General features: G+C 73.7%; 31 protein-coding genes and 2 pseudogenes. 20 read left to right on the plus strand and 13 right to left on the minus strand.

Features of this window, described 5'->3' with window-relative positions; genetic code table 11:
• The 12 genes from FREUN1FDRAFT_RS19880 to FREUN1FDRAFT_RS19935 form a co-directional block, all read left to right on the plus strand.
• The coding region (locus FREUN1FDRAFT_RS19880; RefSeq protein ID WP_006541946.1) for a type I polyketide synthase at positions 1-2,485 on the plus strand (2,485 nt) is incomplete at its 5' end.
• A 146-nt stretch (positions 2,486-2,631) separates the two neighbouring features.
• Complete coding sequence (locus FREUN1FDRAFT_RS19885) at positions 2,632-4,452, plus strand: bifunctional 3-(3-hydroxy-phenyl)propionate/3-hydroxycinnamic acid hydroxylase (protein WP_006541948.1); 1,821 nt, start codon at positions 2,632-2,634, stop codon at positions 4,450-4,452.
• Between the two features lie 160 nt (positions 4,453-4,612).
• Positions 4,613-5,755, plus strand: coding sequence for an RNA-guided endonuclease TnpB family protein (locus FREUN1FDRAFT_RS19890; protein WP_035952502.1), 1,143 nt, complete (start codon positions 4,613-4,615; stop codon positions 5,753-5,755).
• A gap of 19 nt (positions 5,756-5,774) precedes the next feature.
• The gene (locus FREUN1FDRAFT_RS19895; protein WP_006541950.1) at positions 5,775-9,200 is read left to right on the plus strand and encodes a type I polyketide synthase; all 3,426 of its coding nucleotides are present in this window, start codon (positions 5,775-5,777) and stop codon (positions 9,198-9,200) included.
• Positions 9,201-9,303: 103 nt separating this feature from the next.
• Positions 9,304-10,089: an arylamine N-acetyltransferase gene (locus tag FREUN1FDRAFT_RS19900; RefSeq protein ID WP_006541951.1), complete on the plus strand. Its 786-nt coding sequence runs from the start codon at positions 9,304-9,306 to the stop codon at positions 10,087-10,089.
• 44 nt (positions 10,090-10,133) lie between these two features.
• Positions 10,134-11,507 (plus strand): crotonyl-CoA carboxylase/reductase, encoded by a 1,374-nt coding sequence (gene ccrA / locus FREUN1FDRAFT_RS19905; protein WP_006541952.1) that lies wholly within the window; start codon positions 10,134-10,136, stop codon positions 11,505-11,507.
• Between the two features lie 62 nt (positions 11,508-11,569).
• A complete protein-coding gene (locus FREUN1FDRAFT_RS19910; RefSeq protein ID WP_006541953.1) occupies positions 11,570-12,796 on the plus strand; it encodes a hypothetical protein in 1,227 nt (408 codons plus the stop codon).
• Positions 12,797-12,857: 61 nt separating this feature from the next.
• Positions 12,858-13,349, plus strand: coding sequence for a PPOX class F420-dependent oxidoreductase (locus FREUN1FDRAFT_RS19915; RefSeq protein ID WP_006541954.1), 492 nt, complete (start codon positions 12,858-12,860; stop codon positions 13,347-13,349).
• A 70-nt stretch (positions 13,350-13,419) separates the two neighbouring features.
• A complete protein-coding gene (locus FREUN1FDRAFT_RS19920; protein ID WP_035952505.1) occupies positions 13,420-14,391 on the plus strand; it encodes an ABC transporter permease in 972 nt (323 codons plus the stop codon).
• Between the two features lie 46 nt (positions 14,392-14,437).
• Positions 14,438-15,520, plus strand: a complete 1,083-nt coding sequence (locus FREUN1FDRAFT_RS19925; RefSeq protein ID WP_006541956.1) for an LLM class flavin-dependent oxidoreductase — start codon at positions 14,438-14,440, stop codon at positions 15,518-15,520.
• Entirely contained in the window at positions 15,517-17,697 is a 2,181-nt protein-coding gene (locus FREUN1FDRAFT_RS19930) for a hydantoinase/oxoprolinase family protein (RefSeq protein WP_006541957.1), read from the plus strand. The genes FREUN1FDRAFT_RS19925 and FREUN1FDRAFT_RS19930 overlap by 4 nt, the downstream gene beginning before the upstream one ends.
• A 5-nt stretch (positions 17,698-17,702) precedes the next feature.
• The gene (locus FREUN1FDRAFT_RS19935) at positions 17,703-19,565 is read left to right on the plus strand and encodes a hydantoinase B/oxoprolinase family protein (protein ID WP_006541958.1); all 1,863 of its coding nucleotides are present in this window, start codon (positions 17,703-17,705) and stop codon (positions 19,563-19,565) included.
• Here FREUN1FDRAFT_RS19935 and FREUN1FDRAFT_RS19940 read toward each other — a convergent pair.
• From FREUN1FDRAFT_RS19940 to FREUN1FDRAFT_RS19955, 4 genes and pseudogenes are all read right to left on the minus strand, one after another.
• Complete coding sequence (locus FREUN1FDRAFT_RS19940) at positions 19,519-20,841, minus strand: cytochrome P450 (RefSeq protein WP_006541959.1); 1,323 nt, start codon at positions 20,839-20,841, stop codon at positions 19,519-19,521. The two genes, FREUN1FDRAFT_RS19935 and FREUN1FDRAFT_RS19940, sit on opposite strands and share 47 nt — an antisense overlap.
• A 219-nt stretch (positions 20,842-21,060) precedes the next feature.
• On the minus strand, positions 21,061-22,722 hold the full coding sequence (locus tag FREUN1FDRAFT_RS19945) for an ABC transporter substrate-binding protein (protein ID WP_006541960.1): 1,662 nt from the start codon (positions 22,720-22,722) through the stop codon (positions 21,061-21,063).
• Between the two features lie 78 nt (positions 22,723-22,800).
• Positions 22,801-24,641 (minus strand): annotated as a pseudogene (locus FREUN1FDRAFT_RS44015) (dipeptide ABC transporter ATP-binding protein).
• Positions 24,638-25,585, minus strand: a complete 948-nt coding sequence (locus FREUN1FDRAFT_RS19955) for an ABC transporter permease (protein ID WP_006541963.1) — start codon at positions 25,583-25,585, stop codon at positions 24,638-24,640. The pseudogene FREUN1FDRAFT_RS44015 and the gene FREUN1FDRAFT_RS19955 overlap by 4 nt, the downstream one beginning before the upstream one ends.
• A gap of 457 nt (positions 25,586-26,042) precedes the next feature.
• On the opposite strand from FREUN1FDRAFT_RS19955, the gene FREUN1FDRAFT_RS19960 reads away from it, so the two are divergent.
• The 6 genes from FREUN1FDRAFT_RS19960 (at position 26,043) to FREUN1FDRAFT_RS19985 (ending at position 36,752) form a co-directional block, all read left to right on the plus strand.
• Entirely contained in the window at positions 26,043-27,605 is a 1,563-nt protein-coding gene (locus FREUN1FDRAFT_RS19960) for a multicopper oxidase family protein (RefSeq protein ID WP_006541964.1), read from the plus strand.
• 85 nt (positions 27,606-27,690) lie between these two features.
• Positions 27,691-28,146 carry an NUDIX hydrolase gene (locus FREUN1FDRAFT_RS19965; protein ID WP_006541965.1) on the plus strand — a complete coding sequence of 152 codons (456 nt, stop codon included), beginning with the start codon at positions 27,691-27,693 and terminating at the stop codon, positions 28,144-28,146.
• 432 nt (positions 28,147-28,578) lie between these two features.
• Complete coding sequence (locus FREUN1FDRAFT_RS19970; protein ID WP_063745328.1) at positions 28,579-31,686, plus strand: BTAD domain-containing putative transcriptional regulator; 3,108 nt, start codon at positions 28,579-28,581, stop codon at positions 31,684-31,686.
• A 398-nt stretch (positions 31,687-32,084) separates the two neighbouring features.
• Positions 32,085-34,859, plus strand: coding sequence for a family 78 glycoside hydrolase catalytic domain (locus FREUN1FDRAFT_RS19975; RefSeq protein WP_006541968.1), 2,775 nt, complete (start codon positions 32,085-32,087; stop codon positions 34,857-34,859).
• Entirely contained in the window at positions 34,856-35,827 is a 972-nt protein-coding gene (locus tag FREUN1FDRAFT_RS19980) for an SDR family NAD(P)-dependent oxidoreductase (protein WP_006541969.1), read from the plus strand. Before FREUN1FDRAFT_RS19975 ends, FREUN1FDRAFT_RS19980 begins: the two co-directional genes overlap by 4 nt.
• A gap of 61 nt (positions 35,828-35,888) precedes the next feature.
• Complete coding sequence (locus FREUN1FDRAFT_RS19985; RefSeq protein ID WP_006541970.1) at positions 35,889-36,752, plus strand: cyclopropane-fatty-acyl-phospholipid synthase family protein; 864 nt, start codon at positions 35,889-35,891, stop codon at positions 36,750-36,752.
• A 171-nt stretch (positions 36,753-36,923) separates the two neighbouring features.
• Here the strand turns inward: FREUN1FDRAFT_RS19985 and FREUN1FDRAFT_RS19990 are convergent, their stop codons facing one another.
• The 5 genes and pseudogenes from FREUN1FDRAFT_RS19990 to FREUN1FDRAFT_RS20005 form a co-directional block, all read right to left on the minus strand.
• Complete coding sequence (locus tag FREUN1FDRAFT_RS19990; protein ID WP_006541971.1) at positions 36,924-37,661, minus strand: transketolase C-terminal domain-containing protein; 738 nt, start codon at positions 37,659-37,661, stop codon at positions 36,924-36,926.
• Positions 37,662-37,705: 44 nt separating this feature from the next.
• Positions 37,706-37,981, minus strand: a pseudogene (locus FREUN1FDRAFT_RS48100) (alpha-ketoacid dehydrogenase subunit beta); the annotation flags it as partial.
• On the minus strand, positions 37,978-39,009 hold the full coding sequence (locus FREUN1FDRAFT_RS19995) for a thiamine pyrophosphate-dependent dehydrogenase E1 component subunit alpha (RefSeq protein ID WP_006541973.1): 1,032 nt from the start codon (positions 39,007-39,009) through the stop codon (positions 37,978-37,980). The gene FREUN1FDRAFT_RS19995 and the pseudogene FREUN1FDRAFT_RS48100, both read right to left, overlap by 4 nt.
• A 60-nt stretch (positions 39,010-39,069) precedes the next feature.
• The gene (locus tag FREUN1FDRAFT_RS20000) at positions 39,070-40,260 is read right to left on the minus strand and encodes a macrolide family glycosyltransferase (RefSeq protein WP_035952509.1); all 1,191 of its coding nucleotides are present in this window, start codon (positions 40,258-40,260) and stop codon (positions 39,070-39,072) included.
• A gap of 330 nt (positions 40,261-40,590) precedes the next feature.
• Positions 40,591-41,223, minus strand: a complete 633-nt coding sequence (locus FREUN1FDRAFT_RS20005) for an LUD domain-containing protein (RefSeq protein WP_006541975.1) — start codon at positions 41,221-41,223, stop codon at positions 40,591-40,593.
• Between the two features lie 118 nt (positions 41,224-41,341).
• On the opposite strand from FREUN1FDRAFT_RS20005, the gene FREUN1FDRAFT_RS20010 reads away from it, so the two are divergent.
• Positions 41,342-41,743, plus strand: a complete 402-nt coding sequence (locus tag FREUN1FDRAFT_RS20010) for a helix-turn-helix domain-containing protein (protein WP_006541976.1) — start codon at positions 41,342-41,344, stop codon at positions 41,741-41,743.
• A gap of 225 nt (positions 41,744-41,968) precedes the next feature.
• On the opposite strand, the gene FREUN1FDRAFT_RS44025 is transcribed toward FREUN1FDRAFT_RS20010, so the two are convergent.
• The 4 genes from FREUN1FDRAFT_RS44025 to FREUN1FDRAFT_RS20025 form a co-directional block, all read right to left on the minus strand.
• On the minus strand, positions 41,969-42,127 hold the full coding sequence (locus FREUN1FDRAFT_RS44025; RefSeq protein WP_006541977.1) for a hypothetical protein: 159 nt from the start codon (positions 42,125-42,127) through the stop codon (positions 41,969-41,971).
• A 100-nt stretch (positions 42,128-42,227) separates the two neighbouring features.
• The gene (locus FREUN1FDRAFT_RS20015) at positions 42,228-44,912 is read right to left on the minus strand and encodes a xanthine dehydrogenase family protein molybdopterin-binding subunit (protein WP_006541978.1); all 2,685 of its coding nucleotides are present in this window, start codon (positions 44,910-44,912) and stop codon (positions 42,228-42,230) included.
• The gene (locus FREUN1FDRAFT_RS20020) at positions 44,909-45,391 is read right to left on the minus strand and encodes a (2Fe-2S)-binding protein (RefSeq protein ID WP_006541979.1); all 483 of its coding nucleotides are present in this window, start codon (positions 45,389-45,391) and stop codon (positions 44,909-44,911) included. The genes FREUN1FDRAFT_RS20015 and FREUN1FDRAFT_RS20020 overlap by 4 nt, the downstream gene beginning before the upstream one ends.
• A complete protein-coding gene (locus FREUN1FDRAFT_RS20025) occupies positions 45,388-46,389 on the minus strand; it encodes a xanthine dehydrogenase family protein subunit M (protein WP_006541980.1) in 1,002 nt (333 codons plus the stop codon). The genes FREUN1FDRAFT_RS20020 and FREUN1FDRAFT_RS20025 overlap by 4 nt, the downstream gene beginning before the upstream one ends.
• 441 nt (positions 46,390-46,830) lie before the next feature.
• On the opposite strand from FREUN1FDRAFT_RS20025, the gene FREUN1FDRAFT_RS20030 reads away from it, so the two are divergent.
• Positions 46,831-47,757: ATP-binding protein (locus tag FREUN1FDRAFT_RS20030; RefSeq protein ID WP_255348220.1), on the plus strand; the 927-nt coding region annotated here is incomplete at its 3' end.

Genomic DNA, 47,757 nt, shown 5'->3' on the forward strand with positions numbered 1-47,757 from the left:
CGCGCCCGGCGGCTGGCCGGCGGGGCAGGCCTGGCCACCTGCCGACGCGCGTCCCGTCCCGGCCGAGGAGCTCGACGGACAGCTGATCGCCGCCGGTTACGGGGACGGGGCGGCGAGCCAGGGCATCGACGCCGTCTGGGTCCGGGGCCGGGAGGTGTACGCCGAGGTCACGCTCCCGCCGGCGCTGCGCACCGAGGCCGGCCGATACCGGCTGCATCCGGCCCTGCTCGACGCGGCGCTGCGGGCCGCGACCGCAGTCGGGCCACCGGCGGCCGGCCCATCCGCCGCCGCACCGGGTCAGGTGATGGTGCCCTCGGCCTGGACGGGTGTCACGGTGCGATCCCCGGGTGCGGCGCGGCTGCGGGTCCGGGCCGTGCCCACCGGCGGCGACGAGGACGGGCTCACCCTCACCCTTCATGCCGCCGCCCCGCCGCCGGTGGACGACGATGGCGTGGGCGACATAGTGGCGACGGTCGAAGCCGTGGTGTCACGGCCGATCGCCGAGGACAGGGTGGCGGCCCTCGCGGGAGGCGGCCCGCGCTCGCTGTTCCGGCTCGCGTGGATCCCGCTGTCCGCGCCGACGGCCCCGCAGCCGTCCCCCTCCCCGGGCGAGGCCGCCGGGTCATCACCCGCGGCAGCCCTGTCCGCGGTCTCGGGCGGGGTGCTGGACCTGACCGCCGCGCCGCTCTCCGCCGAGCCCGGCGCGGCCCGCGCGCTGACCGCCCACGCGCTCGAGTGGCTGCGGGAACGCCTCCAGCAGGACACCGCGCCGACGCCCGGAGCGCCGTTGGTGGTGCTGACCCGGCACGCCGTCGACGCTGCCCACCCCGACGAGGCCGTCGCCGACCCGGGCGCGGCCGCGGTCTGGGGACTGGTGCGCGCGGCCCAGACGGAGCATCCCGGCCGGATCATCCTGGTCGACACCGACGAGGTCGGTCCCGACTCCGCCGGCTGGGGCACCGCCGGTCCCGACTCCGGGAGCCTCGCGACGGCGGTGGCCGCGGCGGTCGCCGCACGCGAGCCGCAGGTCGCCGTTCGGTCGGGACGGCTGCTCGTACCCCGTGTCGTCCCGATCAGCGGGTCGGCCGCGGCAGTCCCGGCGGCGGCGAGCGGCCCGGAGGTGGCCGAGCCGCCTCGCCCCACCCTCGCCGACGGGACGGTCCTCATCACCGGGGGGACCGGCACCCTGGGGGCGCTGGTCGCCCGGCACCTCGTCCGGACGCACGCGGTGCGCGACCTGCTGCTGCTCAGCCGGCGCGGCCTCGCCGCGCCCGGGGCGCCGGCTCTGGTCGCCGAGCTGGCCGAAGTGGGAGCCCGAGCGCGGGTGGCGGCCGTCGACGCGGCCGACCACGACGCGATCGCCGCACTGCTCGCCGAGATCCCGCCGGCGCGTCCGCTGACCGCCGTCGTGCACACCGCCGGAACCATCGACGACGGCGTGCTGGCCGCCCAGACCGCGGACCGGCTGGCGACGGTGTTCCGGCCGAAGGCGGACGCGGCCTGGAACCTGCACCGGCTGACCGCGGGGATCGACCTCGCCGCCTTCGTGCTCTTCTCCTCCGGGGCGGGTGTGTTCGGGGGCGCCGGGCAGGCGAACTACGCGGCGGCCAACGGCTACCTCGACGGCCTGGCGCGGCTGCGCCGCGGCCTCGGCCTGCCGGCGGTGTCGGTCGCCTGGGGGCTGTGGGCTCGGGCCAGCGGCCTGACCGGCGAGCTCGACGCCGCCGACCACGCCCGGTTGGCACGTGAGGGTGTGCGGGCGCTGCCGGACGAGGAGGCCCTGGCCCTCTTCGACGCCGCCGTGCGCGCCGCCGGTGCGCCGGCCGTTTCGGCCGTTTCGGCTGTGCCGGCCGTGCGGGATCGCCCGGCTGCGCCGGCCGGCGCGGGTGGTACCGGCGACGCGGGGCCCGGGACCGCGCTGCTCGTGGCCACCGGCTTCGCCGAGGCGGCGTTGCGCCTCCAGGCCGCCGAAGGCCGGCTGCCCGCGTTGTTGCGCGAGCTGGTCGATGCGTCGCCGGCCCGTCGCGTCGCCCGGCCGACGCTGCGTGCGCGGTTGGCCGGCCTCGCACCCGGCGAGCGCGACCGGCTCCTGCTGGAGCTGGTGCGTGGCCACGCGGCGACGGTGCTGGGCCATCGGGAGCCCGCCGGCGTCGCGGCGAACCGGGCGTTCCGCGAGCTGGGGGTGGACTCGCTGGCCGCCGTCGAGCTGCGTAACCGGCTGGCCGCGGAGGCCGGCGTCGCGCTGCCGGCGACCGTGGTGTTCGACCATCCGAGCCCGCTGGCGCTCGCCGAGTGGCTCGCCGCCGAGCTCGCGCCTCCGGGCCCGGGCGAGGCGGACAGCGAGGCGGCAGCCGGGGCCGGGCGCCCAGCCCCGCCGGTCACGGTCGGTGCCGACGCCGGTGCCTACGCCGCGGCCGCGGTGGACCTGATCGCCGCGATGGACGCCGACGCCCTGATCGCCCGCGCGCTCGGCCGGGCGCGCTGAGCCGCCCGGTCCCCGCCCGACTCGGAGGGAGCCCCCATGACGACATCCCGTGACCTGCCCGCCGACACACTCGGCACTGCCCGGACCGCCTGGACCGCCCGCGCCGCCCGGACCGCTCGGACCGCTCGGACCGCGGCGGGTCCCCGATGAGCGCGCAGGCCGGGCGGGCGGAGCCGGCCCACGAGGACGGCGAGGCGGACGTGCTGATCGTCGGCTACGGCCCGGTCGGGCAGGTCACCGCGATCCTGCTGGCCGCCCGCGGTTGGCGGGTCACCGTCCTCGAACGCTGGCCGGCGCCGTACCCGCGGCCGCGGGCGGTCTCCTTCGACGGGGAGTCGGCGCGCATCCTCGCGCTGGCCGGGATCGGACCGGCGCTGGGCGTGTTCGGTGAACCGGCGCGGGACTACACCTGGCGTAACGCGGCTGGTGAGGTGCTGCTGCACGTCGACGTCGCCGAGCACGGCTATTTCGGCTGGCCCGACGCGACGTCGATGTACCAGCCGGCGCTGGAGGAGGCGCTGGCCCGACGCGGCGCCGACCTGCCCGGCCTGCGGGTGCTGCGCGGCCAGCGGGTGGTCGGCCTGACGGACCGGGGCGGGCATGTGGAGCTGGAGACCGTCGACGACGCGGGCACGGGGGCCGTCGATCCGCCTGCCGGCGCTCGGCGGCGCTTTCGGGCTCGCTGGGTCGTCGGGTGCGACGGGGCGAACAGCGTGGTGCGGACGGCGGTGGGCGCGCCGATGACCGATTTCGGCTACTTCAACGACTGGCTGACCTGCGACGTCGTCCCGCACGAACCGGCCGTGTACGAACCGAACAATCTCCAGATCTGTGATCCGGCCCGCCCCCGCACCGCGGTGTCGGCGGGCCCGGGCTATCGCCGCTGGGAGTTCATGCGCCTGCCGGCGGAATCCGTCGAGGATTTCGGCCGGCCGGAGACGGCCTGGCGGCTGCTGAGCCTGTTCGGCCTGCGTCCGGACAACGCCACCCTGCTCCGCCACGCCATCTACACCTTCCAGGCCCGATACGCCGATCGGTGGCGCATCGGGCGGGTGCTGCTCGCCGGGGACGCGGCGCACCTGATGCCGCCGTTCGCGGGGCAGGGCCTGTGCTCGGGATTTCGCGACGCGGCGAACCTGGCCTGGAAGCTCGATCTGGTGCTCGGCGGGAACGCGTCGGCGGACCTGCTGGACACCTATTCCACCGAGCGCGTCCGCCACGTCCGCTACGCCGTCGACGCCTCGATGAACCTGGGGCAGGTGATCTGCCAGACCGATCCGTCGGCCGCGCGGGACCGCGACCAGATCATGATCGCCATGCGGCGGCGGGGTCTGCGCCGCGACGATGCCCGGTCCGCCGTGCAGCCGTTGACCGAGGGCTTCCTGCGCGGCGCGGGCACGCCGCCGCCGAACCCTGCAGGGGTCGCGGTGGGCGGCCTCCTGCCCCAGGGCCGGGTCCGCCTCGGAACGACGACCGGGCTGTTCGACGACCTCGTCGGACCCGGCTTCGTCCTGCTCACGACCGACCCGCTCGACAACCTGCTGGGAGCCGACGCGCGGGCGGCCTTCGCGGGCCTGGGCGGGCGCGTGGTGCGGATCGTTCCCGGCACCGACCCGAACGGTGAGACCGCGCCCGACGGCCTCACCGACGGCGGGCTTACCGACGGCGGGCTTACCGACGGCGGGCTCACCGACGGCGGGCTCACCGACGCGGGAGCCACCCCGGCCGGTGCGGCCACCGCTGTCGGCGGTGTCACCGTCGCCGACGTCGACGACGTCTATCTCCCCGCCCTGGCCGCCGCCGGCGCCACCACGCTGCTGGTCCGGCCCGACTTCTATCTCTTCGGCGCGGTCCGGCCGGCCGACGGCGATGACTCCGCCGAGCGGCTGGTGGAGGACCTGCTGGCGGGCCTGCGCGACCCGGGCGTGGTGCGCGGTGACGCCGCGGCGAGCGCCGGGCGGCGGTGACCCCGGAAAAAGAATCACCTCATCGACTGGCGCGGGAAGCCCGGACTAACGGAGATGCGGATGACCGAGAAAGGTAGCGCGCAGGCCTCGTCCTTCGGGTCGGGGTTAGCGCGTCAACTCGGCCGTCAAGGCGGCGGTCGGGTGTTGTATTCTGCCGCTTATGGGGAGTCGGGTGGTGAAGCTGGCATACAGGTACCGCTTCTACCCGAATCCGGAACAGGTAGAGAACCTCGCGAGAACTTTCGGCTGTGTGCGCTATGTGTACAACCGCGCGTTGGCCGAACGGCACCGCGCCTGGACCGAGGAGCGGCGCCGGGTCGGTCATGCCGAGACCGACCGAATGCTCACAGCGTGGAAACGCGAGCCGGATACGCGGTGGCTCGCCGAGCCGTCGAAAGGGCCGCTGCAGGCGGCACTGCGGTATCTCCAGGTCGCGTATGTGAACTTCTGGGAGAAGCGGGCGGGCTACCCGACGTTCAAGAGGAAAGGAAAGACCACCGATTCCGCGACCTACTTCCGGAACTGTTTCACCTTTCGGAATGGTCGGATCACGCTGGCGAAGCAGGATCGGCCGTTGGACATCGTGTGGTCTCGTCCGTTGCCGGCTGGTGCGGTGCCGTCGCGGGTCACGGTGTCCCGGAACAGCCGTGGCCAGTACCACGTCTCGATCCTGGTCGAGGAGACGATCCCCGCCCTGCCGCCGTCGGCGGGACGGGTGGGGGCGGACGCGGGGATCACCAGTCTGGTCACGCTGTCGACCGGGGAGAAGGTCGCCAACCCGAGGCACGAGCGGCGGGATCGGGAACGGCTCGCCCGCGCCCAGCGGGCGCTGTCCCGCAAGGCGCGGGGTTCGGCGAACCGGGCGAAGGCCCGGGCTCGGGTCGCCCGGGTCCATGGTCGGATCGCGGACCGGCGCCGGGATCATCTGCACAAGCTGTCCACGAGGATCATCCGCGAGAACCAAACGGTGGTCATCGAGGATCTGGCGGTGCGGAACATGGTCCGGAACCGTTCCCTGGCCCGGGCGATCTCCGACGCGTCGTGGTCGGAGTTGCGGCGGATGTTGGAGTACAAGGCCGGCTGGTACGGCCGGCGGGTGATCGCGGTCGACCGGTTCTACCCGTCATCGAGGACGTGTTCGGTGTGCGGGGCGGTCGTGGACAGTCTGCCGTTGAACGTTCGGGAGTGGGCCTGCCGCTGCGGTGTGGTGCACGACCGGGACGTGAACGCGGCGCGGAACATTCTGGCCGTGGGGCTCACGGTGTCAGCCTGTGGAGACGGAGTCAGACCACTCCGCTCCTAGAGCAGGGAGGCGTCTGTCGATGAAGCAGGAAAACCCGCCCGTGAGGGTGGGAATCACCGGCCTTCAGGCCGGTGAGAATGTCAAGAACTCTGAGGACCGCCTTGTCGAGGCGCTGCGCGCGTCGCTCATCGAGAACGAGCGGCTCCAGCAGGAGAACGAGCGGCTCGCAGCGGCGTCCGCGGAGCCGATCGCGATCGTCGCGGCGGCGTGCCGGCTTCCGGGCGGCGTCGCCTCGCCGGAGGACCTGTGGCGGTTGGTGAGCGAGGGCGGAGACGGCATCTCCGCGTTTCCCGACGACCGAGGGTGGGATCTGGACACCCTGTTCGACCCCGATCCGGACAGCCCCGGCACCGCCTACGTCCGGGAAGGCGGCTTCGTGCCGGCGGCACCCGCGTTCGACGCGGAGTTCTTCGGCATCTCGCCGCGTGAGGCGCTGGCGTCGGACCCGCAGCAGCGGCTGATGCTGGAGCTGTCCTGGGAGGTCGTCGAACGGGCCGGGATCGAGCCGACCTCACTGCGGGGCCGGCGGGTCGGGGTCTTCGCCGGCGCCATGCACAGCGGGTACGCGGCTGATCCGTGGACGGTCCCGGCGGAGCTGGAGGGGTTCGTCGGCATCGGCAACACCGGGAGTGTGCTGTCCGGCCGGGTGTCCTACACCCTCGGTCTGGAAGGGCCCTCGCTGACGGTGGACACCGCCTGCTCGTCCTCGCTGGTGGCGACGCACCTGGCGGTCCGGTCGCTGCGGGCCGGTGAGTGCGAGCTGGCGCTGGCCGGCGGCGTCACGGTGATCACGATGCCGTCGGTGTTCGTGGAGGTGTCCAAGCAGCGCGGACTGGCCCCGGACAGCAGGTGCAAGGCGTACGCCGACGCCGCCGACGGCACCGGCTTCAGCGAGGGCGCCGCGGTCCTGCTGCTGGAGCGGCTCTCGGATGCCCGCCGCGCCGGCCACCGTGTGCTCGCGCTCATCCGGGAGACCGCCGTCAACCAGGACGGAGCCTCCAACGGCCTGTCCGCGCCCAGCGGTCCCGCCCAGCAGCGGGTGATCCGGGCGGCCCTCGCGGGTGCCGGGCTCTCGCCCGCGGACGTCGACGCCGTCGAGGGCCACGGGACCGGCACCAGGCTCGGCGACCCGATCGAGGCCCAGGCGCTGCTGGCCACCTACGGCCGGGACCGGCCGGCGGACCGGCCGCTGTGGCTCGGCTCGCTGAAGTCCAACATCGGCCACACCCAGGCCGCGGCGGGTGCCGCGGGGATCATCAAGATGGTCGAGGCGCTGAACCGGGGCGTGCTGCCGCGGACCCTGCACGTCGACCAGCCGTCGACCCAGGTGGACTGGGAGTCGGGGGCCGTGCGGCTGCTGACCACGCCGCAGCCGTGGCCCCAGGTCGGCCGTCCGCGCCGCGCCGGCGTGTCGTCCTTCGGGGTCAGCGGCACCAACGCGCACGTGCTCCTCGAACAGGCGCCGGCGCCCGAGCGGGCGGAGGACGTCCCGCCGCCGGCCGGGCCCCGGCTGTCCGGCGAGCACCGGCTGTCCGGCGAGGCGCGGCCGCCGGTCGAGGCTCTGCCCTGGGTGGTCAGTGGCAGGTCCGAGGCCGCGCTGCGGGCACAGGCGGCGCGGCTGGCGGCGTTCGTCCGGGAGCGGCCGCGGGCGCGCCTGGCCGACATCGGGCTGTCGCTGGCGGCGACCCGGACCAGGCTGGCCAGCCGGGCCGTGGTGGTGGCCGGCTCCCGGGAGGAGGCGCTCAACGGCCTCGACGCGCTGGCCGCCGGCGTGCCGGCACCGAACGTGGTGGCGGGCAGCGCCGACGTCGAGGGCCGCGTCGTGTTCCTGTTCCCCGGTCAGGGCGGGCAGTGGCCGGGGATGGGCGCGCGACTGCTCGACACCGCCCCCGTGTTCGCCGCGTCCGTGGCCGAGGTGGACCGCGCCCTGTCGGCGCATGTGCCCTGGTCCCTGCCGGCGGTGCTGCGCGAGGAGCCGGGGGCGCCGTCGCTGGACCGGCTGGAGGTGGTGCAGTCCGCGCTGTTCGCCGTCGCGGTGTCGACGGCGCGGCTGTGGGAGTCGTTCGGGGTGCGGCCGGACGCGGTGGCGGGCCACTCGCAGGGGGAGATAGCGGCGGCCTACATCGCCGGCGCGCTCAGCCTGGACGATGCCGTCCGCATCATCGTGCGCCGCAGCCGGATCATCGCCGACCACGTCGGCGGCGGGTCGGCGGCCGTGGCGCTGCCCGCGGAGCGGGTCGCCGAGCGGCTGCGGGACTTCGGCGGCCGGGTCGAGATCGCCGCGGTGAACAGCCCCGCCTCGGTCGTGGTCGCGGGGGACACCGGCGCCCTCGACAAGCTCCTCGACGGGTACGCCGCCGAGGGCGTGCGGGTCCGGCGCATCCGCAACGGGCGGGCCACCCACACCGCGTACGCCGAGGGAACGCGGGAGCGGCTCGCCGAGGCGCTGGCCGGCCTGGACCCACAGCCGCCGCGCGTGCCGTTCTACTCCACCTCCGACCGGGCCTGGGTGACGACGGGCGCCCTCGACAGCGCCTACTGGTACCGCAACATGCGCCAGCCGGTGCAGCTCGAGGCCGCGGTCCGCGAGCTGCTCGCCTCCGGCCACCGGGTGTTCGTCGAGAACGGTGCGCATCCGGTTCTGGCGCCCGCCGTTCAGGAGACGATCGACGACCTCGGGGGCCTGGCGGCTGTCGTCAGCGGTTCGCTGCGCCGCGACGACGGCACGGTGGCGCGGGTGCTCAGCTCGGTGGCGGCAGCGCAGGTGCGCGGGGTCCCGGTGGACTTCGGTCCGGCGTTCGAGGCGGCGGCCGCGGAGCGGATCGAGCTGCCCACGTACGCCTTCCAGCACCAGCGGTACTGGTTGACCCCCCCGTCCAGCCGGGGCCAGACCAGCCGGGAGCGGGGTGCCGCCGCCCTGCCTGTGGACGAGCCGGCCGCCACGCCGCCCGAGCGGCCCCTGCTGGCGGCGCTGGCCGCCGCGCCGCCGCCGCGGTGGCGGCAGGTGCTGATGGACGCGGTCCGCGGCCAGGCCTCCGCGGTGCTCGGGCACACCGACCCCGAGGCGGTGCCGTCCGACGGGATCTTCTTCGACATCGGCTTCACCTCGCTGACCGCCGTCGAGCTCCGCAACCGGCTCGCCGCGGCGATCGGGCAGGAGCTGCCGGCCATGCTGCTGTTCGACCACGCGACACCGGCCGAGCTCGCCGAGCACCTGGAGACCCTGCTGGCCGCCGACCTCGCCGCGCACGGGACGACCGCCGCAGCCGTGCAGGCCGGGCCCGCCGCGCAGGCCGGGCCCGCCGACGAGGAGACGCTGGAACGGGCCGAGGCCGTCCTGTCGGCCGCGCTGCGCGACGAGATCCGGCGGGACCGGGTCGCGGCGCGACTGCGGGCCCTGCTGCGCGAGCTGGACGGGCCGCACGCCGAGCTGCCCGTCTCCTGACCGACGCCGGCCCGCCCCGGCTTCCGCTCCGGCCACGCCCGCACGTCCGTGCGGCGGTCGGGCGGGCCGGCGGACCGGTGGCCCGAAAGGTGGACGACCGCACATGTTCGACGTGGACACATACCTGGCGGCCCTGGGGTACTCCGGGCCGCGTGAAGCCACCCTGGACACCCTGCGAGACCTGCACAAGCGACATCTGATCGCGATCCCGTACGACAGCGTCCTGAACCTGGGCCGGGGGGTCGACCTGTGGCGCGACGTCGACATCGACGCCGACGCCACCTTCGACGCCATCGTGGTCGGTGGCCGCGGCGGTGTGTGCTTCGAACTGAACGGCCTGTTCCGCCTGCTGCTCACCGAGCTGGGCTTCGACGTCGGGGTGTTCTCGGCGGGTGTCCGCCAGCTCGACGGCACCTACGGCCCGGACCGGGAGCACCTCTTCAACCACGTGCGCCTGGACGGCGAGCTGCTCATGGCGGACGTGGGATTCGTCGGCCCGTCGTTCCTCGAACCGATCCGGATCAGCGACGAGGCCCAGCACCAGTACGGCAACCAGTTCCGGGTGATCCAGCTCGACGGCTACCACCTCCTGCAGCGCCGCGGCCAGCGGGGCGACTGGGCCTCCACCTACCGGTTCCGCGCACAGGCCCGGAGCATCGCCGAGTGGCGTGCCCCGACACCGGACATGACGGCGTTCGCGACCCGGGCGGCGAAGGCGAGCACGGTGATCCGCGGCCGCGCGTTCGACAACGGCCAGCGAATAATGATCGGCAAGCGGTACTGCACGGTGGACGGCGGCCACGACCACATCCGCGGCATCGCCGATCCGGCCGAGCACCGCCGGCTGCTCGCCGAGATCCTGCGCACGGAAGACACGGCGGTCCGATGATCCCGCGATCAACCGATGGTTCCCGACCTGACGAGGAAGCAGCCATGGACCCGCTCAGCGAAGCCGTGCTCACCGGAGCCTCACCCGAGGAGCTGGAACGCGCCCCGGTACCGACCGAGTATCTCGCCGCGCACCTGCGCGCCGAGGACGTCGACGTCTTCCGCGGTGTCGCCGACAAGGACGTGCGCCGGACCCTGCGCCTGGGCCGCGTCCCGCTTCCCGAGCTGGCGCCGGACGAGGTGCTCGTCGCCGTCATGGCGAGCTCGATCAACTACAACACGGTGTGGTCGGCGACCTTCGAGCCGGTGCCGACGTTCGACGCGCTGCGGCGTTACGCCCGGCTCGGCGGGTGGAACGCCCGGCACGACCTGCCGTACCAGGTGGTCGGGTCGGACGCTGCCGGCGTGGTGGTCCGCGCCGGCAGCGGCGTGCGGCGCTGGCGGGTCGGCGACCACGTCGTGGTCAGCCCCATCCAGGTCGACGACCAGGAGCCGGCGACGCACGCGGACGGCATGCTCGCCGAGAGCCAGCGGGCCTGGGGCTACGAGACGAACTTCGGCGGGCTCGCGCACTACGCGGTGGTGCGCGCGAGCCAGCTGCTGCCCAAGCCCGCCCACCTGACCTGGGAGGAGGCCGCGTCGATCCCGCTGTGTGGGGGCACCGCCTACCGCATGCTCGTCAGCGACCGGGGCGCCCGGATCAAGCAGGGCGACATCGTCCTGATCTGGGGCGCCGCGGGCGGGCTCGGCTCCTACGCGGTGCAGTTCGTCCGCAACGGCGGCGGCATCCCGATCGGGATCGTGAGCTCCGACGACAAGGCGCAGCTGCTGCGGCGGCTCGGCTGCGAGCTGGTGATCAACCGCGAGGAGATCGGGCTGGGTGGGCATCCGGCCGACAACGACGAGACGATCAAGCTCGGGAAGCGGCTGGGCCGGGTCATCCGGGCAGCCCTCGGCGAGGACCCGCACATCGTCTTCGACTACATCGGGCGGGCCACCTTCGGGATCTCCGTCTTCAGCGTGCGACGCGGGGGGACGGTCATCACCTGTGGCTCGGCCACCGGCTATCAGCATGTCTTCGACAACCGCTATCTCTGGATGAACCTGAAGCGCATCATCGGCAGCCATGCGGCCAACCTGGCGGAGCAGGCCGAGACCATGCGGCTGGTCTCACTCGGCCAGACGATCCCCGCGCTGTCGACCGTCTACCCGCTGGCGGAGGTCGGCGAGGCCGCCCGGCTCGTGCAGCGCAACCAGCAGGTGGGCAAGGTGGGTGTGCTGGGCCTCGCGCCCCGCGAGGGGCTCGGGGTGACCGACGAGGCGGCGCGGGCCCGGATCGGCGTCGAGCGGCTGACCCTGTTCCGCCAGGCGGACCCGGTCAGGTCCGGCGCCGGGGCGCTCGTCGACGCGGCCTCCTGACGCATGCGGTCAGGGGCTGCCTAGGGGAGTCGCGGCCGGGCCGTCGCTGCCACGATCGGCCCATGGTCTCCTCTCCCATCCCGGCCGGCGGGCAGGCATCCCCGGTGCGGCGCGATCGGCACACGAGACGGGCGGCGCTCGGCACCGGGCTGGTCACGCTGGTGGGCGGGGCAGTGGCCAGTGCGCCCACGGCGAGCGCGGTGACGGCGGCGCAGCCCCGCCCCCAGGTCACGGTCACCGACCTCGGCGCGCCGGACCTCCTGCAGACGAGCATCATCCCGCGGATCGTCAACAACCGCGGAACGGTCGCCGCCTACGGGGCCATCGGCGGAACGCAGCCGCTCCAGGCCTTCACCTGGACCGCCGGCACGATCACCCGGCTGGAGGCGCCGACGGCCGACCCGGGCGTGTTCAGCTTCCCGGTCGGGCTGAACACCGCCGGCGCGGTCGCCGGGTACACCACGGTCGGCGGCACCCTGCACTCGCTGTTCTGGCCGGCCGGGAGCACGACCCCGACGGACATCTCCGCGCCGGGCGGCAACAGCCATCCGCTGGCCCTCAACGACGCCGGGCAGGTGCTGCTCGTCGAGGAGGGCCGGCCGGCCCTCTGGGACAACGGCGTCCGCACCGTGATCGCGCCGTTCCCGGAGACCACCGCGGTGGGCCTGAACGCCGCGGGCCAGGTGTTCGGCACCGGCCGCCAGGGTGACCAGCCGGACCGGGCCTTCGTCTGGAGCCCGTCCGGCACCGTCGACGTCGGGCCGTTCGGCTCGACCACGACCGTCACCGGCCTCAACGACCGGGGCCAGCTCGTCGGGTACGGCGCGGTCGCGTCGGCGGGGCAGCGCACGCACGGCTTCGTGTGGACGCCCGCCGCCGGTGGCCGTCCGGCGAAGCTGACCGACATCGGCACCCTCGCCGGGCTGGAGACCGAGGCGCACGCCGTCAACAACGCGGGCGTCGTCGTCGGTCGCAGCGCCACCCCGACGGGCTGGCACGCGGTCTCCTGGGCGAACGGCCGGCTCACCGATCTGGGCGTGCTCGTGCGCGGGAAGCCCAGCCAGGCGCTGGCGCTCAACGAGACCGGTGACGTCGTCGGGTGGGGCACCGCCGCGGACAACCGCCAGCATGCCGCTCTGTGGCGGGGCGGCCGGGCGATCGACCTCGGCCTGCCGGCGGGCTTCGTCCTGACCTACGCGATCGACGTCAACGACGACGGCCTGGTGCTCGGCTACGGCATCCACGAGAACGGGTCCGTGCACGGCTTCGTCTGGTCGGTGACGCGCTGAGATCCGGACGACGGTGGCGGCGGGCACGCCCGGGCCGGGGACGGACAGGGGATGAACTGGGGTGAGCGTGGCGCTGGGCAGCCGCTATTTTCCGACTATGGCGGTCACTTTCGACGAGAAAGCCCAGGCCCTGCTGGACGCGGCCAACCTGCCGGTTGTCGCCACCGTGAACGCGGATGGAAGTCCGCACTCGTCCATCGTGCTCATGAAAAGAGCGGAACACGTCCTCTACTTCCCGGTCCACCGGAACCGCCGTACGGAACGCAACATCTCGCGTGACCCCCGGGTGAACATCTCCCTCTACGACCTCGGGGATCCGTACACGTCCATCGAGATCCGCGGGCTGGCGGAGGTCCTCCCCGAGGGCGGGAACGACCTGGCACACGAGCTGATCCGCCGCTACATGAACGAACGGCACGACCTGGACGATCCCACCCGGGTCGCCGTCCGGGTAATACCGCAGAAGGTCATTCATTTTCCCGACCCCGCGAGGACCGTCCCGAAAAGATTCAGGCTCGACGAGTTCGGCCGCGACGCCGGCGCGCCGTTCTGAGCAGCACGCGAGAAGCAAGACGCGAGAACGGTGCGGTGCGGTGCCGTCGTGACGGAGAATGGTTGAGGACGTGGCACGTTACAGTCTTGGACGGCTCCTGCAGGGCGTCTTCGTGATCTGGGCCGCCTACACCCTGTCGTTCGTGGTGCTCTACGCGCTGCCCGGCGACCCGGTCGCCATCATGATCGGGCCGAACAACGCGTACACGCCCGAGGACTTCGCGGCGCTCCGGCACGATCTCGGCCTGGACCGCTCCCTGCCGGTGCAGTACCTGACCAGCCTCGGCGACCTGGTGCGGGGTGACCTCGGCCGGTCGGTGCAGTCCGGCCAGCCGGTCACCTCGCTGATCGCCGACGCGCTGCCGCCGACCGCCCTGATGGCCGGGCTCGGGCTGGCGCTCGGTGTGCTGCTCGGGGTCGGGCTGGCCCTCGCGACGAGCCTCACCCGGCTGTCCTGGCTGCGCCAGGTGCTGCTGTCGCTGCCCCCGCTGGGGGTGGCGGTGCCCGGGTTCCTCATCGGGCTGGTTCTGTTGCAGTGGTTCTCGTTCTCCTGGCACCTGTTCCCGGCGATCGGCAACGAGGGCTGGCGCAGCCTGGTCCTGCCCGCGCTGACGATCTCGCTGCAGCCCGCCGCGGTCATCGCCCAGATCCTCACCCGCAGCCTCGACCACGAGCTGCGGCAGAACTACATCGGCACCGCCCGGGCCAAGGGCGCGAGCCCGCTCCGGGTCAACGTCCGGCACGCGCTGCGCAACGCCGCGCTGCCCGCCCTGACCATCGCCGGCCTGCTCGTCGGCGGCCTGCTGGCGGGGGCTGTCGTCGCAGAGGTGATCTTCTCGCGCAGCGGGCTCGGCCAGATCGCGCAGAACGCGGTGAGCCTGCGGGACCTCCCGGTGGTGCAGGGCGTCGTTCTGCTCGGCTCGGTCGTGTTCGTCCTCATCAACCTGCTGGTCGACCTGCTCTACCCGATCCTTGACCCCCGGATCGCGCGCACCCGGCAGGCGCCTCGGGGTACGTCCGCGCCGGTGACCCTGACCACCTGACCCGTCAGCGGCGAAAGAACGGAAAAGTGGAAGAGGAGTTCGTCACGTGAAGTTCATCGGCCTGGTCGCCCTCGCGCGGGGACCGGAGCTGTCCACCGGCCGGGTGCCCACCGAGTCGGAGGTGTTCCGCCGTGCCATCGACACGGCGGTCTTCTTCGAGGAACTCGGCTTCGACGGATTCGGGATCGGCGAGCGGCATCATCCGCCGTTCCTGGCGACCGCGCCGACGGTCGTGCTCGGCTACATCGCGGCCGTCACGTCGAGGATCCGCCTGTTCACCGGCGTGACGCTGCTGTCCGTCCTCGACCCCGTGCGGGTCGCCGAGGACTTCGCCACCATCGACCACCTGTCCGGCGGCCGGATCGAGCTGATCATCGGCAAGGGGGCCGGCCCGGACCAGACGGAACTGTTCGGGCTCACCCGGGAGCAGGCACGCGACGCCCTCACCGAGAAGTTCCGGCTGCTGCACCGGCTGTGGACCGAACGCGGGGTCACCTGGTCCGGGACCCTGCGCCCGGACCTGCACGACGTCACCACGCTGCCGCGGCCGCTGCAGAGCGGGCCCCCGCACGGCCGGCCGCGGATCTGGCACGGCAGCAGCACGAGCACCGAGTCGGTCGACCTCGCCGCCGAATACGGCGACCCGGTGATGTTCTCCAACGCGTCGGCCCCGACCGAGGAGTACGCCTGGCTCGCCGAGCGGTACGCGAAGAAATGGGACGAGTTCGGCCGCGAACCCGCGGCGCGCCACACCGGCGCCGGCACCCCGGCGCTCTACACCGCCCGCACGTCCCAGCAGGCGCTCGCCGACTACCGGCCGGTCTACGAGGCGCGGCTGCGCGCGCAGGGCGGCATCCCGGCGCTGCCCCGCTTCCCCACCCTGGAGGACTTCGCCGAGCGGGGCCCGGCGCTCGTCGGCAGCCCGGCCCAGATCATCGACAAGGTGCACCGGGACGCCGAGCACCTCGGTCACACCTCGCTGATCTTCAGCACCGAGCCGGAGGGCCTTGCGGAGGCCCGCTGGCGGGAGAGCCACGAGATCTTCGCGAGCGAGGTCGTGCCGGAGCTGCGCCGGTCGATCCCGGACCCGCCCTGGCCGTCGACGCCGTCGACGCCCGCGACACCGTGAGCGCAGCCGGCTACCGGATCGCCGTCGACGTGGGCGGCACCTTCACCGACCTGGTGCTGCGCCGGCCGGACGGCGGCGAGGTGATCCACAAGACCAGCTCCACCCCGGCCGACCCGACCGACGGCTTCGTCGCCGGCCTGCGCGGGCTCGCCACCGCGGAGGGCCTGGACCCGGGCACCCTGCTCGGCCGCACGGACCTGATCGTGCACGGCACCACCATCACGACGAACGCCCTGATCACCGGCCGGCACGCGCGGACGGGCCTGCTGACGACCGACGGCCTGCGCGACGTCATCCTGGCCCGGCAGGGCAGCCGGGAGGACCAGTTCGACTCGCGGGCCAGGCCGCTGCCCCACCTGGTGCCGCGCCACCTGATCCGTACCGTGCGCGGGCGCGTCGACCGCACCGGGACGGTGGTGACCCCCCTGGCCGAGGTGGACGTGCGTGCCGCGGCCCGGTGGTTCGCCGAGAGCGGGGTGGACGCGGTCGCCGTCAGCTTCGTGTTCTCCTTCCTCAACGACGCGCACGAGCGGCGGGCCGGCGAGATCCTGGCCGAGGAGCTGCCCGGGGTGTTCGTCACGCTCGCCGCGGGGCTGGTGCCCGAGGTACGGCTGTTCGAGCGCACCACGACCGCCGTGCTCAACGCCTGCGTCGGCCCGGTGCTGCGGGACTACCTCGACCGGCTGGCCCGGCGGCTGGCCGGCCTGGGCTACCGGCGCCCGGTGCTGCTCGTGCAGTCGGCCGGCGGCGTGATCAGCCTGGACGGGGCCGCCCAGCGCCCGGTGGAGACCTTGCTCTCTGGCCCGGCGGCGGCACCGGCCGCCACGGCGCGGATCGTCCGTGCCCTGGGCGTCACCGACGCGATGACGGTCGACATGGGCGGCACCAGCTTCGAGGTCAGTGTCTCCCACGACGGCCGCACGGAGACGACGAGCCGGGGGCAGGTCGCGGGACATCCCGTGTGCCTGCCCATGCTCGACATCAGCACGATCGGGGCCGGTGGTGGGTCGGTGGCGTGGGTGACGCCCGGCGGCATGCTGCGGGTCGGCCCGCGCAGCGCCGGAGCGGTGCCCGGCCCCGCCTGCTACGGCCGGGGCGGCGACGAACCGACGGTCACCGATGCCGACCTGCTGCTCGGCTACGTCGACGGACGGGGATTCGGCGACGGGCTGGCCCTGTCCCGCGCCGCGGCCGAGCGTGCCGTCGGCGCGCTCGCCGGGCGGCTCGGAATCGGGCTGACCGAGGCCGCCGCCGGCGTCTTCCAGACCGTCAACGCCGCCATGGCGGACAGCCTGCGGCTGGCGACCGTCCGCCGCGGGCTCGACCCGCGCCGCTTCGCGCTGGTCGCGGCTGGCGGCGCAGGCCCCGTCCACGCCGCCGCCCTCGCCCGGGAGCTGGGAATCGCGCTGGTCGTGGTGCCGCCGGGAGCCTCGGTGCTGTGTGCCCGGGGGATGCTGCACGCCGATCTCGTCCGTTACGGTGTGCACTCGCTGGCCGGGCGGGGGGAGCGGCCGGAGGCCGGGGTGTTCGACGCGGCCTTCCGCCGGCTGGCCCGCGAGGCCGTCGAGGACCTGGGCGTCGCGCGGACGGAGGACGCGGAGCAGGCCGGCGGCGAGCCGGACCGGGGGCCCGCGGTGAGCCCGGTGTCGTTCACGCGGTTCGCCGATCTGCGTTACGTCAACCAGGTGTACGAGATCTCGGTGCCGTTCGCGGCGGACCTCGAGGCGGATCTCGAGGCCGGGGGCGCGGGTTCGCCCGAGCCGGCCCGCACCGACGCCGCCGCGGTCGACGCGGTGCTCGCCCGGTTCCATGAGCTGCACGAACAGCGCTACGGCTACGCGCAGCCGGGCGTGCCGGTCGAGGCCGTCAACCTGCGCCTGCTCACCCGGGCGCCCACACTGGGGGGCCTGGCACCCGTGCATCCCACATCCCCTTGCCCGGCGCCCCCGACTCGGGCACCCGTGGCACCCGCCGTGCCGGCCGGCCGCCGGGAGGCCTGGTTCGACGGCCGGTACCAGAAGGTCGACGTGTACCAGGCCGAGACGCTGGCGGCGTACGGCCGGCTGGCCGGCCCCGTCCTGGTGGAACAGGCGAACACCACGGTCGTGGTGCCCCCGGACTTCGCGGTCGAGCGGGTCGGCGACGGCACACTGCTGCTCCATCCCGTGCAGGCGTGAGCCGCGTGAGCCGCGTGAGCCGCGCGGACGCGCCGGGGCCGGCCGACCTCATGCCGGCCGACCCCGTACTGGCCAGCGTCGTCGACAACCGGCTGCACGCCATCGCCGAGCAGATGGCCGACGCGATGCTGCGCTCGTGCCGGTCGATGGTCTTCCAGAGCCGGGACTTCGTCACCGGGGTGTTCACCGCCGCCGGCGACTGGGTGGCGACCAAGGACTTCATCCCGATTCTGGCCGGCTCGCTGCCCAGCGCCTACGCGGGCATCGTCGACCGGTTCGCCGGCGACGTGCACCCCGGTGACGTGTTCCTGCTCAACGACCCCTACCACGGCAACAACCATCCGCCCGACCTCACTGTGATGAAGCCGGTGTTCCACCAGGGCACGCTGCGCTTCTGGAGCGTGACCAAGGGGCACCACGCGGACATCGGCGGCAGCGTGCCCGGCTACAACCCCGACGCCGTCGACTGCTGGCAGGACGCCCTGCGCATCCCGCCGGTGCGGCTGCTGCGCGAGGGCGTCGCCCAGCGGGACGTGTGGGAGCTGATCCTGAGCAACCTGCGGCTGCGCGACGTCGTCGAGGCGGACCTGTGGTGCCAGATCGGCGCGACGAACGTGGGCGAGCGCGAACTGGTCGCCATGCTGGACGTGTTCGGCGTCGAACCGGTGCTGGCCGCCGTCGACTACCAACTCGAGGCGTCGCGGCGGCATATCCGCGCGGAGATCGGCCGCATTCCGGACGGGGTGTACCGCTCGGTCCGCCACCTCGACGACGGCGGGACGCACCACCGGGCGCCGATCGCCGTCCGCCTGGAGCTCATCGTGCGGGGCGAGCACGCGGTCCTCGACTTCACCGGGTCCGACCCGCAGGTCCTCGGCTACGCGAACTCGACCTACGCCAACACCGCCGCCGCGGCCCTGGTCGCCCTCTACGCCGTCACCGACCCGACGCAGCGGCGCACCAGCGCGGCGCTCGCCGCGGTCGAGATCCGCACCAGGCCGGGCACGATCGTGCACGCGGTGGAGCCGGCCGCGACCACGCTGTGCACGATCACCACCGGCGAGGTGATCATCGAGACGATCTGGGACGCCATCGGCCAGGCCGACCCGGCGCGCACGAACGCCGGCTGGTGCCGCAGCTACGGCTTCGCCGCGATGGGTGTCAACGAGCGGACCGGGCGGCCCTTCGGCGTCGCCGGGGCGCTCAAGGGCGGCTCCGGGGCCACCGACGGGTTCGACGGCTGGGACGTGATCGGGCCGCCGCCGGCGATGGGCGGCGGCCGTGAGATCGACGTCGAGCTGCACGAACTGGCCGCCCCGACGACCATCCTCAGCCAGGAGTACGAGACCGACTCGGCCGGGGCGGGGCAGTGGCGCGGCGGGCTCGGCGGGGTGTCGCGCTGGCGGATGGACCAGGACGACCTGGCCGTGCTGTGCGTCGGCTCCGGCACGTCGGCGCAGACCGTCCCGTTCGGGCTGGCCGGCGGGCGGCCCGGACCGCGCAACCGCAGCCGGGTCCTGCACGTGGACGGCCGGGTCAGCGAGCCGCTCCCGAACTCGCTGTTCCGGCTCGACCGGGGTGACATCGTCGAGATCCACACCGCCGGCGGGGCCGGCCACGGGGATCCGCGCCGGCGCGTGGCCGAGGCGGTGGCCGCCGACGTCCGCGACGGGCTGGTCTCCCCGGCGGCGGCCCGCGAGGTCTACGGGGTGGCGATCGACCCGAGCACGGGGGACGTCGACCGGGCGGCCACCGCGCTGCTGCGCGCCGATGCCGGCGGCGGGCCCGGCGGGCCTGGTGGCCTTGGCGGGCCTGGTGGGCCTACCGCACCCGCCGCTCCGGACCCAGCCGCACCGGCAGGCCCCTGATCCCGGGCTGCAGTGCGGACGCGACCCGCTCGACCGGCCCGACGATCTGGACGTCGGGGAAGCGGCGCAGCAGCTCCCCGAACAGCACCTGGATCTGCAGGCGGGCCAGCGCGGCCCCCAGGCACAGGTGTGGGCCGCCCGCCCCGAAACCGACGTGCGGGTTGGGGGTGCGACCGACGTCGAAGCGGTCCGGGTCGGCGAAGGCCGCCTCGTCGCGGTTGGCCGAGCTGTAGTACACGACCACCCAGTCGCCGGCCCGCACCTGCTGGCCGCCGAGCTCGACGTCGCGGGCGGCGGTGCGGCGGGAGTGGGTGGTCGGGGTCGTCCACCGGATGATCTCGTCGGTGGCGGTGCGGCCCAGCCCCGGGTCGGCGAGCAGCCGGTCGCGTTGCTCGGGATGCTCCAGCAGGGCGACCAGCCCGCCGCTGATCGCGTTGCGGACGGTCTGATACCCGGCGAACCACAGCAGGAGGAAGAACGCGCGCCGCTGCGCCGGGGTGAGCCGGTGCCCGCCGACCTCGGCCCGGAGCAGCGCCGAGACGAGATCGGCCCGCGGCCGCCTGGTCCGTTCCGCCTCCAGGCTGTCGATGTACGCGGTCATGTCCGACCAGGCCCGTAGGCCGACGGGGCCCAGCCCGACGACCGTCTCGACCAGGTCCGCGGCGGCGGGCGCCGTGGGGTCGCCCACCGTGCCGGGCTCGCCGGCCGGCCTGGGGCCGCGCCGCGCGTCGCCCGTGATCGCGGTGCTCCAGTCCCGCAGGAGGTGGCGCTCCTCGGGCGGGATGCCGATCATTGCGCCGATCATGCGCATGGGCAGGTCGGAGGCGACGTCGGTGGCGAAGTCGCAGGCGCCGTCGCCGTCGCCGGTCGCGCGGTCGAGGATGTCCGTCACGTGCGCGCGGCACTCCGCCTCCAGCGCCTGGACGGGGCGCGGCCGGAATCCGTCGCTGACCAGCGCGCGCATGAGGCGGTGCTCGGGGTCGTCGAGCTGGCCCATGTTGCTGAGGGTGTCGGCGAAGCCGCCCAGCTCCGAGCTCCACTGGATGAGTTCGACGCCCTCGCCGGCACGGAAGACGGCCGGTGTCCGGGAGACGCGGACGACGTCGGCGTACCGGGTGACGGCCCAGAACCGCCGGCTGCCGGTGATCGCCGTCGGCCGGTGCCAGAACACCGGTGCGTGCTCGCGCAGCGCCGCCAGCGTCGGATGGGGGTCCCCGAGCCAGAAGTCGACGAGGGTCAGGTCCACGCCGTCGGTGCCCGGCACTGTCACCGTCATCGCCTGGGAGCCCTCCTGAGGCGGAGCCAGGGCGCCGGAGGAGACATCTGGTGCCCAACCCCACGATAAGGGGGGCGGGGAGCATCGTGGGGCCGGTGTGGCGACGCGGCCGTGCCGCCCGCGTCGCGGGACGCGGGCGGCACGGCCGGAGGTGGCGGACCCGTGGGGCGGGTCCGCCGCGGTCGGGTCAGGCGGCCGGGGGTCAGGCGACCGTGGGGATCAGGACACCCAGACGTCGGCGAACGCGGGCAGCCGGGCGTCGGCGTCGAGCGAGAAGCCGTGCACCTTGTCGCTGGTGCCGACCACGGCGCTCTCCTCGACGAGCGGGACGACGATGCCCTGCTCCGCGACCCGGCGCTGGATCGCGGCCACGCTCTCGGACCGCGCGGCGGGGTCGGTCTGGGCCTGGAGCTGTGCCTGCAGCCGGTCGAGCTCCTTGTCCTGGACGTTGTAGAAGTTCGGCGCGGCGGTGGAGAAGCCGCGGATGTTGGCCTCCGGGTCGAGGCCGCCGGCCACGCCGGCCAGGAACAGGTCGTACCCCGTGCGGTTCTGCAGCGCCTGGGTCGCGACGGCGGGTGTGTCGAGCTTGAGCTGCAGGTCGATGCCGACCTTGGCGAGCTGCGACTTCACCAGCTCGACCAGTCCCTGGTCCCAGGGGTGGCCCCGGTCGAGCCAGCCGAACACCACGGTCAGCGACTTCCCGTCCTTCTGCCGGAAGCCGTCCCCGGTGCGGGTCCAGCCGGCCTCGTCCAGCAGCCGCCCGGCCGCCTCGGCGTTGTACGCGAGCGCCTTGGACGTGTCGACGCGGCCCGGGGCGGTGGAGGTGAGCACGCCGGTGGGGAGCGTGAAGCTGGGGTCGAGGACGCTGTCCCGTATCTCCTCGGTGTCGACCGCCCGGGCGATCGCCTGCCGCACCTTCAGGTCCGACAGCGGCGCCCGGTCCACCCCGACGACCACCAGGGCCTCGGTGAGGCGGGGCTGTGACCGGACGGTGACCTCGAAGCCGGACGACTTCAGGCCCTCGATGTCACCCGGGTTGAGATCCGTGCCGATCTGCACCTGGCCGGTGCGCAGGGCACCGCTGCGGACGCTGGCCTCCGGGGTCACCTTGAACACGATCTTGTCGAGATACGCGTCACCGGTGCGCTTGCGGTACTGCGGCCCCCAGGCGTAGCCGGTGCGCTTCGTCAGCACGACCTGGCTGTTCTTCTGGTATGACTCCACGACGAACGGCCCCGTGCCGACCAGCTTGTTGAAGCGGTCCTTGACGGGCAGGTCCAGGGTGGCGGGCGCGACGATGGCGTAGCCGGTGCTCGCCAGCGACGTCGTCCAGCCCGGGAAGGGCTTCCCGAAGCGCTGCACGACGGTGCGGTCGTCGACGACCTCGGTCCCCTTGTAGTCCGCCAGCTGGAGGGTGGACACCGAGCCCGATCCGGTGAGTTCCGACGCGTTCGCGAGGATGTCGTCGAAGTTGCGCTTGACCACGGCGGCGGTCAGTGGTGTCCCGTCGGAGAAGGTCACCCCGCTGCGCAGGTGGAAGGTGTACTCGGTCGTGGTGTCGTTGACCTCGTACGACTCCGCCAGCCACGGCACCGGCTTGCGGGTCTCCGGGTCCAGCGCCACCAGCGAGTCGACGACCGGCCGGGAGACCTCGCGCACGTTCGCGCTCACCGCCCGCGGATAGAGCGAGATCGGGTCCGCGTTGAGCGTGACCGTGAGAGTGCCGCCGCTGCGCGGCTCACCCTCGGTGCCCGCCGGCTGCCCGCTGGAGGAGTCGTCGCCGCACGCCGCGAGGACCAGTGCGAGCAGTGGAGCGAGCACCAGGACGCGGCCGGGCCGCCGTCCTCGCTGTGGTCGATGCCGTTCGTTGCGGCCGAACATGTGAGGTTCCCCCTTGGTGAAAGGACTGACGACAGGGCGAAGGGCGCGGGGACGGCACGGTGAGAAAGCGATCCGCGGTCAGGCGCCGGGGGCGTGCCCGCCCCGCCCGGGGATCGCGGCCAGGAGCTCCTGGGTGTAGGGCTCGCGGGGGTCGGCGAAGATGCGCTCGGTCGGCCCTGTCTCGATCAGGCGGCCCCGGCGCATCACCCCGACCTCGTCGGCGAGCCGGCGCACCACGGCGAGATCGTGGGAGATGAACAGGTAGCTCACCCCGAGCTCGGCCTGCAGCCGTTCGAGCAGGTCGAGGATCTGGGCCTGGACCGAGACGTCGAGCGCGGAGACGGGTTCGTCGCAGACGACCAGGTCGGGGGACAGAGCGAGGGCCCGGGCGATGGCCACCCGCTGGCGCTGGCCGCCGGAGAGCTCGGCGGGCCGGCGCCGCAGCGCCCCGGCGGGCAGCGCCACCAGGTCGACGAGCTCGGCGGCGCGGGTCCGGCGCTGCGCGCGGGTGCCCAGTCCGAACGAGGAGAGCGGATCGGTGATGATCTTCTCGACGGTGAGCCTGGGGTTCAGCGACGCGAACGGGTTCTGGTAGACGATCTGCATGCGGCGCCGCAGCGCGCGCAACGCCGCACCGTCGACCTCGGTGATGTCCTCGCCGGCGAACCGGATCCTTCCGGTGGTCGGCGCGGTGAGCCGCAGCACCATGTGCGCGACCGTGGACTTGCCCGAGCCGGACTCGCCGACCAGCGCGAACGTCCGGCCGGCCGGGATCGCGAAGCTCACCCCGTCGACGGCGCGCAGCACCCGGGGGCCGCCCGCCGAGCGCGGCAGCCGGTACTCCTTGACGAGTCCCTCGACCCACACCTGCGGCGTGCCGGCCGTGTTCTCGCCCCCGGCCCGCGGAGCGTCCCCGCCCGCGGCGTTCTCGGCACCGGCGCCGCGACCGGCGGCGAGCCCGACAGCGGCCCCGGCCCCGACAGCGGCCCCGGCCCCGACTGTCGTGTCGGTGCCGGCACCGAGATCCTTGCCCGCGCCGGGGCCGGTGCGGGCGCGGTGGCGACGGGGGGCGCGGCCGGGGGCGGTGTCGACGAGACCGGGGGCGGTGTCGATGAGCGCCCGGGTGTGCGGGTGGCGGGGGTCGGCCAGCAGCTCGGCGGGGGGCCTTCCTCGACGACCGCCCCGTCCTGCATCACCAGCAGCCGGTCCGCGCGTTCCACCGCCACGCCGAGATCGTGGGTGATCAGCAACACGCTGGTGCCGATGGTCGTGCGCAGCAGCCCGATGTGGTCGAGGATCTGGCGCTGCACGGTGACGTCGAGGGCGCTGGTCGGCTCGTCGGCCACGAGCAGCCGCGGCCGGGCGGCGATGGCGATCGCGATGAGTGCCCGTTGGCACATCCCGCCGGAGAGCTGGGAGGGATACTGCCGGGCCCGCAGCTCCGGGTCGGGCATGCCGGCCTCGGTGAGCAGCCGCACCGCCTCCCGCGGCGCCGAGCGCCGGTCGGCCAGCCCGTGCACGAGCAGGGCCTCCGCCACCTGCGTCCCGATGGGCACCACCGGGTTGAGCGAGGTGACCGGATCCTGGGGGATCAACGCGATGTCACGGCCGCGCAGCGCGCGGAACGAGCGCTCACCGACGCCGGTGAGGTCCCGGCCGTCGAAGACGATCCGCCCACCGACCTGCTCGGCCGAGCGGGGCAGCAGGCGCAGCACCGCGTGCGCGGTGGTCGACTTGCCCGAGCCGGACTCGCCGACGATCGCCACCGTCTCACCCGGCGCCACCCGCAGGCTGACCGAGCGCACCGCGTGCACCACCGCGCCGCGGACCCGGTAGTCGACCCGCAGGTCGTCGATCTCCAGCAGGGGCGTGGTGCCGGCCGGCGCCACCACGACCTCCGGGGCGGGCAGGCTGCTCATCGGCCACCCCCGAGGTCGTCGCTGAACTCGCGGGACAGCCGGTTGGCCGCCAGCACGGTCGCCGCCACGACCACGCCCGGCAGGATCGACATCCACCAGCCGCGCTGGAGGTGGTCCCGGCCGGTGGAGACGAGCGAACCCCATTCGGGGGTCGGTGGCTGGATGCCGAAGCCCAGGAAGCTCAGCGTGGCGACGCCGAGGACCGCGCCGCCGAACAGCAGGGTGGTCAGCGCCCAGACCGGACCCATCGCGTTGGGCAGCACATGCCGCAGCAGCACCCGGGACCGTCGGGCGCCTCCGGCGTGCGCGGCCTGGACGTAGAGACTCTCCCGGACCCGGAACACCTCCGCGCGGGTCACCCGGGATGTCTCAGCGACCGCCGCGACACCGATGGCGACGGCGACCTGGACCGTTCCGCCCTTGCCGAGCACGGCGATCAGCGTCAGCGCGAGCAGCAGGCCCGGGATCGACAGCAACACGTCGACCAGACGCATCACCACGACGTCGACCCAGCCGCGCAGGAAGCCGGCGAGCAGGCCGAGCGCGGCGCCGGTGCCGAGACCGATGGCGGTCGCGAGCAGCGCCGTGGGCAGTGTGCGGCTGGTGCCGTGGACCACCCGGGCGAACTGGTCGCGGCCGAGCTGGTCGGTGCCGAACGGATGGCTCCAGGACGGGCTGAGCAGGCGGTGGGCCGTGTCGGTGGCCAGCGGGTCGCGGCTGGTGAACGCCGCTGGCAGGACGGCCGCGACGACCAGCAGCAGCAGCCAGAGGATCGCCAGCACCAGGCCGGGGCGGCGCCGGGCGAAGGTGCCCAGCCGGTGCAGCGGGCCGGCCTGGCCGGGCGCGGCGGCGCCGAGGGCGGCGGCCGTGGCGGCGGTGGGGGGGTGGGCGTCCACCGCCGGTGGCGCCTCCAGCAGGGGCGGTTCCCCGCGGACCGTGGACATGAACGACTGCACTCCTGTCAGAACCTGGGAACGGGTGTCCGTCCGCCTCGGCCGGTGGAAGGGATGACATCCGCGGGCCCGGACTCGTCTGCGCGTTGCCATCGCAGGTGCGATGCCAGCGCGCCGGCCGGGCGTCTGCGGCGGGGAATGCAGCCTGTCGGTGCTGTCCGCGTGATGTCCACGGCGTGGACGGAACTGTGCACCAGCACGATCGGGGTGAGTACCCCTACGCAACCCCACTTCGTGCTTCGCCCCGCACCCCGGGCGGCGCGGCGCTGACCTGGGCGCATGCCGCGGTGCATGCCAGGACGGGGTGCGTGGCCACGTCTTGTGGGACAAGGGCGCGATTTCCGTCAACTGGGACTGTGTAGGGGTAGGCGTGCTCGGGTGACAGGGCGCACGGTGCTGCGGTCCGGCGATGGTCCGGAGCTCACGACCACCCTGGAGGCAACCGCTGATGGCTCGCCCGCTGTCGCGACGCACCATGCTGGGCGCCGGCGCCTGGGTCGCCGCCACCGTCACCGGGGGCGTCGCCCTCACGGCGCGAGGAGGCGACGGCCCCGCGGCCGCGGGGCAGGCGGGCCAGTTCGGGCCCGCCGGCCAGCTCGGAACGGGCCACCGGGGACCTGCCGGTCACCTCGGGCACGGGGGCCTCAACGTGGTGACGGTCGCCAACAGGGCGCCGGCGACCTCGCCGTTCAGCGTCCCGCTCCCGGTCCCGCCGGTGCTCGCGCCGTCGTCCACGACGTCGGACACCGACACCTACGACATCACCAGCAGGGCCGGCCAGGAGGAGCTCCTCCCGGGCCACCCGGCGGAGGTGCTCGGCTACAACGGCACCTACATCGGGCCGACCATCAGGGCCAGGGTGGGCCGGCGGGTCGTGGTCCGGCACCGCAACGAGCTGACGAAGGACACCGCGGTGCACCTGCACGGCGCGCACACGCTCGCGGCGTCCGACGGGTTCCCGACCGATGTCATCGCCCCGGGCGCGGCGCGCGCATACGAGTACCCGAACGAGCAGCCGGCGACGACGCTCTGGTACCACGACCACGCGCACCACAACGAGTCCGAGCACATCTATCGCGGGCTGCACGGCTTCTACCTGCTGGAGGACCCGGCCGAGGCGTCGCTGGGACTGCCGTCGGGAGACTTCGACATCCCGGTCATGCTGTCGGACGCGACCTTCGACGCCGACGGGCAGCTCGTCTACGCGCTCCTCGACGAGGCGGGCCGGACGACCCTGCTCACCAACGGCCGGCCGGCGCCGTACTTCGAGGTCCAGGCCCGCAAGTACAGGTTCCGGCTGCTGAACGCCGCGAACATGCGCATCTTCGACCTGGTGCTCGGCAGGAACGAGGAGTTCACGCAGATCGCCGGCGACGGCGGGCTCCTGCCCGTCCCGGCGCGGGTCCGCGCGCTGCGGCTCAGCCCGGCGGAGCGGGTCGACATCGTGATCGACTTCTCGCGCTACCAGCCCGGCACCCAGCTCCAGCTCACCAACACCCGCAATCTTCTCGACCCGGCCGCGCCGGTCTCCCAGCCCGTTCTCCGGTTCGACGTGGTGGCCGCGACCGGGACCGACACCAGCAGGGTGCCCACGACCCTCACGTCGCTGCCCGCCCTGGCGCCGGCCACCCGGGTGCGCGACGTCGTGCTCGCGTTCGACACGGTCGCGTACTCCTTCGTGCTCAACGGGAAGGTGTTCGACCCGAACCGTGTCGATTTTCGGATCAGGCGGGGGACGACCGAGATCTGGCGGATCACGAACCCGGTTGTCCCGGTCGCCGTGTACCACAACCTGCATCTGCACCTGGTGCAGTTCCGGGTGCTCGACCGCAACGGTGCCCCGCCCGGCCCAGGCGAGTCGGGCTGGAAGGACACGGTCCTGCTCGCGCCCGGCGAGACCGTGAGAGTACAGGCCACCTTCAGTGAGTACCTGGGTAAGTTCGTCTATCACTGCCATGCCGTGGACCATGCCAGTATCGGCATGATGGCCGTATTCGAAACGTATGCCTGACGCGCGTCGGCGGATTCCGCGCCATGGCGGAGAACGTGCTGGTGGGGAACACTTGAGCAGATAGCGGAATGCTAGGATCGGGCGCATGTCAGCGCCCGCGTCTTTTCCGCTCAGCCGGCGTGAATTCGAGGAAACCTATCGCCGTGTGCCGCGCCTGTGCGTCGAGGTCGTGATCCGGCAGCCGGATGGTGTACTGCTGGTCCAGCGGGAGATCGACCCGTGCCGCGGGCAGTGGCATCTGCCGGGCGGCACCGTGTTCTTCGGTGAGTCGCTGCCGGCCGCGGTGGTGCGGGTGGCGCGCCGTGAGCTGGGGGTCTCCGTCACGGCCGGGGACATGCTCGGGTATCTGGAGTATCCGAGCGTGGTGGCTGACGGGTACTGGGGGTGGCCGGTCGGCATCGCCTTCGCGGCCACCATCGTCGGCGGTCGCGTGGTCGGCAGCGACGAGGGCCGGCAGACCGGCTGGTTCACCGACATCCCCGCGAACACCGTGCGCGAACAGGCGGACTTTCTCCGCCCACTCGTCCCGTCGGCGCCCTGACTCCGCCTGGAAGCACGGTGCCGGCCGTACCGTCCGGCGTTTCGTCCTACTGAGAGAGGAGTCACAGGAGTCCGGGTGGCTGGATACTTCCTCCAGGTGACGCCTAGGCTCCAGGCTGTGCTCCATGGCGTGGTACTGACCCGTCGCTTCTACGTCGATTTCGTCCGGGTGAACGGCGCCGCCTGTCAGGTCCCCTGACCGCGTCAGCGCCCGGATCATCCTTCCCCGGCGTCCTTCCGGCCTGGCCGGCCGACGCGCAGGGCACAGGAGTGGACCCTGACCGCGGTTCTGGCCGTGTCCGTTCCGTACGCCGCCACCGTGTCCCCGGGAACCGCCCTGGCGGCTGTCCGCGGGCCGGGCGGTCCAGACCGTAGAAGGTAGAGATCGGTGCAACTCCATGTCTTGGGTCCTTTGGAGGTAGTCCGGGACGGCGTGCCGGTCGCCGTGCACGGACTGCACCAGCGCGCCACGCTCGGTTACCTGCTGCTGTATCCGCGGACCGCCGTGGCGACGAGCCGGCTGCGCGCGGCGCTGTGGGGCGATGAAGCGCCGGTCACCGCGCGCAAGATGGTGCAGAACGCGGTCGCCGGCCTGCGCCGTACCCTGCGCGGCAGTGGTGCCGACGTGCTGACCAGGTCGCCGGGGTACCTGCTGGAGGTCGACCCGGGCCAGGTCGACGCTTTTCTCTTCCAGGACATCTGGGCCCGGGGGCAGGCGGCGCTCGCCAGCGGCTCCTGGGAGACCGCGGCCGCGACGCTGTCCTCGGCGCTCGATCTGTGGCGCGGTCCGGTGCTGGCCGACCTGGCCGAGGAGGGCATCTCCTGGGCGGAGATGACCGGGCTGGAGAGTGCCCGTGCGGTGGCGTTCGAGGATCGTGTCGAGGCCGAGCTCGCCCTCGGGCGCCACCGTGTCCTGGTGGCGGAGCTGGAGGCCGCGGTCGCCGGCAATCCGCTGCGTGAGCGGCTGAGCGGCCTGCTGATGCTGGCGCTCTACCGGTGTGGCCGCCAGACAGACGCCCTGGACGTGTTCCGCCAGACCCGCGCGCTGCTGGCCGAGCAGTTCGGCCTCGACCCGGGCGAGGAACTGCGCCGGCTGGAACGAGCGATCCTCGCGCACGAGCCCTGGCTGAGCGCGCCGGACGCCGCCGGTCGCCTCGCCGGCCACCGGCACGGCTCACGGGCGACGGGGAGCCGGGAGCCGGTGCGTCCAGTGCTGGTGCGCCCAGTGCCAGGCCCGACCGCTGATGATGAGGGGAACGCGACCACGGAGAGCGGGACCACGGGGAACGCGACCACGGCCGATGGCGGGGCGGGCGGCGGCGCCGGTCACGGCGCCGGTCACGGAGCCGGTCACGGAGCCGGTCACGACGTCAGTGCCGAGGCAGGTCATGGCGCCCGTCACGGTGCAGGTCCCGGGGCACGTCTCGGTGCCGGCCAGACCTCGGTGCACACCAGCCTGCGGGTCGGCGCGGATCTGCTCGCGCGGGCGAGCCAGAGCGCCGCGGCGCCGGCCGACGGCGCCGCGGCGTGGAAGTGGGTCAGCGTGCTGGCGCTGCGGGTCGAGACCGGGGCGGCCGCCGACGGCGTCGCCGACCCGGAGGACGTCGCCGCCCTGCTGGGTGAGGTCACCGAGATCGTGCGGGCCGAGACGCAGCGGTTCGGTGGCACGGCACAGGTGATGCTGGAGCCGGTGTGGGTGGCGGTGTTCGGGGTGCCCCGTACCCACGAGGACGACGCGGAGCGGGCGGTGCGCGCGGGCCTCGCCATCCGGCGCGGCGTCGCCCGGCTGGCCGCCGCCCGCGGTGCCGGCGCGCTGCCCGGGGGGCTGCGGATGGCCGTCGCGACCGGCCTGGTGCTGACCTCCGCCGACGTCGGTGAGGGGACAGTCGCGCCCGGCACGGTCAGGATCTTCGGCGAGGTCGCCGGCAACTGCATCGGGCTGCTGGCGTCGGTGCCCGCCGGTGAGCTGTGGGTCTGCGACACGACGCGGGGCGCCTCCGACGGCGCGTTCACCTACGCCGCCAAGGATGCCGGCGGCAGGGGCACCGGGAACGTGGTGGGCGTGCGGCCCGACCTGCCCGGCGAGGACGAGGAGGACGAGGGGGAGGCGCCCGCGGCCCCGCCGTTCGTCGAGCGGGAGTACGAGAAGGATCTTCTGCATCGGCTGCTCGCCGAGGTCGTCCGCCGCCGCCGGCCCCGGCTGGTCACGATCCTCGGCGATCCCGGGATCGGCAAGAGCCGGCTGCTGCGGGAGTTCAGCCGTGAGGCTCGGGCAAACGCCGACACCGCGGGGGTGCGGGTGCTCGACGGCCGGGTGCGCCGGTTCGGTCGAGGCACGTTCGAGCCGCTCGCCGACGTGGTGCGCGCCGCCGCGGACCTCGCGCCCGACGCCGGCGGCCTCTCCGCCGTCGGCCGGCTCGCCGCCGCGCTCGAAGGGCTCGACGGTGACACCCTCGGTGCGCGCCGCCTGGCCGCCGAGCTCCGTCCGCTGCTCGACGGGAAGACGGCCGGTGAGGACCGGCTCGCCTCGGCGGACGCGCGGGACCGCGCGGAGGCACGGGAGGCCCTGTTCGCCGCCTGGTGCCGGATGCTCGAGCGCATCGCGGCCGCCGGGCCGACCATCCTCGTCGTCGAGGACCTGCACCGGGCCGACGACGCGCTGCTGGACCTGCTCGAAGACCTCGACGAACGACTGGCCCCCGTCCCGCTGCTGGTCGTCGCCACCGCCCGGCCCGAACTGCTCGAACGGCGGCGGCGCTGGGCCGGTGGCAAGCGCGACGCCACCGTGATGCACGTCGAGCAGCTTTCCGCGGATGCCATCCAGTGGCTGCTGGTGACGCTCGCGGTGCGCTATGGGCTGCGGCCCGACCTGTCGGTGCCCACGACGATGTCGGTCGGCCATGCCGGCGGGCAGTGCGGGGTCGTCGCACGGGTCGGAGGCAACCCGCTGTTCGCGGCCGAGTACGCGCGCATGCTGCGGGACAGCCGCCTCGCTCCGGAGAGCGTGCCCGTGCTCACCGTCGACAGCGCCGGGCTGGTCCCCCCGCCCAGCGGGCAGGTGCGGATTCCCCAGATCGTGCACAACGTGATCTCCGGCTGGTTGGACACCCTCGCCCCGGCGGCCCAGAGCGTGCTGCTGTGCGCGGCGGTGTTCGGCGGCGCCGTCGGGGCGGAACCGGTGGCCGCGGTGTGCGGCCTGGACCATCTGGACGCCGTGCGCGCGCTGGGCTACCTGGAGCGGCGGGGCTTCCTGCACCGGCCCGACGAGCCGCCGGCCCGGCTCCCGGCCGCGCTGGAGTCCGGCTACCAGTTCCGGCACGCGTTCGTGCGCGACGTCGCCTACTCGCGGCTGCCGCGCCGGGTCCGGGCCGACTACCACCACCGGATCGCCGAGTGGCTCGAGCGGACCGGCGCCCAGGACGGCCCGCTCCAGGATCTGTGCGCGCACCACCAGACGCGCGCGGCGCGCCTCGCCGGAGCTCCCGCCGACCGGAGCCGGACCGGCCACGTGTCATACCCGCTCGGGCTTCCGGTGGGCTGACACCGAACGCCGGGCAGCGGCGGGATCGGCTGACGGCATGGCGCCGGCGCCGGCGTGGGCGGAGAGCATTCATCCGTCCTACGCCGTGGCCTGAATCCGGTCGCGGCCGAGGATTCTTCCGAGCGCCCTCGGTCCGGGCTGACGGAACTGCCGTCAGCCGGGACCGGCCTCGATCTGTCGCACCCCCTTATGAACCCTTGTTCTTTCCCTTGTGATCCCTTTTCCTTTTCCGCGGGGCTTGGACGCGGGTGCTCCTGTGGCAGCATCCTCCCAGGAGGCCCCTGGCTCGTTCGGTGGATATCTCGTCACCGGTCGGCCCGTCCGGATCGTGGCCGGGAATACCTGGTGGCCGGAATGCCCGATGGCCGGGAATACGACGGGGAAATTCGGGAGGTGGGGTGTCCGCCCCAAATAATCTGCGTGTCGAGCACCTGGTCGACCCGCTTGGTCTGACGGTCCGGGTTCCGCGGCTGAGCTGGTGGCTGCCCGAGGGGACGCGCCGGCAGTCGGCCTACCGGATCCGTGCCGTGGTGGACGGTGTCGGCTGGGACACCGGACGGGTCGAGTCGGATCGCAGCCTGTTCGTTCCCTACGGCGGGCCGGCGTTGCGGTCGGGCCAGCGCGTCAGCTGGGCGGTGAAGGTCTGGACGGACACCGGGGAGAGTGCGTGGTCGCCGACCGCCCGGTGGGAGATGGGACTGCTCGAGCCCGAGGACTGGGTGGCGTCCTGGATCCGCCCCGACGAGGGCGCGGCGGTGCCGCCGGCGGGATGGCGGCCCGGCTACCTGCTGCGGGGCGAGGGCCTCGTCACCCGGCCGGTGCGTGCTGCCCGGCTGTACGTGACCGCACAGGGTGTGTACGAGGTGTTCCTGAACGGCACGCGGGTGGGCGACGCCGAGCTCGCCCCCGGACCGTCCGCCTACCGCTCGCGGCTGCAGGTCCAGGCGTACGACGTCACCGAGCTGGTCACCGTCGGCACGAACGCGCTGGGCGCGATCGTCAGCGACGGGTGGTACCGCGGCCGGACCTGCTACCACCGCCTCCCGGACGGGTTCGGGGAGCGGACCGGGCTGCTCGCCCAGCTCCAGGTCGAGCATGACGACGCGACCAGAACCGTCATCGGCACCGGCCCCGGCTGGCGCGGCACCGTCGGCGCGATCCGGGCGGCGGACCTCTCCGACGGGCAGGAGACCGACTTCCGCCACGACCGGCCGGGCTGGGACCGGCCGGGAGCCGCCGTCACCGGCTGGTCCCCGGTGCGCCTCGCGGGGGAGCGGGGCGACGAGGTTCCCACGACGCGGCTCGTCTCGTCGCCCGCGCCCCCGATCCGCCGCCTGGCCTCCCTGCGCCCGGTCGCGATCACCCGTCCGCGCCCGGGCAGCCAGGTGGTCGACTTCGGGCAGAACATCCACGGCTGGGTGCGGCTGACGCGGCTGGGCCCGGCGGGCACCGCGCTGGCGCTGGCCCACGCGGAGGCGCTCGATCCCGTCACCGGGGACGTCGACCCGTCGACCGGCGAGGCCACGATCCGCTGGTATGAGCCCCCTCGCGGCGTCCAGGGCGACCGGGTGGTCTCCGCGGGCCGGCCCGGGGACGTGTTCGAACCGCGGCACACCCGGCACGGCTTCCGTTACCTGCGGATCGAGGGACATCCGGAGGAGATCACCGCGGACGACGTGTCCGCCGTCGTCGTGGGCTCCGACCTGCCCCGGACGGGCTGGTTCCAGTGCAGTGACGAGCGGATCAACCAGCTCTACGAGGTCGCCTTCTGGACGTTGCGCAACCAGCAGTGGGGCACCCCGACAGCCGAGATCACCCGGGAGTGCTCCGGCGGGACCGACTGGGGGGTCAACGTCCCCACCGGCGTGCTGTTCCACGACGTCTCCGGGTTCAGCGTCTCGTGGCTGCGCGACCTCGCGGCGGACCAGTGGCCGGACGGGAAGATCAGGAACTACGCCCCCGACCCGCTCGGCCCGGGGAGCCTGACGGCGCACGCCGCGGTGCCGCAGGGCCAGGCCGCGTGGGCGGACGCCGCCGTCCTGGTCCCCTGGGAGATCTGGCGGGTCTACGGCGACGAGGAGCTGCTCGCGGAGCAGTACCCGTCGATGGCCGCCTGGGTCGACTACGTGGCGACGGTGGCCCGGGAACAGCGCCACCACTCGCGCCGGGCGGCCCGGCCGGATCCCGCGCCGCATGAGCGGTTCCTCTGGGACACCGGTTACCACTTCGGCGAGTTCCTGGAGCCCGCCCCGCCGCGCGAGACCCCCCGCCCGACGCAGCAGGAGCTGGCCTGGGGACGGGAGATCCACACCCTTGACGAGATCGACGCCTTCCTCGTGCCCGTCTTCGGGCGGGTCGAGGACGCCGACCACGGGATCTTCGCGACCGCGTACTTCCACCAGTCCACCGCGCTGCTCGCACGGGTCGCGGCGCACCTGGGTCACGCCGCCGACGCCGAGCGGTACCAGGCGCTGGCCGCGAGTATCCGGGCCGCCTGGCAGGCCGAGTTCGTCCACGCCGACGGCACGCTGGCCGTGGACACCCAGGCGACCCACCTGCGGGCGCTGGCGTTCGGCCTGGTTCCCGACGAGCTGCGCGAGCAGACCGCCCGCCGGCTGGTCGAGCTGATCCGCGAGGCCGGCACCCACCCCGGCACCGGGCTGCCCTCGACCCGGCTGCTGCTGCCCGTCCTGGCCGACACGGGGCATGTGGACGTCGCCTACGAGCTGCTCTTCCAGGACACCGAGCCGTCCTGGCTGACCACGCTCGACCGCGGCGGCACGACGTTCGCGGAGATCTGGAACGGCATCAGCGCCGACGGCCACGCCCGGCTGGCCCAGAACTTCCCGGCCCGCGCCAGCGTCGTCGAGTTCCTGCACGGCCACGTCGCCGGCATCGCACCCTCCGGTGACCCCGATGCGCCCGGCTACCGTCGGTTCCGGGTCGCCCCGCGGCCGGGCGGCGGCCTGACCTGGGCCGAGGCACGCCTCGACTCGCCCTACGGACGGGTCGAGGCCTCCTGGCGGATCGAGGACGGCCGGTTCTCCCTCACCGTCGTGGTCCCGCCCGGTACCACCGCCGAGATCACCCTGCCCGACGGCTCCCACGCCGAGGTCGAGCCGGGCGCCTCGGTCCACACCTGTGCCCTCGACCGCGAGGCGGTGACCGCATGACCACGGCTCCACACGCGCGGCCCGCCGGGGCGGTGCTGATCACCGGCAGTGGCTCGGGGATCGGGGCCGCCACCGCGGTGGCCGCGGCCCAGGCCGGCTACCGGGTGGTGGCCACCGTGTATTCCCTCGACCGTGCCGAGGACCTGCGGGCCCGGATCGCGGCCGGCGGGCCCGGCCTCTCCGTCGACATCCGTGAGCTCGACGTCACCCGGGAGGAGCAGATCGCAGCCGTCGTGGCGGACGTCGTGACGGACTACGGCGCTCTGCACGGCGTCATCAGCAACGCCGGGGTCACCCTGATGGCCACCTTCGAGAGCGAGTCGCTGGCGAGCTACCGGCGCGTGTTCGAGGTGAACTTCTTCGGTCCCGTCGCGGTGCTGAAGCAGGCGATGCCGCACCTGCGGGCCAGCGGTGGCCGGATCATCGCGGTCGGCAGCATCAACGGGGTGCTGGGTCTGCCCTTCCAGGAGTCGTACGGCGCCTCGAAGTTCGCGCTCGAGGGACTTCTGGAGAGCCTGGCGCCGGTCGCGCGGCGGCTCGGGGTCGCGGTCTCCGTGGTCAGCCCGGGGCATGTCTCCGGTACCGCCATCTTCCGGGACCACGACCCGAACCGGTTCCTCGCCGAGGCGCCCGAGCCCTACGGCGCGGTGATCGACGAGTACTTCGGCAACTGGTCCAGCGGCGACGTCACCGACGTGCCCGCCACCCAGCCGGTGACGGAGGTGGCCGAGATCATCGTCGGGGTGCTGGCCAGCGCGGACCCGGGCTTCCGGTACACCACCTCCCCGGCCGGCCACCAGCTGCTCGCGCACAAGCTGCTCGATCCCACCGGGAACGCGCTCGCCCGCCGGATCGGCGGCTGGCTCGACCCCACCACCCGCCGGCCGGTGCCGGTCGACGGGGTGCCGGTCGACGGGGAGCCGGCCGACGGTGTCGCCGGTGCGGACAGCGACGCCGTGCTCCGGTGACCGCCGGCGGTTCTCAGCACGGACGCCCACAGGAACATGACGCTCTTTCTGGAGGTCTGGCATGACCAAGGCGAGAAGTGAGCTGGCGGAGTCGGTCGCGCAGTGGTACGACCGGCTTGTCGACGAGGATCCGGGGAAACTCGTCGAGGGCGCCACGGACGATCTCAACTACCACATGGGTTACTGGGACTCGCCGCAGGACGACGCCTCGCTGGAGGAGGCGGCGGAGCGCCTCACCGAGGTGTCGATCGAGCAGCTCGGGGCGCGGGCGACCGACCGGGTGCTCGACGTCGGCTCAGGGCTCGGCCACCCGGCGATCCGGCTGCACCGGGCCACCGGCGCGTCCGTCGTCGGGGTCTCCATCAGCGAGAAGCAGGTCATCAGGGCGAACGAGCGATCCGCCGCCGCCGGGCTCGCCGGGCAGGTCTCCTTCGAGCACGCGGACGCCGCGGACCTCCCGTTCGAGGCCGACTCGTTCGACGCCGCGTGGGCGCTGGAGTCCATCATCCACGTGCCCGACCGGGCCCGGGTCTTCGCCGAGATCGCCCGGGTCGTCCGGCCGGGCGGGCGCATCGTGGTGACGGACGTCTTCGAACGGGAACCCGTCGCGCCCGAGGACCTCGCCGACGCCGAAAGCTTCTGGGCCCGGCAGTCCTTCGGCCCGCGCATCCGCCTGGACGACTATCCGGTTCTGCTCCGGGGCGCCGGTCTGCGGCTGCTGGAGCTGCGGGACATCACCGTGAACGTCATCCCGAAGACGTCCACCCTGATCACCGAGCGGGCGGTGGCGGCGAAGGAGTACCTCGACGAGTACTTCGAGAACGGCGTTCCGAAGGAGTTCTCCGCGGACGGTCTCGACTTCGGCAGGTTCCGCTGGCTGGGCTATCTGATCGCGGTCGCCGAGCTCCCGGCGGGCCGGGACTGATTTCGGGCGGCGCATGGGTGGACGGTTCGGCGGGAGGTGGCGAGTACCGGCCCCTGGAGAGTCTCCGGGGGCCGGCGACGGACGCGGACGCCACGTGTCGTCCCCGGCCGTCGTGCCGGGCGGGTGCCTTTTCCCCGCTGCTGGCGGAGGCGGGTCGGCAGAAGGGCCGGGTCAGAAGGGCCCGCGGAAGGCCGCGGCGCTGTCCTCCAGCGGCACGAGCTCCCGGCGCCGCTCTCCCAGCAGGTCCAGGCAGGCCCGCGCGATCGTGTTGGCGTTCGGGTGCCATGCGTTCTCCAACGGCATCGAGACCGGCGCCGGGCTGTCCGGAGGAGTGACCCGGCGCACCGGGGCGCGCAGCACCTCGGGAACGTTCTCCGCGATCACCGCCGCCACCTCCGCGGCGAACCCGTACCGGGCCCAGCTCGTGTCGGCGACGACCACGCGGCCGGTCCTGGCCACCGACTCGCAGATGATCCGCTCGTCCAGCGGGCGGATGCTGCGCACGTCGACGACCTCGACCTCGATGCCCTCCTGCTCGGCGAGCAGCCGCGCCGCCCGCTCGGCCTCGTACACCATCAGCGACGTGGCCACCACCGTCACATCCCGGCCTGGGCGGGCGAGGCGCCCGACGCCGAACGCGATCCCGACGGGCTCCTCGGGGATCTCGCCGGCCAGCGGGTACAGGCTGCGATGCTCCAGCAGCACCACCGGGTTGTCTCCGCGCAGCGCCTCGACCAGCAGACCCTTGGCGTCGGCGGGGGACGCGGGCGCGGCGACGTGGAGGCCGGGATAGTGGCCGAAGGTGGCGTGCGGGCTCTGCGAGTGCGTGGCGCCCTGCCCCCACCCCGCCCCACCACCGCGCGGGTCACCACCGGCACGCCGCCGTCGTTCCCGTACATGTAGCGCCATTTGGCGGCGAGGTTCACCAGCGCGTCGGATGCGAGGAACAGGAAGTCCGCGCGGATGTGCACGACCAGTGGGCGCAGTCCGGCCGCCGCGAGCCCCACCGCGATGCCGGTGCAGCTGTTCTCGGAGTTCGGGACGTCGACGACCCGCGCGCCGCCGAAACGCTCGAAGGCGGCCTTCGTCGTGCCGAACGTGCCCTTGTGGTCGTCGACGCCCTCTCCGAGCACGATCACGGACGGATCCGAGGCCATGCACTGGACCGTCGCCTCGCTGACGGCCTCCTGGTAGGTGAGCGTCCGCACCGGGCGTCCTCGTGAAGTCATCGGTGGTCGACTCCGTGGCCGTTGTGATCGTGGTCGCGGGCGTGGTGACCGGGCCCGTAGGCACCGTCGAGCAGCGACGCGAGGGAGGGCCACGGCGCGGCCCTGGCCAGCCGGACGGCCTCGTGCAGCTCGGCGCGGAACCGGGAGTCCCATTCGCCGACCCGCTCGGCGATGTCCGGCACCATGGGCTCGGCCGCCGCGGTGGCCCGGCGGATCGGGCACCCCGCCATCCAGGCGTCGATCTCCTCCCGGCTCCGGTAGCCGTGATCATGGTCCCATCCCGGTCCGGCGTGCTCGCGCCACCGGTAGGTGCGCAGCTCCAGGAAGGCCGGCCCGCCGCCGTCGCGCGCCCGTTCCGCAGCCTCGCCCGCGGCGGCGTGCACCGCCGAGACGTCGTTGCCGTCGACGTCGCGCGACCACACACCGTAGGCGGCGACCCGCTCGCTGATCGTGGTGGCTGTCGGCTGGCGCACCCGCAGCGGCGAGGAGACCGAGTAGAGGTTGTTCTCGCAGACGAAGACGACCGGGACCCGGTGCACCGCGGCGAAGTTCACCGACTCGTGGAACGTGCCCTCCTCGACCGCCCCGTCACCGAAGAAGGTCACCGCCACCCGGTTCTGGCCGGTCAGCGCGAAGGCCCAGGCCGCCCCGACCGCGACCGGGATCATCTCGGCGAGGATCGCGGCCGAGCCGTCGAAGCCCACGGCCCGGTCGACCAGGTGCATGGAGCCGCCACGGCCGCGCGCGCAGCCGGTCTGCCTGCCGTGCAGCTCGGCGACCATCGCCCGCAGATCGCCACCCTTCGCCAGGTAGGGCGCGTGCGAGCGGTGCCCGGCGTAGACGACGTCGGTGGGGCGCAGGGCCGCGCACACACCGACGGCGGTCGCCTCCTGCCCGATCGAGAAGTGGGCCGGCGTCCGCATCTCCTGCTCGTCGCGGTACAGCTCGGCGAGCTCCTCCTCCACGCACCGGATCCGCACCATGTCGCGGATCATCCGAGCTGCCGCCTGGCCGTTCTGGCGCGTCACGCCGTGCCACTCCTCGCCGTCGCATGCGGGCTGTGCGGGTGGGCGGCCTGGCCGCGCGGGTCAGGAGTGGCGCAGATACGCCTCGAGCCGGTCCGCGGCGCGGACGGCACCGCCGCCCGACCGGATGCGTTCGCGCAGGTCCGCCAGGCGAAGTCGGACGGCCTCGTCGTTCACCAGCGTCTCCACCTCGGCGAGCACCCGTGCTCCGTCCAGCTCCTCGTGCGGGACCACCGTGGCGACGCCCAGCCCGCGCGCCGTGTCGGCGGAGGGCAGGTAGTCGGGCCCGGCCGGGACGATGACCGACGGTGTGGCCGTGTACAGCGCCTCGAACAGGGAGCCGTTGCCGCCATGGGTCACGAACGCCCGGGCATGCGCCAACACGCTGATGTTGGACACCCATCGGTGGATCTCGACGTTCGGCGCGAGGTGGCCGAGCCGGTCGACGTCGTCCTGCGGGAGGTTGTCGCCGACGGTGGCGACGAGGTGCCACGGCTGGTCGACGAAGGCCTCGGCGACGGTGCGGAAGAAGTGCAGCTTGTCGTTGTGCACACCGCCGATGGAGGCGAGGACGACCGGCAGGTTCGACGCCGGTGGCTGCCAGACACCGAGGAAGTTCCGGTTCTCCACGCTGGGCCCGACGAAGACGACCTGGCTGGGGTCGAAGGTCTCGTGGGCCGGCTGGAACCAGGGCGGTACGAAGGAGATGGTGAACTCGGCGACCCGTCGCCTCGTCCACAGGAAGTCCGGTAGCTGGTCCGCGAGCCCGAAAGCCGCCAGCGCTTCGGCGATCTCCTCGGTCGGGTCGGTCAGTCGGAAGCTGGGTACGAACTGCGCCACGTGGTCGAAGTACGAGTAGTGGTCGTTGGAGAGGGTGCTCACCGTGAGCAGCACTCCGGGTAGATCCCAGGTGCGGGCCAGGATCCGGCCGGCCTGGAAGGCGGCCTCGTCGTAGGCGACGGCGTCCGGCCGATCTGGTCCGAGATGCTCCTGGGCCGCGCGCAGAATGTCGAGGTTCTCGCGGAAGAACGCCTTCTGCGGGGCCGCGAGATCGCCGCCCCTGAGGCTGGTCAGCGGATCCTTCGACGGATAGCCGATGACCTCCGCGCCGGTGCCGCGAACCCGGTCGGTCAGATGATCGGCGACGACGTAGCTCACCCGGTTGCCCCGCTGGACGAGCTCGCTGACGATACCTAGCTTGGGCAGGATGTGCGCATTCGACGGAATGTCAAGTACCAGGACGTGAAAGGGCACCGCAATGGTCCGTTCTGCCGGATTGACAGCCGTCGGCTGGCCCGCTCCCCGGATGGGGCGGGCAGCGAGCACAAGGACGGGCCGGGAGTGCGGAACCATCGTCACCGACCCCCCGTCGCGCTCCAACCCGTAGGACACCCCTGTCCGGGTGGGGCCGCCGGCTCCGATTCGGGTGCCCGGGTGCCCGGGTGCGTGGGTGCGTGGGTGCGTGGGTGCGTGGTCGTCCTGCGCGCCGCTGGGCGCGAGCGTCCGGCAACGCGCGAACGGCCCGTTCCTCGCGCCCGGAGGGGGACGGGGGAGGAACGGGCCGGTACCCGGCGGAGCGGGGAGTCAGTAGCCGATGACCTCGCGGACCAGGACCACCGTGCCGCGCTCCGGGAACGCCTCGCGCTCGAGGATCAGGATGCGGCCGATGAACGAGCCCTGGTTGTAGAGTTCCTGCAACCGCTGGTCTTCGCGGGGCAGGCTGTAGGTGCGCAACCGGCGCAGTCCGGTCTCGAGGTCCGCGACGATCTTCTGCGCACCGACGACCCAGTAGGCCAGCTTGGCTCCGGAGGCGTAGGGGGCGAACTGGCTGCCACTGGCGGAGGCGACGAGCAGGCGTCCGTCCTCGGTCACCGCGTGGACGCTGCCGACGACGACCTCCGGGGTGGCCCCGAGCCGGATCGTCTTCCACACGTCGTCCGCGGACGGCGGGCCGGCCTGGGCGCGCACGGAGACGTAGTCACCCGAGGTGTCGATGTCCGCGGTGATCCCCGAGAGCTCCAGCGTCTGGCTGGACGCGGTGAAGATCTCGCGGTCGCGGGGGAGGAGCTGGCCGAGCAGGGTCCGGGCGTCGGCCGCGGTGTCGACGATGTGGACGACGAAGCCGTTGTCCCGCAGTGCGGCGGCCGCGCGGTTCAGGGCCGCCTCGTCGGCGGGTACGGAAAAGGCCTCGTCGAGGACGGGTGCTTCGACAGTCATGTCTGATCTCTCTGTGGATGGGTCGGCGTTCCGAGTGGAGGCCAGTCATATTCTCGACAATGATGAAGCTGCTCCGGAAGACGGCACTTTTTTCTGCCTTGGTTACCTGGAGGGAACTGTGACGACTGGCGCCGCCGACGAGACCGACCACCACCGGATCGCGACCGTCCTGGCCGCCCGTGGCGAGGATGCCTGCCATGTGCGGGAGGTACTGGACCGCATCGGTGACAAGTGGTCGATAGCGGTCGTGCACAAGCTGGCCGACAGTCCGCGGCGATTCTCTGAGCTGCGCCGGGACATTCCCGGCATCAGCCAGCGAATGCTGACCGCGGCGCTGCGTGGCCTGGAACGGGACGGATTCGTCGACCGGACCGTGCATGCGTCGGTGCCACCCCGGGTGGACTACGCCCTCACCCCGCTGGGACGTGCCCTGTTGGACAGCACCTGGCCGCTGATGAACTGGGTCCTGGGGCACACCGACGACATCAGGGACGCCCGCCGGGAGTACGACGCCCGGTGAATCCAGGCGAGGTCGACCCGCGGTGCTTCAGGCGTGCGCCGGCGGAGCCCGGCCGCCGTCTGGTGGCCAGGGCCACCTGGCAACAAGACTAGACAAAACGGGCGCAGGGTTGTTTGGCAATCCGCAAGAGTTGAGGATTTTGGTGTCAGAACGACCGCGATCCTCAACTCTTGCCAGGCAGCAATCGCAGCCGGTAGTGGTCGAGCTGGTGGGCCGAGCAGGGGCTCACACCGGCGGCCGGGCGGTGGGCATCCGGCGCAGCGTGTCCAGGACGACGGACTCCGGGACGTCGCGGACGAGCTCGGGGCCGCGCGGGCCGTCCAGCACGAACGTGAGCCCGGTCTGGACGGACTTCTTGTCCAGCAGCATCAGCCGGACGAGCATCCCGAGGTCCACCCCGGTGGGCAGGGCAGTCGGCAGGCCGTAGCCGGCGACGACGGTGTGGTGCTCCTCGACCCGCGCCGGGCCGCGGGGGCTTTCGACGCTAGCCGCGCGAAAGCCCCGGGTTCGGCGCGTGCCGGCGATCTGGGGTGTTTGCGGGGTATGCCGCGGGGACGCCGGTGGCCGGGCTCGGTTGGGCACGCAGCAGCCGGAGCACCTCCGGCGGGGTGAGCGGGATCCTCGTCACGGCCTCGGGTCCCACGATGCCGGGGAGCGATGGAAACGCGAGCGTCCCGCCCGCGCCCGTCCCGGCGGGCGTTCGGGCGGGCGTTCGGGCGGGTGGCGGACCGGGCCGATGGGCGAGCGCGTCGGCGACCGCGTTCGCGATCGCCGCCGTCCCGCCGATCACACCGCCCTCCCCGGCTCCCTTCACGTCCCCGCCGCCGCGGCCGGCCGCGGGAGGTGCCGGCGCCTGGGCGTGCGCGACCCACACATCCGCCGGCATGCTGCTCACGGTGGGCAGCGGGTAGCCGGCGGCGCCGGCCAGGGGGAACCCGTCGTCGGTGTAGGGCAGCTCCTCGAACAGCGCGTTGCCGATCGCGAAGCCGATGCCCCCGTGGACCTGACCCGCCAGCATCATCGGGTTGAGGACGGTGCCGCAGTCGTCGAACGCGCGGTGGCGCAGCGCGGTGACGACGCCCGTGCCCGGGTCGACCTCGACGACCGACACATGCACGCCGTAGCCGAAGGGAATGCCGGCCGGACGGAACTCCGCCTCGGCGGCCAGCTCGCCCGTCCCGGTCGTCGGGCCGGCCGCCTGTGCCACCGACGCCCAGTCCAGCGCCGCGCCGGTGCCGTCGGTGCGGCCGAACCCGTGCTCGGTGAGCGCGACAGCCGACGCCGGCACGCCGAGCAGGCGCGCGGCGACCGGGACCGCGCGCTCGACCAGGGCCCGCGCGGCGAGCCGCACCGCGCCGCCACCCACCGCCGCCGACCGGCTGGCCATGGTGCCCGCGCCCCACCGCAGCCGGTCAGTGTCACCGAGCCGCACCACCACGTCGTCGAGCGGGATCCGCAGCTCGTCCGCGACGATCTGGGCGAGCATCGTCTCGTGCCCCTGGCCGCTGGGCGCGAGCCCGGCGGCCACCTCCACGACGCCGTACTCGTCGACCCGCAGCCGGGCCAGCTCCGGCTTGCCGTCGCCGCTGGGCTCGACGAACATGCCGAGACCGACGCCGAACAGCGGGCCGGCCGGGTCGCTCGCCCGCCGCTGTGCCTGCTCCCGCCGCAGGTCCCGGTAGCCCACCAGGTCCAGTGCCCGGCGCAGCAGCCCCGGGTAGTCCCCGCTGTCGTGGGGCGGCCAGGGCATCGAGCCCTGCGTGAGATGCAGCGTCGTCCGCGGGCCGTACGGGAGTTCGTCCGGCCCGATCAGGTTGCGCAGCCGGACCTCGGCCGGGTCCACACCGACCTGGGCGGCGACCAGGTCGACGATCCGTTCCATGACGAACGTCGCCGGGGCGGCGCCGACGCCGCGGAACGGGCCCGCGGGGGTCTTGTTGGTGAACACCGCCAGGGACTCGGCGGCGTAGGCGGGAACGCGGTAGAGGCCGGGTACCGCCGCGGGCGTGGCGATCGCCTCGACGGCCGCGTTGGTGAACGAGTAGGCGCCGATGTCGCTCGCCATGCGGTCGCGGATCGCGAGGATCCGGCCGGACGCGTCGTGCCCGACCTCGACGTCGTGGTGCTGGTCGCGTCCATGCACCGTCGCGACGGTGTGCTCGGCGCGGTCCTCGACCCACCCGACGGGCCTGCCCAGCAGCCGGCTGAGCCAGGCGACCACGAACTCCTCGGGATACGGCTGCATCTTCGTGCCGAACGCCCCGCCGACATCCGGCAGCACCACCCGCACCGCGTCCGCGGGCAGCCCCAGCGCCGCCGCGACGGCGTCCCGCATCCCATGCGGTATCTGGGTGGGGGTCCAGACGGTGAGCCGCCCCGCGGCGCGGTCCCAGTCGGCGACGACGCCGCGGGTCTCCATCGGGGCGCCGGCCTGCCGGGCGATCGAGAGGCGCACGGAAAAGGTGAGCGGCGCCGCGGCAAGCGCCGCCGTCACGTCGCCGCGTACCGCTCGGACGACCTGCTCGACGTTGTCGCCCCATCCGGGGGCGCTGCCGCGTCCTGCACTGTCGTCCCGCGCAGCGCCGTCGTCCCCCCGCGCGGGCGTCCCGGGAGGTCCACCGGGCTGGTCGGCGGCCCGCGGGTGCAGCGTCGGCGCCCCCGGCCGCAGGGCCGCGTCGAGGTCGGCCACGACGGGCAGCGGCGCGTAGTCGACCCGCACCAGGTCGGCGAGGTCCTCGGCGGCGTAGCGGTCGGCGGCGACCACCACCGCGACCGGTTCGCCCACATAGCGAACACGGTCGGTCGCGAGCGCCGGCTGCGCGGTGGGCAGCCCCGGCACCGGGCCGCTGGCGCTGGGCAGCAACGGCGGCCCGCCGGGGAAGTCGGCGGCGCTCAGCACCGCCACCGCCCGTCGATCGCCCCGTGCCGCGCTGACGTCCACCGCGCGCAGCAGTGCGTGCGGCTCGGTGCTTCGCACGAACACGGCCTGCGCCTGTCCTGGCAGCCGCAGGTCCGCGACGAACCGTCCGCGCCCACGCAGCAGCCGGTCGTCCTCACGCCGCCGCGCCGGCGTCCCCACCACGGTGGGACGGCCGCCGGTCTCGCCCCGGGTGCCGGCGGCGGAGCGCGTCACGCCGGCGGTACCGGCATCGGGTCGCAGGGTCGTCAAGACCGCTCACTCGGTGCCGGGCCGATCAGGGACTCGGCGGCGCGCAGGATGTTGACGTAGCCGGTGCACCGGCACAGGTGCCCGTCGAGCGCGGCGACGAGGTCGTCGCGGCCCGGCGGGGCCGGCAGATCCAGCAGGTGACGCAGCGTCAGGACGATGCCGGGCGTGCAGAAGCCGCACTGCAGTCCGTGGTGCTCGCGCAGCGCCGACTGCACCCGGTCGAGCGTGCCGTCCGCCGCCACGCCCTCGACCGTGGTGACCTCGGCCCCGTCAGCCTGCACCGCGAGCACCAGGCACCCGCGTACCGGCTCGCCCGAGAGCAGGACGGTGCAACTGCCGCACCGGCCCTGCTCGCAGCCCAGGTGCGTGCCGGTCAGGCCGAGGTGCTCGCGCAGGAGGTCGGCCAGGCTCAGCCGGGCGGGGACGTCGAGCCGGTGCCGGGTGCCGTTGACGGTGACCTCGACCGGATGCTCGCTCACCGCGCCGCCACCAGGGCCCGGTCGATGGCCCGGTGCACGAGCTCCCCGGCGACCTCGCGGCAGTAGTCGCCGCCGTCGGCGCCCGCCCCGGCCGCCCCGTTCGTTCCGCTCGCCCCGTTCGTGCCGCCCTCACCATCGGGCAGTTCGGCGTCCGCGGCCCGGGCCGCGTCGAGGTCCTCGCGGGTGAGCAGGGCGATCAGGGCCGGATCGAGTGGACCGCCGTCGAGGACGGCCCGTTCCGCGCGCCGGGCCCGCACGGGCCGTGCCGCGACACCGAACAGCGCGATCCGGGCGGCGGCGACGGTGCCGTCGGCCCGGCGGGCGACGGTGGCGAGCGCTCCGCAGAGGGCGACGGTGGCGCGCGGTGCGACCTCGACGCACGCGCCGCCCACCGCGAGGTCGCCGGTGTCGTCGGTGCCGCCGCCGGCGTCGCCGGGGGTGCCTGTGGGCACCGCGGGCGACGGCGTGGTCGTGGCCGACGGGATCTCCACCGCGACGGCGACCTCGTCGGGGGCGAGCGCCGTGCGGCCGGGCCCGAGGTAGAACGCGTCCGCGCCGATCCGGCGGTCGCCGCGTGGGCCGCGCGCGTGCACCACGCCATCCAGCGCGACCAGCAGGGCGGGCAGTTCGGCGGCCGGGTCGGCGTGCGCCAGGCCGCCGACGAGGGTGCCGCGGGTCCGGGTCTGCGGGTGCCCGACGCGCCGGATCGTCTCGGCGAGCAGCGGGCACTCGCCCGCGAGCGCGTGGTCCCGCTCGATCTGGCGCTGGGTCACCCGGGCGCCGATGAACAGGGTTGCCTGCGAGGTCCGGTCGATCCGGTCCAGGCCCGGCACCGCCCGCAGGTCGACCAGCAGCGGTGGGCGCAGCGCGCGCCGGGCCAGTGCCGGCAGCAGGCTCTGCCCGCCGGCGAGCACCCGGGCGCCGGGCTGCTCTGCCAGCGCCGTCACCACATCGTCCAGCGTGGCCGGGCTGCGGTAGTCGAACGGCGCCGGCTTCATCCGGCGCACCCGTCCCGGCGGGGACGCGCTGCCGCACGCGGACCGGCGGCGCGCGCACCGCCCGGCGGCGCCGGCTCGTCGCGGTTGATCGACATGCTCGGACCTTCCCTCGTCGGACGAAGCGCCTGCGGCTACCGTCCACCGCGAAGATCGTCCGAACGACCCCTAAGGGCCCCCATTTCGGCGGCTGCCGCGGACTGCCCCGGTGGCCGGTCCAGCGGGGAAGGGGTCACGCCTGTCTCCCGGGGACAGCGGCCATCCCCTGAGGTATCCCTGTTACACCCCTATGACACGGATGTTACGGGCATACCGCGCTGACCTGCGGTAATGCGCTCCGATGGGCGCACGGTTCTCGGTGGGTGGGTGCGGCCGGGCGACGATGAGGCCGCTCGCCGCCCAGCAAGCGCCCGTCGTCCAGCCCGCCGGATCCGGTTTGCGGGTATGACCGGCGTGGACGACCACCAGGGGTCAGCAATGGTATTGGTTGAACGAGACAGCGAACTCCGTCAGCTCGACCGGCTTCTGGAGGAATGCTTCGACGGAAGGGGCAGGGTCGCGCTCATCGAGGGGGCGACCGGCAGCGGCAAGACCGAGCTGCTACGTTACGCCGCCGCCCGCGCTCAGAACGCCGGCATGATGGTCCGAAGCGCGAACTGCGCGAGTTCCGAAGCGGTTCTTCGGTTCGGGGTGGTGAACCAGCTTCTCTACGGGGCTGGGATTCCGGCGGAGACGACGCAGCGGATCCTGCGGCGGCCCCTGGCCGAGGACCCGGAGACCGACGGCGCGGCTGATCTCGCGCACGTCCTGCACGAGCTGGGTCTGATTCTGCTCGACCTCAGCGCACGGCAGCCGCTGCTGATCACGGTGGATGATGTGCAGTACGCCGACGAGCTGTCGCTGGCCGCGCTGTTGCACCTCGTGCGCCGGCTCGATTCCGCCCGGATCGTGGTGCTGCTCGCCGGCAGCCTCGCCTCCCGGCCGCTGGACGTCCCGTTCCGGGTCGGGCTCACGAGGTCGCCCGGATTCCGGTCCCTACGGCTGGCGCCGTTGTCCCTGACCGGTGCCACGGAGCTCGTGGCACGGCAGTCGGACGAGGTGACGGCCCGCCGGCTCGCGCCGGCGCTGCACGAGGCCACCGCCGGCAACCCGCTGCTGCTCACGGCCCTCACCGAGGACTTCCGCGAGGTGGGCGGCGCACGGACCGAGGGTTTCGGACTGGCGCTGCTGGCCTGCCTGCACCGCGGTGAGCCGATCCTGATCGAGCTGGCTCGCGCGTTGGCGGTGCTGGAGGCACCGATGCCGCACCCGCGCGCGGTCGACCTGCCGGCGGTGCCGCCGGCCCCGGCCGGCGGCGGCCTGGCGGACGGG

The organism is Parafrankia sp. EUN1f, from assembly GCF_000177675.1.
GTDB lineage: Bacteria > Actinomycetota > Actinomycetes > Frankiales > Frankiaceae > Parafrankia.

Excerpts from the sequence above, each read along its gene's own strand:
- FREUN1FDRAFT_RS19885 (WP_006541948.1), top strand. The coding sequence starts at position 2,632 with ATGAGCGCGCAGGCCGGGCGGGCGGAGCCGGCCCACGAGGACGGCGAG.
- FREUN1FDRAFT_RS19890 (WP_035952502.1), top strand. The coding sequence starts at position 4,613 with ATGGGGAGTCGGGTGGTGAAGCTGGCATACAGGTACCGCTTCTACCCG.
- FREUN1FDRAFT_RS19895 (WP_006541950.1), top strand. The coding sequence starts at position 5,775 with ATGAAGCAGGAAAACCCGCCCGTGAGGGTGGGAATCACCGGCCTTCAG.
- FREUN1FDRAFT_RS19900 (WP_006541951.1), top strand. The coding sequence starts at position 9,304 with ATGTTCGACGTGGACACATACCTGGCGGCCCTGGGGTACTCCGGGCCG.
- ccrA (WP_006541952.1), top strand. The coding sequence starts at position 10,134 with ATGGACCCGCTCAGCGAAGCCGTGCTCACCGGAGCCTCACCCGAGGAG.
- FREUN1FDRAFT_RS19910 (WP_006541953.1), top strand. The coding sequence starts at position 11,570 with ATGGTCTCCTCTCCCATCCCGGCCGGCGGGCAGGCATCCCCGGTGCGG.
- FREUN1FDRAFT_RS19940 (WP_006541959.1), bottom strand. The coding sequence starts at position 20,841 with ATGACGGTGACAGTGCCGGGCACCGACGGCGTGGACCTGACCCTCGTC.
- FREUN1FDRAFT_RS19945 (WP_006541960.1), bottom strand. The coding sequence starts at position 22,722 with ATGTTCGGCCGCAACGAACGGCATCGACCACAGCGAGGACGGCGGCCC.
- FREUN1FDRAFT_RS19955 (WP_006541963.1), bottom strand. The coding sequence starts at position 25,585 with ATGTCCACGGTCCGCGGGGAACCGCCCCTGCTGGAGGCGCCACCGGCG.
- FREUN1FDRAFT_RS19960 (WP_006541964.1), top strand. The coding sequence starts at position 26,043 with ATGGCTCGCCCGCTGTCGCGACGCACCATGCTGGGCGCCGGCGCCTGG.
- FREUN1FDRAFT_RS19965 (WP_006541965.1), top strand. The coding sequence starts at position 27,691 with ATGTCAGCGCCCGCGTCTTTTCCGCTCAGCCGGCGTGAATTCGAGGAA.
- FREUN1FDRAFT_RS19980 (WP_006541969.1), top strand. The coding sequence starts at position 34,856 with ATGACCACGGCTCCACACGCGCGGCCCGCCGGGGCGGTGCTGATCACC.
- FREUN1FDRAFT_RS19985 (WP_006541970.1), top strand. The coding sequence starts at position 35,889 with ATGACCAAGGCGAGAAGTGAGCTGGCGGAGTCGGTCGCGCAGTGGTAC.
- FREUN1FDRAFT_RS19990 (WP_006541971.1), bottom strand. The coding sequence starts at position 37,661 with ATGGCGCTACATGTACGGGAACGACGGCGGCGTGCCGGTGGTGACCCG.
- FREUN1FDRAFT_RS20005 (WP_006541975.1), bottom strand. The coding sequence starts at position 41,223 with ATGACTGTCGAAGCACCCGTCCTCGACGAGGCCTTTTCCGTACCCGCC.
- FREUN1FDRAFT_RS44025 (WP_006541977.1), bottom strand. The coding sequence starts at position 42,127 with ATGCTCGTCCGGCTGATGCTGCTGGACAAGAAGTCCGTCCAGACCGGG.
- FREUN1FDRAFT_RS20025 (WP_006541980.1), bottom strand. The coding sequence starts at position 46,389 with ATGAAGCCGGCGCCGTTCGACTACCGCAGCCCGGCCACGCTGGACGAT.